Source organism: Faecalibacterium sp. Marseille-Q4164, from assembly GCF_017377545.1.
GTDB lineage: Bacteria > Bacillota > Clostridia > Oscillospirales > Ruminococcaceae > Faecalibacterium > Faecalibacterium duncaniae.
This window is the reverse complement of sequence record NZ_JAFREJ010000009.1, coordinates 1-56,357: the sequence shown is the minus strand read 5'-3', so window position 1 is coordinate 56,357 and position 56,357 is coordinate 1. Positions and strand designations below refer to the sequence as shown.

The window sequence follows — 56,357 nt, the reverse complement described above, 5'->3', positions numbered from 1 at the left end:
ATGATGCGGTTCTTCAGCTGCATTCCACCGTAATCAATGGGGCTCAGGATGGTGTCGTACATGTTACACACTCTCTTTCCTCGTCCGTGCTGCCTTTTGCAGCAGGCTCAGGAGCTGGTGCTGTTCCTCTTCGGTCAGCCCGCTCAAATTTTGTGCATCCCAATCGAAAAATACCTGGTGACAGGTCCGGAATGCTCTCTCACCCGCCGGGGTCAGCCCCAAATGATAACTGCGGCCCTGCTTTTCCCGGGTCATAAAGCCATCTTCCACCAGCTTGATCACGCTGCGCTGGCAGTGGCCCCAGTCCAGGTGCAGGTTTTTGGTCATCTCAGCCGGGGTGCAGCCGGGATGTTTGCCCACGTAGATCACAAAATACATCATGCCAAAGCTCAGGCCAAACTCCTGCAGCTGCTGGGTGGTGTAGGCTGCGAACTGCTTGTAAAACTCCATCACGTAGAAGGATATGGTCGATTGGATCACTCTTTGCATCTCCTTTACTTGACAAGGTCTAGTATAATCGCATTACTTGATAAAGTCAAGTACTTTTTTCAAAAAAATTCTCCCTGCTCCGTATTTCTGTTTCGGGAGCAGGGAGAAAACGATTTTTTGCCTCAGACCAGCGGCATGATATTTTCCGGGGCGGCAGCCAGGCAGGCGGGTGCTTTTGGCGGCGGGGCCGCCAATGTCTCCTTGGACACCTTCCACCACAGGCGGGCCTCACCGCCGGGCAGGGTGAAGATCATATTCCAGTCAAAGGGGTTCTCACTGGTGGAGACAGCCTGCACCGGCAGGCTGTTGGGGGTGCCGGGAGCGCAGGGCGCAAAATCATGGGCGCGGATGCCCACGGCGCGGCAGCCCTCGGGCACCGGCAGAGCCACGGTCAGCGGCTGTTCCCAGCCCGCCAGATGAACGGTATGCTCCCCCACCCGGGTGCAGGGCAGAATATTCTTGCAGCCGGTCAGGCGGGCGGCGGCACGGGTGCGGGGGTCAGCAAAGACCTCCTTGGTCGTACCTGCCCGGAGCACCTCGCCGCTGTCCATCACGATCATCTCCCTGCACAGGCGGTAGGCCTCGTCCCGGTTGTGGGTCACCAGCAGGGCCGTGCCCGCAAACCCGGCCAGCAGGCTGCCTACCTCCCCCTCTACCTCCTCGCGCAGGTAGCTGTCCAGCGCGCTGAACGGCTCGTCCAGCATCAGGATGCGGGGTTTAGCCGCCAGGATGCGGGCCAGGGCGGCACGCTGCTGCTGCCCGCCCGAAAGCGCACCGGGCAGGCGCTTGGCCAGTTCCTCCAGCCGCATGGCCCGCAATGCCTCGGCACAGGCGGCCCTGCGGGCGGCAGGATCCTTTTCCTTTTTCAGGGCACAGAGGATATTCTGCTCCACGGTCATGTTGGGGAACAGGGCGTAGTTCTGGAACAGCAGACCCACATTGCGCTGCTGGGGCGGCAGGTCGATGCCCTGAGCGCTGTCGAACAGCACCCGGCCATCCAGCACGATGCGCCCCTCGTCCGGCCGGACGATGCCTGCAATGCAGCGCAGGGTCATGCTTTTGCCGCAGCCGGACGCGCCCAGAAGGGCGGTGGCAGTGTCCCCTGCCGTGAACGCAGCGTGGAGGGTAAAGCCATCAAACCGCTTGGTCACATTTACTTCCAGGCTCATGTGCGCTTTCCTCCCTGCTTCTGCCTGCGTTCCAGCAGGTTCACTGCCAGCAGCACCACCGCCGAGATAACGATATCCACCAGCACCCACTGCATGGCCCCGGCTTCATCGTTGGTGCGCCAGAGCTGGTAGACCGTGGTTGCAATGGTGGCCGTCTTGCCCGGCGTGTAGCCTGCGATCATGCTGGTGGCACCATATTCGCCCAGCGCACGGGCAAAGGCCAGCACCGTACCGGCCAGAATGCCCTGACGGCAGCAGGGCATCCGCACCCGCCAGAAGATCCAGGTGTTGGAAAGTCCCAGCGTCTGTGCCGACCAGGCCAGCGTTTCGTCAAAACTCTCAAAGGCACCGCGGGCCGTGCGGTACATCAGCGGAAAGGCCACCACGATGGAAGCAAAAATGGCGCTGTACCAGTTCATCACCAGCTTCACGCCGAAATGTTCCATGAAAAAGATGCCCAGCGGCCTTTTTGCGCCGAACAGCAGCAGCAGGAAATATCCCACGACCGTGGGCGGCAGCACCATGGGCAGGGTGAGCACCACATCCAGCACGCCCTTGAGCACGCGCGGGAGCTTTGCAATATAGTAGGCCGCAAAGATGCCTAAAAAGAACACCACTGCGCAGCTGATCAGCGCAATGCGCAGGCTGTTCCATAAGGGATACCAGTCCATACCATCTCCCCAGCGGATGCTTACAGTGCGGTGAAGCCGACGCTCTCGAACACGGTCGCAGCCTTGTCGGTGCGCAGGTAAGCCAGGAACTCCTTGGCAGCCTCGGCATGGAGGGCGTTCTTCATCACAGCGGCGGGGTAGATGACCTGGCCGCACATTTCCTTGGTGGCCTCGTCCACGGGGGTCAGACCGGCGCTGTACGCATCGGTGCAGTAAACGACACCGGCATCCACGCTGGCCTCGCTGACCTGGGTGGTGACTTCCTTGACGTTGGAGCCGTAGGTGATGACACCGGCAGCAGCCAGAGCTGCCTCATCCAGATCATAGTAAGCCAGGATCTTCTGGGTGTACTGACCCACGGGCACATCGCTGTTGCCCATGCAGAACAGGATATTCTCTGCCTTCAGGTGCTCGGCCAGGCTGTCGAAGCTGTCAATCCCCTTGTCGCTGCCCTCAGGCACACAGAGCACGACCTTGTTCTCCAGCAGATCTACACGGCTTTCGGCATCCACAAAGTCCAGGCCCTCGGTGTTCACCTCAGCGGAAGCGGTGCTGTCCAGCTGGTTCATCTGCTTCTGACCGGCGGAGATGAACAGGTCGCAGTCCGCACCCTCCTGGATCTGGGTCTTGAGGGTTCCGGAGGAGTCAAAGTTGAAGCTGAAGGTCACGCCGGGGTTCTCTGCAGAGTAGGTCTCGGCAATGGCGTTCAGGGTCTCGGTCAAGGAGGCGGCAGCAAAAACGATCAGCTCCACGCTCTCGCCGGAGGCAGCCTCAGAGGAGGCGGCAGCGGAGGATGCGGTGGAAGATGCAGTGCTGCTGGAGGAGCCGCCGCAGGCGGTCAGAACAGCAGATGCGGATGCGATGCCGGCAGCGCACAGGAAGCCGCGGCGGGAGATCATAGTTTTCATAGTCTTGCTCCTTACAGTGGGTATGCTTTTGTTGTACTTTTATTTTCACGCCCGGCACCAAAAGCAACGCCGCGGCGGTGAAACAGGCTTATTTGCGGGCACACTCGCCGTCCAGCCCGGCGGCAATGCGTACCCCGTGCTCCAGGCTGGGCAGGATGTACTCCAGATTCTCTTTCACGGCCTTGGGGCTGCCGGGCAGGTTGACGATGAGGGTCTTGCCCCGCAGCACGCTGACAGCACGGCTGAGCATCCCGCGCGGGGTGATGCTCAGGCTGTGGTAACGCATAGCCTCAGCAATGCCGGGGGCGTTGCGGTCCGCTACGGCATAGGTGGCTTCCGGGGTGATATCCCGGGGAGCAAAGCCGGTGCCGCCGGTGGTCAGGATCAGGTTGACCTGACGGCCATCGGCCAGCCGGATGAGCTGTGCCTTCAGGGCCTTTGCCTCATCGGGCAGGATCATGGTCTCCTCCACCTGATAGCCTGCAGCGGTGAGCATCTCCACGATCAGGGGACCGCTCTTGTCCTCCCGCTCACCACGGCTGCCCTTGTCGGAAAGGGTGATGACGGCAGCGCGCAGGGGCGGGTTTTCCGGCGGGGGCAGCAGGGTCACCTCGTCCCCCACGTGGATCTCGCCGCCCTGCAGCACCCGGGCAAACACGCCCTCCCGGGGCATGATGCACTCGCCGGTCTTCTGCTTGATGACGCAGTCGTTGTGGCACTCTTTGCCGATCTGGGTCATTTCCAGCACCACGTCCCCGATGGCAAAGCGGCTGGTCACGGGCAGATTGCGGAAATCGTAGCCTTCCACCACCAGATTCTCACCAAAGGCACCGTAGTCCACCCAGATCTTCTTGCGGAAGTTCTCGATCTTTTCAGCACTCAGCAGGCTGACCTGACGGTGCCAGTTCCCGCCGTGGGCATCGGTCTCAACACCCCATTCCGGGGTCAGGCGTGCGCTTTCCACTTCGGTCTTGACCGTGCCCCGCTGGGGGCTGGTGCAGATCGCCAGAAGTTTTCCCATAGATTTATCCTCCAATTCGGTACATGCCCCGGGTCGCTGGGATGTCCTGTTTCAATTCAAAATGATGTTCCTGGGGCTTTTCCCAGATGGTGGTACGGATGGCAGTCAGCAGCTCTTCGTCAGACGCGCCACTGCGCAGCAGGGCTTTCAGGTCACATCCGGCCTCACTGGCAAGGCAGGGGCGCAGAAAGCCCTGGCTGGTCAGCCGCACCCGGTTGCAGGAGGCGCAGAACTTGCCGTGGACAGCGGCAATGAAGCCGATATCCCCTTTCCAGCCCGGCACGGTGTAATAGACCGCCGGGCCATCGCCCAGCGCGGCACATGCTGCCCCGGGCAGCGGGGCCAGCTCCGGCCAGCGCCTGCGAAAGCGGGCCAGCAGCTCCGGGCCGGAGATACAGGGCATGGCCGCCCCGTAGCCGATGGGCATCATCTCGATGAACCGCACCTGCAGGGGCTTGTCCTGTGCCAGAGCGGCCAGCGCTTCCAGCTCGCCCTCGTTCACGCCCACCTGGGGCACGCAGTTCAGCTTGACCGGAATGCCGCTTTCCAGCGCGGCATGGATGCCCGCCTGCACGGCGGCAAATTCATCCCGGGCCGTGATCTTTGCAAACAGGGCGGGGTCCAGCGTATCCAGACTGATGTTCACGCTGTCCAGTCCGGCCTCCAGCAGGGCGGGCAGCTGCTGTTCCAACAGGACGGCGTTGGTGGTCATGGTGACCTTCCGGATGCCGGGGATGGCTTTCAGCCCTTTGACCAACTGCTCCACGCCCTTGCGCACCAGCGGTTCGCCGCCGGTGACCCGCACGGTATCCACCCCGCACCGGGCAAACAGAGCGGCAAGGCGCAGGAATTCCTCGTAAGTCAGGATATCCTCCCGTTCCAGCTTGTCCACGCCGTCCGGCATACAGTAGCGGCAGCGCAGGTTGCACAGGTCGGTCACGGAAAGGCGGAGATAATGGATATTGCGGCCCTTGGAATCAAACATAGCCGCCCTCCGCCCGGATGTAATGTCCGCTCTTGCCGCCGGTCTTTTCCACCAGATGGATCTCGCCCAGCTCCATGCCCTTATCCACAGCCTTGCACATGTCATAGATGGTGAGCAGGGCGGTGGAAACGCCGGTCAGGGCCTCCATCTCCACGCCGGTCACGCCACTGGTCTTGACCGTGCAGCGTGCTTCCACAGCCCGGCGCTCGGGCAGCAGGTCAAACTCGATCTGCACCTTGGTCAGCGGCAGCGGGTGGCACAGGGGGATCAGCTCGCTGGTGCGCTTGGTGGCCATGATGCCGGCTACCCGGGCCACGCCCAGCACATCGCCTTTTTTCACGGTACCGCTTTCCACGGCGGCAAAGGCATCCGCATTCATGGTAATGATGCCGTGGGCCGTGGCCTCCCGGGCCGTGACGGGCTTTTCGCTCACATCCACCATCACAGCGTTTCCGGCGGCATCAAAATGTGTCAGATTATTTTCACTCATATTTTTTCACCTTAGTTAAGCTCCCTCTGCGGGGGAGCTGGCAAAGCCGAAAGGCTTTGACTGAGAGGGTTTCAGCAGTGTCCGAAGCCGCAGTTGGGCCAGTGGCACTCGGCGCAGCCCAGGCAGAGGCCGCCCTCGCCCAGACGGGCGATATCCTCGGCGGTGATGGGGTCATCGGCCAGCAGGCGGGGCAGCAGCAGGTCAAAAATGGTGCGCTTGGCGTACATCACACAGCCGGGCAGGCCGCAGACCGGCACACCGTCCAGATAGCTGACCAGGAACATGGCACCGGGCAGCACGGGCGCACCGTAGGTAATAATTTCAGCCCCGGTGTTCCTGATGGCCAGCGGGGTGCGGTCGTCCGGGTCCACGCTCATGCCGCCGGTGGTAAAGATCAGCTCACAGCCTGCGGCCTTTGCTTCCAGAATGGCAGCCGTGATGCCCGCCGGGTCATCATCACAGACCTTGTGGAAGGCCATCTCACAGCCATACACCGCCAGCTTTTGCTCGAGGATGGGAGTAAACTTGTCCTCAATGCGGCCCTTGAACACCTCGCTGCCGGTGGTGATAACGGCAAACTTCTTCTGGTGGAAGGGCAGCACGTTCAGGATGGGCTTCGGCCCGGCAGCAGCCTGCATGGCCTCCATCTTCTCCTGCTCAATGACCAGCGGGATGATGCGGGTACCAGCCAGCTTGGCTCCCTTTTTCACAGGCAGATCGCCGTGGATCGTGGCGATCATCATCTGGGGGGTGCTGTTCACTGCCAGCAGGGCCCTGCGGTCGATCTTGAGCAGACCGTCGCAGTCAGCGATCAGTTCGATCTTGCCCTCCCGGGGCTCGGTGCCGTGGATATTCTGACCGGCAGCGGCCTTGTAGAGCAGGGCGGCAGCTTCGTCCTCGTGGAGGATGCCGGGCTTTTTCTCCCAGACATAGAGGTTTTCCTTGCCGATGCTCAGCAGCACCGGAATATCCTCGGGCTGAATGATGTGGCCCTTTTTGAAGCGGGCCCCCTTGAACTCACCCGGGATGATCTGGGTGATATCGTGGCAGAGCACCTGCCCTGCCGCGTCTTCGGTACGGATCAGTTTCATGGTTTCTTCCTCCCCCTGTTACAATGCAGGCATCTGTGCAGCGATCCAGTCGGCCAGCACTGCGGGCTCGTCCAGTGCAAAATCCGCACCCGGAACATCCCCCACGATGGCCAGCGGCTCAAAGGAGACAGGCTCCTCCGAGACAGCCTTGCGCACCACCTCGATCTTGGGCCAGCCGCTCTCCTTGAAGCCCTCCATCAGCACCAGATCATAGCCGTGGCGCTCAAACAGGGCCAGCAGATCCTGCTCATTCAGGCGGAATTCCTCCGTCAGCAGGTAGCGGCTGCCCGAAAAGACCGCCACGCCCTCGGCCCCGGCCTCCCGCAGGCGGAAGCTGTCGGTGCCCGGCACGTCGGGGGTGAAATCGTGGCCGTCATGCTTGATGACACCCACCTTCAGGCCCCGTGCCCGCAGCAGGGGGATGAGTTTTTCCAACAAAGTCGTTTTGCCGCTGTTGTGCGCACCGCTCACGGCCAGCACAGCCGGGCGCTTCAGGCGCAGCTCGGCAGCAAGCGCCTGTTTCTTTTCACTGTACAAAGTTCAGTACCTCCACTTCTTCGCCCGGAGCCACCGGGCCGCTGCCCGCAGGCAGCTCCACCAGGCAGTTGCAGCCCATCATGGCCGACAGACTGCCCGAGGAATGCGCCTCCGCGTTGCCCTCGCCGGGGATCTCCACCAGGCCGCCCAGCGCTCTGGCCCGCAGAAAGCGGGTTCCCTTGCTGGGCTTGGAAAAGCCGGTGGTCAGCCTGCCCCGGGAGCGCACCGGGATGCAGTCCTCTTCCCGCCGCCCTGCGGCCCGCAGCAGGGCCGGAACGGCATACTGCTCCAGCGTGGCAGCAGCGGCAAAGGGATTGCCGGACAGACAGAACACCAGCTTTTCTCCCACCTGTGCAGCGATCATGGGGCTGCCGGGCTTCTGGGCCACCCCGGCAAAAACAGGCTCTGCGTGCAGCATTTCCAGCACTGTGGGCAGGTAATCCTTCTGCCCCACCGAAACACCGCCGCTGGTGATGACGGCATCACACCGGGTGAGCAGGTCCTGCATCCGGGCGGTGATCTCCTCCGGGTCATCCGAGCAGTGGGTGCGCTCCACGGCAAAGCCCAGCTGCCGCAGGCGGGCGGCATTCTGGATCCCGTTGGCATCGTAGATCTTGCCGGGAGCCCAGGCCTCACCCGCTTCCAGCAGCTCACTGCCGGTAGCAAGCACGCCCACGGTCAGGGGGCGGAAGACCTCGGCATCCGGGATGCCCTGGCCGGCCAGCACACCGATGTGCGCCGGGGTCAGCACAGTTCCGGCAGCGGCAATGGGGGCACCGGCGGCGATGTCCTCACCCCGGAACACCACATTGGCGTTGGGCTGAAGCCGGGCGTAAATGCGCACCTGCTCCTCCCCGCCGTCGGTCAGCTCCTGCATCAGAACGCAGTCCGCGCCCGGGGGCAGAGGTGCGCCGGTCATAATGCGGGCGGCACACCCGGCAGGCAGGACAGCGGCGGGGGCATCCCCGGCGTAGAGCTTCATCACCACCGGCAGGGTGACAGGGGTCTCCTCCCCCGCCCCGGCCGTGTCGGCACTGTGGAGGGCATAACCATCCAGAGGGCTCCGGTCAAAAGGGGGCTGATCCATCCGGGCGCACAGGTCCCGGGCTGCGATCCGCCCACAGGCATCATCCAGCGGCACCCGCTCCGTGGCAGGCACTGGAAGAGCCGCAGCAGCATCCAGCACCCGGCGCAGGGCCTGGGCTGGCGTGCAAAAAGGCTGTTTCATTGCAAAAATCCTCCATCGCTCCCCGGGGCACAGTTTGCCCTCTATGGCCCGGACAAACTCCCGGGGAGATCTCTTTTCGATCGGCAGGTGAAAAAAAGCGGAGACGTTCTGACCGAAAATCAAAACGCCCCCGCAAAAAACCGAACATGGCCCGGAGCGGCAGCTTGCAGGCCGCCACGCCGAGGGAGCCGCTTCCTTTTCCGCTGTTGCAGCAACGGGAAGGAGGCAACGCTCCGGAACGGTGGATGGGAGGAGTTCTTTTTTTCAAATTGCAGCGTTTCTTCTGCGGGAAGGCGGCCGGGTTTCCCCTGCCACCCTTGAATGCCGGCGTTGGCCCTTAGCATTGCGGCGCGGTGTCCTGCCCCCTGCGGGGTTTAGACAGCCTTGCTCAAAGAAGCTCTTGTACCCTATTCAATTGTGTATGATCTTTTAGTCGCAGAAATCATCCACGTCGCTGATGGCTTTTGCATAGCGGCGGGTGAGGTGCTGGGTGGAGAAGAGGAACCGCTCGTTCTGATTGTTGGTCAGCTCCTCGATGTCGGCAAACTCCGGCCTGCCCTGCATGGTCTTCCAGGTCTGCTCGATCTCCTCCGGCGCAAGGCCGTAGGGGGAGCGCTGGAAGTACTTCAGCGGGGTGGCACTGGGGTAGACCCGTGCATTGAAGCGCACCATCTCAGCAAACATGACACAGAGGTCTTTGTCCTCAATGAGCTGGGCGATCATGGCGTAGTTGTCGCTCATGTTGGCGTTGGAGTAATAGTAGGTATCCTTTGCGCCTGCACGGACAACGATATCCTCGCACTGGGGGTCCTGCGGCATCTGAGCCAACAGCTCATCGGCGTTCTCCACCTCACTGACCAGCAGTGCGTGGGGCGTGACAAGCGCGGCGGCGCTGCGGGAACGGATGTAACCGGCCAGCTCCTGCGCGGGGGTCAGCTCCGGCAGCTCCGGCGCGGTCTTGGTGGGCTGATCCGCAAAGGGATCGTTTTCAGCCTCCGGCTCACCGGCCAGAAAATCCAGCAGCTGAGGCTTTGCGGCCTCGTCCTGCACAGTTTCGGCGGCTTCGGGTGCGGCCCCGGCAGCCTGCATTGCTGCAAGCTCTGCGGTCTCCCGCTCCACGGCGGCGATCACATCCTCGCCGGTCTTGGCGGCGCTGCCGTCAAAGCTGCTGCCCGTTTCCTTCAGGCGGCGGGCCGTCTCGCTGGCGGCATCGATGTCGAACACCTCTGCCTTGGGCTTTTTCTTGGCGGCCAGCTCTGCCTTCTGCAGGTCCAGAACGGCCTGCTCCGGGTCCACGCTGCTGTCCACAGTGGTGGTGTAGCCGGGTTTACGTCTGCCAAACAACATGACGATCGTTCCTCTTTCTATGGGATTTATTCAGCTGCTGCGGTGTTCTGGGCGTAGATGCCGCGCTTTTCCAGATCATCGGCCATGTCAGCCAGATCATACTTCTCCAGCGTCTCGCGGGTGGGCACACCGGTGGTGCGGTCCCAGCCGAAGATGTCGTAGAACAGATCCTTTGCCTTTTCCATGTCGGCACGGTCCAGCTTGGTGGTGCCTTCCTCGAATGCCTTGAAGTCGGGGTCCTTATCGAACACCCAATCACAGATGGCATCGTGCTCCTGACGCAGGTTTGCGCTGCCGCAGTTCTGCTGGAAGCTGATGGCGGTCATCGCGCGCAGCATCTGGGTGATGCGGGCACCGTCCTCCTGCAGATCGGCCTGGGTATAGGTCTCGCCAGTAACAGCAGTCATAAAGTCTGCCTGCAGATCCAGGTCGCCGTGGTACTCGCGCTCCTTGGAGGGAGACTGGGTCATGGGCCACATCCAGTTGCACAGGGTGGCGGAGTCGTGGAAGTTCTTGTCGTTGACGCAGTATGCAGCCAGCTTTGCCTTGTTCTCGTTGATGGGAGTGTAGGCCTTGGCCTTATCGTAGCAGCCCTCGCCGAAGAAGTCCTCCATGACCTTCTTGGTCACATCATAGGGAGCACCGGAGCCGGTCTCGCAGACGATCTCGTGGATCATGCAGTCGCGGTTGTAGACGAGGTTGTACAGCATACCCACCTGCCATGCCTCAGCAGGGCCGTGGTGGTTGGGGAAGCCGTTGTAGATCAGGTTGGAGTTGGTGGCACCATCGTCGCGGTCCAGCCAGCTCTTGGGCAGGCCGAACTTCTCCATCATGGCCAGGGTGCCCTTGGCGATCACGGACAGGTCGCCCTCACCGTAAGCCATGCGGCGGATCAGCTCCACCTCCCAGCGGGGATCGCCAGCCTTCTCCCACTCCCAGGGCAGAGAGTCGTACTCAGCCTCGCTGATGTACTTGGTGGCCTCTTCGCGGGGCATCCGCAGGATCCACAGCAGGTCGCGGTTCAGGTTGCCGTAGTTGTCCCACAGGCCCATATCGTCCACAGCATGAGACCATGCCAGGTTGATGACCATGGTGCCGTCGCCTTCGTACTTGAAATCGTGCACGCCGTCCGGATAGACGCGGGTGCCGTACAGCACAGGCATACAGGTGTTGGAGTTGTGGGTGGGCAGGTCGTAATCGGCCAGCGGATCCACATCGTACTCAGTGTAGCAGCGGATGGGGCAGGAGGAGCAGCCGCCGTTCTTCACGGTGTACTCCGCAGCCGGAGCGCCGAAGTCGAAGTAGCCCTTGAAGCAGCGCAGAGCCACCTTGTTGATATCGTTGTAGGGCTGCTCGCCGGTATCCACGGGGCCGCCGGGAGCCTTCTTCCACATACGGCCGGGAGCGCCGGACCAGCGGTTCTTGCCGGAGGTGGCGCTGTACTCTGCCCAGCTCTGGGGCTGTGCGGGCACATTGTGGTTGTTGTTGCCGCCGATCAGGTTGCCCATCATGTAGTTGGAGAGCTCCAGCACCTTCTTGGGGTCAGCCACCTTGACGCTGCCGGTGCCGCGGATGGCCAGGCCCTTCAGCTTCTTGTTGCCCATGGCAGCGCCCAGACCGGCACCGCCGGAGTTGCCGAAGCTGGTGTTCAGGGTGGAGTAATCCACCAGGTTCTCACCGGCGGGGCCGATGGAAGCAGTCTCGAACTCACGGCCGTTCTGCTCCACCATCCACTTGTTGGCAGCAAAGGTACCCTTGCCCCAGATCTCGCTTGCGTCCTCCAGAGAGACCTCGCCGTCCTCGATGCGCAGGTAGACGGGCTTTTCGGAGATGCCGCTGACAACGATGCCGTCGTAACCGGCATACTTCAGCATGGAGCCGATGTGGCCGCCCATGTGTGCATCGATGATGGAGTGGCCCTTGGACCAGGTAGAACGGAAGGTCACGTTCATACGGCCGGAGCAGGGCACGCCGGCACCGGTCAGGGGGCCGACACCAAAGATGACCAGAGCCTTCTCGTCATAGGGGTCCAGCTCCATGGGAGCTTCCTCGTACATGATGCGGTAGGCCATGCCCATACCGCCGATATATTTATGGTATTTTGCGTCGTCCTGGGTGGTGATCTCACCGGTGGTCAGGTTGACGCGCAGGATCTTGCCTGCCCAGCCATAGGTTTCAGCCATTGTTGTTCCTCCTTACAGATCCTTGTAAGCAGCCTGTGCTGCGCTGGTAACGGCATCCCAGTCCACGATGGACAGAGCGCCGGACGGGCAGCCCGCCACGCAGGCACCGCAGGCGATGCACTTGGAGGACTTGCCGGTCTCGGGGTTGACGGTGGGCATGTGCCAGGGGCAGGCCTCCACGCAGGCACCGCAGCCGATGCACTTGTCGGTATCGACCACGCGGATGCCCTGCTCATTGGTGATAATGGCCTTCTGGGGGCATGCGTTGCCGCAGGCGGGATCCTCACACTGGCGGCAGGTATCCGGGAAGTAGACAAAGCAGTTGTCGGTGCCGGACAGCAGACCGTTGCCGTCGCCGTCCAGATTCAGGCGGCGCTGGATCTTGACGCGGCTGATGTAGGAAGAGCACACGCCGTCGTTGGTCAGGGTGCAGTTGATCTCGCACCGCTGGCAGCCTGTGCACAGATCAGCATTGACCACCAGCAGACCCTGGGGCAGTGCCCAGGTCGCCACAGCACCGGCGTCCACCTGCTTCTGAGAGCAGCCAAAGAGGGACAGCATAGATGCGGAAAGGGTGAGTCCTGCAAGGCTCTTGCCCGAGATCTTCATAAATTGACGGCGGGTCATGTCAGCCGTCAGAAAATCAGTTTTTGCCATAGGTTTCCATTCCTCCGTGAGGTCACTCTGCGCAGAGCACCTCGGTTACATAGAAATAAGAATTGTTGACGATGTCCGTGACCGCCGTGGACGTAATGGTTGCACCGGAAAGTGCATCCACCTGGGTCATGTCAGCGCTGACCGTGTCGGCCGCACTGCCCTGGGTGGTCAGATCAGCGGCCTGCAGCTTGTACTCGGCCTGCTTTTCAGCGGACCAGTCTGCATAAGGCACTGACTGTTTCTCGCCGTCCTGCGCGCTCTTGCTCAGACACGCCGCGTACAGCTTGCGCCGTGCCACAGCCTCAGCACTGTTGTCCATCGGGGGGATGAGCGCGTCGTCCATCGGCTGGCCGTTCAGGGCCGAGAGGGTCAGCCCGGCTTCATACATCTTCCGGGTAGCCTCGGCCTCCGGGGAGGTATCGCCCGCATGCCATGCGGCGGGGTCGAAAGCCTCAGCGGGGGCAGCGTCGGTCTCGGCGCTGCCTGCGGCAGCAAAAGCCGTGCCGGTGGCCGGGTCGGTCACAGTGTAGCGCTTGCCTGCCAGCGTGAAGGGAGCTGCGCCCTGGTACTGGGCCGTGAACTCCGGGTTCTCACACTGAGCACCCAGGCTGTCGGTCTCGGCCTGTGCCAGGATCTTCACATCCAGCACATTGCCGTCGCGGTCCAGCGTCACACCGGCCTGCACCTCGCTCTGGAAGCCCTGCTTGCTGCCCACCACATAATACGTGGTGTCATCCAGCTGGTACACCGCGCTCACACCATAGGTGGCAGCGTCGGCATCTGCCAGCGGCAGAGCCGTTCCGGCCACCGTGGTGCGGCTGTGCATCAGCCCGCCAAGGCCAAGCGCCATGGCAAGCGTTGCCGCACCCATGGCCGCATAGCCGGGCAGCCGCCTGCGCCACAAGGACTGCGGCGCATGATTTGCCTGCTTCAATTGTATCACCTGCCTGTTTGATTCAGCTGTGCCCGGAACTCCCGGGCACGAAAACAGCCGTTCCACCTGCTGCAACAGTGCGGAACGGTTTCTTCGTTATAAGAATAACATCTTTTCCACCGGTTAGTCAACGTATACGCACAAATAAAGCCCTACAATTTCTCTCAAAAGCTCTTGCCTCTTGGTGAAATCATTTCTTTTGCCGGATAAACAGTTTCAATCCATATTCCTCTGCCAGCTCCAGCGACTGTACCGTGGGCATACTCTTGCTCACCAGCGCGGGCACACCGGCCCGGATGGCCTTGCGCACCATATCCACCGGCACCCGGCCGCTGGTAAAGAGCACACACTCCGCCAGCGGCACACCCTCTGTCAGGGCGCAGCCCACGGCCTTGTCCAGCGCGTTGTGGCGGCCCAGATCCTCGCACCGGTACAAGATCCTGCCCGCACGCAGCAGCAGGCAGCTGTGCACGGCATGGGTGGCACGGTAGAGCGGCAGGCCCTGCCCCATGGCATCGGCCAGCGCATCCACCCATGCGGCGGGGATCTCCCGCTGGGGCACCGGAGCCAGCGGCGGCAGCCGCACCGGGCTGGCCAGCGTCAGGTTATCGGTGCAGCAGCTGGGCACCTCCTGCCCGGCCTGTTCCGCTGCCGCCAGCGGGTGGCGCAGCTGAACGCTTATCTTGAGGCCCTGTGCGCAGACGGCCACCCGCTCCACCTCGTCAGCGGCGGTGATCCAGCCCTCGGTCAGCAGGCGGCCCAGCGCCAGCTGCGGCAGCAGCTCCGGCGTGCAGACCACCCGGAAGGCTGGCTGTTCATTGACCAGAATGGCCGCGGCGTGCTCTGCCGCCAGTGTCCGCTCGGTGCCATCGGGCATCCGGACGCTCTCTGCCCCCGGTGCTGCACCGAATTGATCCATGATCTGCATTGGGTGTTCCTCCCCTGTCTGTTTTACTCTGCCCCTATTGTAACACGCTTTTGCTCCGCTGAAAAGCGCCTGTGCCCTCTGGAACAAACTGTCGATCCGTGTCGTTTCCATTTTTCCCGGCTTTGTGATATACTACTGTAAAATGACGGAACCATATCCCAGTACCGAGGTGGAATCCAAATTGAAGCATCTCTTCCGCTCCCTCACGCGGGCACACCGGGCCTACAAGGACACCCGGAACCATGCCCTGACCCTGCTGCACCGGGCCTCCGCTGCCGTTCTGACAGCCGTGCTGGTGTACAAAGTCCTGACCTATCTTTTGTTTCTGCCCGCCATGAATGGCATCTGGTCGCTGACACTGCACTGCTCACCGGTGAACTACCTGACCAACAACAATGCGCATCAGATCTTTACTTCACCGACCATTTTAGGCGGGATCGTGCTCATCGTCCTTCTGGCGGCGTGCTGGAACCTTTACGGCTTTTCCATCCTCCTGCACGGGTTTGCGCTGGCCCGCCGGGGTGAAACACTGCGTCCTGTTTCCCTGTTCGTCCGGTCGCTGGGGGATATCCGCCATGTCCTGCTCCCCAAAAACTGGCCCATCCTGCTTTACTGCGCCCTGCTCATCCCCTTTACAGATGTATTCGTGGCTTACAACTATATCTCTCAGCTGGCTGTGCCGGAGTACATCCTTGGGCTTGTCCGGGCAAAGCCGCTCTATCTGGTGCTTTTTCTTCTCATTCTGGGTGCGGCGTTCCTGTTCACCCTGTTCTGGGTCCTGGTGCTCCCCCTCTTTACGCTGGAACGCAAAAGCCTGTGGGAAGCCGTTCAGGAGAGCGCAGCCCATGTCAAAACACAGCTGCCCCGGCTGGCCGGTGTGCTGCTGCGGTGGAACCTCAGTGCGCTGGTCCGGTCTGTTCTGGTCTTTTTCGGAGCTTCCCTGCTGGTTTACAGCGTGGCGGCGCTGATCGGCCTGCGGAGCACCCGCGCCATGCTGCTGCTCGCCCGTGCGCTGTATCTGTTGGAGATTCCCTTCTTCGGCTTTTTGCTGGACTGCAAGGTCACCACGGCCCAGTGCACCATCATCGCATTCCTCTACGATTGCTGCCGTGACTGCCCGCCGGAAGAGCTGTCGGAGGGCAAACCGCACCGCTTTGGCGGCTGGCCCCTGCTCACCGCTGCGGTGGCCGGGGTCACGCTGGTCACCGGGCTGATGGCAGTCTACCTCTATGCCCTGCCCCAGGACGATGCCCTGCTCACCGCCGTAGGCGGCGTGACCCCGCTGGTCACCTTCCACCGGGGCGACTGCACCGTGGCTCCCGAAAACACCCTTCCCGCCTTCCGGTCGGCCATCCTCAAGGGCGGCGACCGCATCGAGCTGGATGTGCAGATGACCAGCGACGGCGTGGTCGTGGTGACCCACGATTCAAACCTGAAACGCTGCACCGGCAAAAACGCAAAAGTCTATGATCTGACCTACGCCGAAGTGGCACAGCTGGACGCAGGCCGCTGGTTCAGCAGCCGCTTTGCCGACACCCGGATTCCCACCCTGGAACAGGTGCTGCAGCTCTGCCGGGGCCGCATCGGCCTGAACGTGGAGATCAAGCCCAGCGCCGCCACCCCTGCTCTGGAGGCTGAGACCGTACGCCTGCTGCGGGAATACGGCTTCGACAGCTCCAACTGCGTCATCACCTCCCAGAGCTACGAGACCCTGCACAAGGTCAAAGCGCTGGCCCCTGAGTACCCCACCGGCTACATTCTGGCTCTGGGCGTAGGCAACTACTACGACCTGCCCGATGCCGACTTTTTCAGCGTGGAGACCACCTTTATCACCTCCGGCATGGTCAACGCCGTCCATCTGCGGGGCAAGACCGTCTCTGCCTGGACCATCGATCGCGAAAAGGTCGCCACCCACATGCTGGAGCTGGGCGTGGACGACCTCATCACCGACAAGCCCGACATGGTGCAGGATCTGCTGGCCCGGAATCAGCAGGTGGATGACAGCCTGATCGACTTCCGTGACCTGCTCAACGCCCTGCTCCACCCGGAGCAGCCTGCCGACTCCTCCGATGACGCGGAGGAGACCATCACCGATGCCGTGGAAGACCCGGAGAAGTTCGTGGACGCGGCGTAACACAGCCCCCTCTTTCTTGCGGCATCATTGAACCAACAGTCTGTAAAAACAAAACATCCCCGCACGGCCTGCCGAAACAGGAAGTGCGGGGATGCCTTTTTGTTCAGAGGAATGGGTTATAGAACCTTCCAAAGCGGATGGTCACGGTCAGGCTGATGAGCAGCAGAACCGCGCCCACGCCCAGGGCAATGAAGTCCCGCCGGGCAAAGGGGCGCTGGGTATACCAGGTGCGCTTGCTGTTCTTGCCGAAGCCGCGCAGCTCCATCGCGTTGGAAATGGTGTCGATTCGGTTCAGACTGGTCAGGATGAGCGGCAGCAGAATATTGACAGAGTTCTTCATCCGCTTGAAGAAAGGCTCCTTTTTGCCCAGCTCCACGCCGCGGGCCTGCTGGGCCTGGCTGATGCTGTGGTAGTCGCGCTGGATATCGGGGATGTAGCGCAGGGCAATGGCCACTGAATAGCCAACTTTATACGAGATGCCGATGCTGTTCAGGCTGGCAGCAAACTCGCTGGGGTCGGTGGCAGAGATAAAGAGGATGGCCACCGGCAGGGCCACAAAATATTTCAGGCTGATGTTGATCATGTAGAACAACTGTTCCGCTGTCAGGTCATACCGCCAGAACAGGTGGCAGAGCACCGTGCGGGTGCCGTACAGGGTGGTACCCTGATTGGGATCGAACAGGAAGATGAACAAGTTGTTCAGCAGCAGGAACACCAGCATGAAGGTCATCATAAACCGGACTTCCCGGAATTTGATCCGGCTCAGCCTGAAGGCCAGCAGGCTGACCACCAACAGGCCCAGCAGCACCCAGGTGTTGTAGGTGATCATGCTGGCAAAGGTGAACAGCAGGAAGAACGCCAGCTTGGTGGTTCCGGTCATCTTATGGATGACGCTCTCCCGGGGGAGATAATTCAAAACAGTCTTAGCGGCCACCCTCTCTCACCTCCCGGTCCTGCTCAATAAATCTCTCTACAAATTCCTGTGCTGGCGCAATGCCGCAGCGGTTGGCCAGCGTGTACAGGCTGGTCTCCTTCAGGGCAGCCTGCTCCACCAGCGCGGGGTCGCACAGAACGGCGGCCGCGGTTCGGTCGGCAATGAGCCGTCCGTCGCAGAACACCAGCGCGCGGCGGGTGTATTCCAGCATCAGGTGCATGTCATGGGTGATCATCACCACCGTCACACCCCGGGCATTCAGGCCCCGCAGGAACTCCATGATGTCGGTATAGTGCCGGAAATCCTGCCCGGCGGTGGGCTCATCCAGAAGGATGAGCTCCGGGTCGAGCACCAGCACGCTGGCAATGGTCACCCGCTTTTTCTGGCCGAAGCTCAGTGCCGAGATGGGCCAGTTCCGGAAGGGATACAGACCGCAGACCCTGAGGGTCGCCTCCACCTTTTCCCGGATCTGCTCCTCGGTCAGGCCGGAGCGCTGCAGGCCCAGAGCCACCTCATCGTAGATCATGGTCTTGGAGATCATCTGGTTGGGGTTCTGCATCACATAGCCAATGTGCTGGGCGCGGCGGCGGATGTTCTCCTCAGCCAGCGGCTTGCCGTTCAGGAAGATCTCGCCCGCATCCGGGGTCTCGAAGCCGCAGATGAGCTTGGAAAGGGTAGATTTGCCTGCGCCGTTCCGGCCCACGATGCTCACCATCTCCCCCTTGCCGATCGAGAAGCTGACATCCCGCAGGGTCTGCTGGCCTTTCTGGTAGCCAAAACACAGGCCCTTTACCTCCAGCAGCGTCTCCCGTTCCGGCTGCGCGGCGGGCCGGGGCCGGGCCGTGAACCAGTCCCGGAGCTTTTGGGTGTCGGTATCGTCCAGCACAAGACTGTCCACATGGGCAGGGTGCTTGTCCGGAGTGATATCCACCCCGGCATAGCGCAGAGCCGTGACATACAGCGGCTCCCGGATGCCGTTTTCCGCCAGCAGGCTGCCCGAGAGCAGCTCATCCGGGCGCAGGTCTGCCAGAATGGTGCCGCCGTTCACCAGCACGATGCGGTCCACGTTCCGCCAGAGCACATCCTCCAGCCGATGCTCGATGATGAGCACTGTGGTGTCCGTCTTTTTCTGGATCTCGTCGATCAGCTCAATGGCCTGCTTGCCGGTGGCGGGGTCGAGGTTGGCCAGCGGCTCATCGAAGAGCAGGATCTTGACCTGATCCACCATCACGCCCGCCAGGCTCACCCGCTGCTTCTGCCCGCCCGAAAGCTCGTGCGGTGCATAGCCGAGATGATTCTCGATGCCCACCAGCTCGGCGGCATGGCGGGTGATGGCGTGCATCTCATCCTGTGGGGTGCAGCTGTTTTCCAGTGCAAAGGCAATGTCCTCGCCCACGGTCAGCCCGATGAACTGGCCGTCCGGATCCTGCAGCACCGTGCCCACATGGGCCGAAAGCTCGAAGAGGCTGCTGTGGGGCGCATCCACACCGTCCACGGTCAGGGTGCCGGTGCACTCACCGGGGTTGGAAAACGGGTTCAGCCCGTTGATGCACCCCGCCAGCGTACTCTTGCCGCTGCCGGAGGGGCCCGCAATGAGCACCCGCTCCCCCGGGTAGATCTCCAGATTGATATCGGTCAGGGTGGGGCGCTTCTGGGCGCGGTACTGGAAGGAAAAGTTGCGGAATGAGATGATGGGTTTACGTTCTGCCATGGGTATGGTACCTCAGCTGTTCATCAAAAAAGCCTTTCCAACGGGCCGGACGGCGCAGATGGAAAGGCCGGGTTTCATGCGGGGATCACTCCTGATCCAGAGAGCCCTTCTTGGCAATGGTTCTGGTGTAAGCCAGCACCAGCAGGCCGCCCACCACCACAGCGGTGATACTGTTGGACACTGCGGCAAATGCACCCTGTGCAAACACCTTTTTGACGGGCTCGGCGTAGATGGCAATATCCAGCACGGGGGCCACCAGGATCCAGGCCAGCAGATGAGCCACGATATTGGCCAGCGCAAAGAAAGCCACCTGCTTCTTGCTGAACTCGCCTTCCTGCAGGTTCAGCTTCTTGGAGAACAGGCCCACCACAACGCCCACAAAGGCGGAGGCGATGACCCAGCTCCACCAGGGGCTGCCGCCCCAGGACAGGTCGATGAGGGTGTGGCCGATGAAGCCGATCAGGCCGCCGACCACGGGGCCGTACATGGCAGCCAGCAGGGCCAGAACGGCGTACTGCAGGCTGATGTTGGTGTTGGGTACCGGGCTGGGAATGGCCACAAAACGTCCCAGAACAAAGAACAATGCCGCGCCGATACCGACAGCGACAACGGGCTTGATGCTGCTGTTGTTATTTTTCATATTCTCTCTCCTCTTTTATTCCGCGGATGCGGGGTTTCTTGCAAGGCATCGTTAGTATACGACACCCTCTTGAGCCTTGTCAATGGACAATCCGCCCGCTTTGCAGAAAAAAGGCTGCTTTCCTGCATTTGGGGGCGAATGCCTTCCCGCCCTGTACAGCAAAAAAGAGCACCCGCGCCTGCCGGAGCGGATGCCCTGTAAATGCTGATTCGGTTTTGGCCCAAACCTTAGTTCTTAGCGGTCAGGCTGAAGGTGCTCAGGGTCTGGAAGGTGGTCACGATAACATTGATGTTGTTGACGATGGAGCTGCCTGCGGAGAACACGCGGGCGATGTAGTTGAACAGCTTGCCAACGTTCAGGAACACGTCCCAAGCGGTAGCCTCGGTGGTTGCGCCACCCTGCAGGTACACCATTTCGTTCTCATCGATCGCAGCAAAGTTAGCGGGCATTTTGATCTCATTGTTCATCATATCGGGGATTCCTCTCTTTCAAATCAATCTATACTTACCGTCTGCACCAAGCCAAGTGCACCGGCACCAGAACCAGACCGTGGTTCCTCCGACAGGAACGGGCAGGGGCACGAGTTCCGCATTCCCTCCGGAATTGTTCCCATATATAGGTTATACGATAAATATTCAGATTTGTCAATCGAATTTCCGGAATTTTTACCATTCTGAGCCAAAAGTGGATACCCACAACGCGGAACACCTGCCATTTCGATAGCTTTCCACAAAATATCCGCTGCCGCACGATCCCTGGGCACGAAAAACTCCTTCGTCTGCACGGCAGCACACAGATCCGTTCCACCCTGCGGCATTTCCCGGGCAAAAATCCGGCAAAAAATGCCCCCGCGCCCCCTACACAAACCGGAGCGGTTGTGCTATGATAAGGCTGAAAAATCGGTTTGGCAAAGCCAACCGCAAGGAGATGTCTTGGATGTCTGATCTGATGGAAACATTACGGCAGGAGGGCATCAGCCCCGACCTGCTGCGTGCTGTGGAAGAATACCGCGCCGCCCACGCTCTGCCCGAGGCCCTGCGCCCCCGCATCCCGGCTTCCGGCTTTACCTATTATGGCCGGGAGGTCTGGGAGCAGGCACTGGCGGCCCTGCTCTGCGGCGAGAACCTGCTGCTGGCCGGCGGCAAGGCCACCGGCAAAAATGTGCTGGCCGAGAATCTGGCCGCCGCTTTTGGCCGCCCCGCATGGGACATCTCGTTCCATGTGAACATGGATGCAGCCTCCCTCATCGGCATGGACACCTTTGTGGATGGGGCGGTCACCTTCCGGCCCGGGCCGGTCTACCGCTGTGCCCAGTGCGGCGGCTTCGGCGTGCTGGACGAGATCAACATGGCCAAAAACGAGGCCCTGGCCGTCCTCCACGCCGTGCTGGACTTCCGCCGCGCCATTGATGTGCCCGGCTACGAGCGCATCCCGCTGGCCGAAGAGACCCGCTTCATCGCCACCATGAACTATGGCTACGCGGGCACCCGGGAGCTGAACGAGGCCCTGACTTCCCGCTTTGCAGTCATCCAGATGCCCATCATCACGGAGGAAAACCTTGAAAAGCTGCTGCGGGCCCAGTTTGCCGATCTGACGGACAAATATGTGCACCAGTTTGCTCTGCTCTTCCTCGACCTGCAAAAGAAATGCGACAGCGCCGAAATTTCCACCAAAGCGCTGGATCTGCGCGGAATGCTGGACGCTCTGCGCCTGATGCGCCGGGGCGTGGCTGCGGGGCCTGCGCTGGACATGGGCATCACCAACAAGGCCTTTGATTCCTACGAGCAGGGGCTGATCCGGGACGTGATCGCCGCCCGCATCCCGGCCAGCCTGACGGCTGAAAAGCTGTTCCGCTGATGGATGCCCGGAGTTATACCGCCGAGGAGCGGCGGGCCGCCAATCAGGTGTGGGCGGCGGCGGGAGCCTACGGCTTTGAGCCGCTTTTCCTGGCCCGCAACACCGACGGCACGATCGATTTTTATATGAACTGTGTCGTGGGGCTGGTGCACAAATACTATGGCGACGACCTGCTCCGCGATCTTTTTGCCACATGGGACGGCGATCTCCGGGAGAGCCAGCTGGACGATCTGACATGGCTCTACCTCGAAAGCGCGGTCTATCTGCTGGAGCTGCCCCGCCGCCCGGTCCTTTCCGAGCTGCGCCGGGCCCACGCGGACTATTTCTTCGGCATCCAGTACAAGCTTTCGCGGCAGGAGTGGATGGCAAAAAATCAGCTGGTCTACACCATGCAGGCCGACCGCTGGCGCACCGTACAGGGCAGGCATCCGCCTGTGATGACCCCCTACGAGAGCCGGCTGGCAGAGGCACTTTCCCCAGCCCAACCGCCCCAGCCCGGCCAGCTCAAGGGTGAGCTGCTGGGCCTGTTTGCAAGGTTTGCCCTGTTTGACGGCAAGATCCGGCACAGAGCGGGGCTTCATCTGCATCTGGAGGGACTGCTGGCCTCTCTTGCCACCAAAACGCTGCCCACCCAGATGATCAAGACCGACCGTCTGACCGTGGAGCACTCCGGTTCTGTGGAGGCGGGCGGCTCCGGCCCCACGGCAGACAAGCGGCTGGCCCACATCACCCTGCGGCAGAATGCCGCCGAGGACCGCGCCTACATTGAAAGCTGCTTTGGCCGTTCCCTCTATCCGCCCGAGCGCCTGCGCAAGGCCGAGCAGGCGCTCTGCACCGGGGCGCACCTGGGGTGCCGCCTCTGGTTTGCCTCCGGCGTGCCCAGCCCGGAACAGGCCCCCACACCGGAGGCAAAGCACCTGGCCGAGCAGGCTCAGCTGCAGGCCGACCGCAACCGCGCCTACTACGCCAAAAACCGGGCGCTTCACCGCAGCGTGGTGCTCCGGCTCACCGAGCAGATCCGCAACTGCATTCTGGTCCACCAGCAGCCCAATGCCCGGATCGCCCGCAGCGGCAATCTGGACCCGGAGCGGGTCTGGCGCGCTCCCCTTCTGAACGACAGCCGGGTGTTCCGCTGTGCCGAGGAGGAGAATCAGCCCTCCTTCACCGTGGACCTGCTGCTGGACGCGTCGGCTTCCCGGCTCCACTGTCAGGAGGTCATTGCGGCGCAGGGCACGATCCTGGCCCAGAGCCTTACCGCCTGCGGCATCCCGGTGCGGGTCAGCAGCTTCTGCAGCCTGCGGGGCTATACGGTTCTGCGGGTGCTCAAGGGCTTTGCGGACAAAAGCCTGCAGGGGATCGACCAGTATTTTGCATCGGGCTGGAACCGCGACGGCCTTGCCCTGCGGGCGGCAGGCGATCTGGTCAGCTTTGACCCCGGCCCCGCACCCCGGCATCTGCTCATCCTGCTGACGGATGCTTCCCCCAACGACAGCCGCCGCGTACCGCCCAGCCCGGAGCAACCGCTGGGTTGTGATTACGGCGGCTCCTACGGTGTGGACGATGCCGCCGCCGAGGTGCGCACCCTGCGGCGCAATGGTCTGCGTGTCTCTGCCGTGTTCATGGGCGAGGACAGCTCCAGCCACGATGCAGAACGCATCTACGGCAAAAATCTCGCCCGCATCCGGGGCATGGATCAGCTGGCACGCGCCGCTGGGCGGCTCATCCAGAATGAGATCCGGGAGCTGGGCGATTGAATCCTGCCACCACAAAAGGCTTCTCCGACGGGAGAAGCCTTTTCCATTTACAACCAATCCGTTTGTCAGCATCCCCGAATTTCCAAAATATTTTGGTTTTTGTCAAACTTATAGTTGTATTTTGTTGTCGTCTATGCTATAATGCAGGCAGAGAACAACCGATGGATGGTTTCCGACACATCATCCAAAACCAGAGAGGAGACCCGCTATGGATGCCAGCCGCTATTTTGAAGAGATGCACCGTGCCATGTCCGCACAAAAAAACAATTCTTCCCTGCTCCTGACCGTCAAGGTACAGGACCTGGGCGGCGCTGATGCCTATCTGGAGCTGCGGCAGTCTCCCAATGGCCGCGCCCGGGTGTTTTACTCCACCATGGGCCGCCGCAACCTGAACTTCCAGCTGTTCCGCAAGGGCTGGCAGCTCTGCCACAACGCATCCGGCGAGATGACAGGGCAATTCCCCACCCGGGCCGAAAACCTGTTGGACAGTGCGGACTTTTCCGCCTGCATCCGGGACGATGCTCTGGACACGGCCCGTACTGAGATCATTCTGCGGGAGCTGCGCCGCGCGGCAGGCACCTCCCGCTCCTGCCTGCCTCAATCTGCCCGGGAAGGTGCCATGATCACCGTGGAGAGCTTTGTGGGCCGGGGCGGCGAGTGGAACTACTGGTCTACCCGTGCCGCCGACTGCCTGCCCATTGCGGCCATTCTCTGCTGGCTGGGCGATTTTCTGGCCGGAACAGAGCGCCGCACCCTGCAATCCAGCCCTGAGGCCATGGCACTGGCCGCCCGCTGGCAGGCCGAACTCGCCTCCCCCTTTGCGCAGCCGGCTGACTGCGTCCAGCGTCCTGCCCCCACGGTTTCACCTTCCGCGCCCCGCCGTGCCGCGCAGCAGGTGCAGAACCCCCGCTGGCAGAGCATCCTTGCCGTGCTTGCAACCGTATAAGAGCAACAGGCGGTGCCGAAAATTTCTGGCACCGCCTGTTGTTTTCTGTTTTACTGTGCGGATGCGGCATCCACCACATGGCCCACCAGCACAGAGGTGGTCACTGTGCCCACACCGCCGGGCACCGGGGTGACAGCCTCCACGATGGGTTCTGCCTCATCAAAGCGCACATCGCCGCAGAGCTTGCCCTCTTCATTGACGTGGATGCCCACATCCACCACGACCTGACCTTCCCGCAGGCAATCGGCCCCGATGGCTCCCCGCCTGCCCATGGCGACCACTAGCACATCGGCCTCCCGGCAGAGGGCGGGCAGGTCCCGGGTGCGGGAATTGCAGAGGGTCACGGTGGCGTTTTCCCGATCCAGCATCATGGCGGCGGGCTTGCCCACCACCAGGCTGCGGCCCACGACCACGGCCCGTTTGCCGGACAGCGGCACGTTGTAGTATTTCAGGATCTCAAGGCAGGCCTGCGCCGTGCAGGGCGGATAGCCGATGGGCATATTGGTGAACACACCGGCCATCGAGCCGTCCGTGATGCCGTCCACGTCCTTTTCCGGGGCAAGCGCCTCCTGGACCCTGCGGTCATCGAACCGCTTTGGCAGGGGCCGGAAGATCAGGCACCCGTGAACCGATGCATCCCCATTGATCTGCCGGATCACATCCAGCAGTTCCTCCTGCGTAACATCTTCCGCCAGATGGAACTGCCGCACCTCCACGCCAACCTTACCGCACCGGGTGACGATCCCCTTTTCATAAGAAATGTCATCCTCCCGCGCGCCGACCCGTACCACAGCCAGCGTGGGCACGATGCCCTTTTCCTTCAGCGCGGCACAGCGCGCGGCGTTTGCTTCGTTCATGGCAGCCACCACGGGCGCACCCTTCAAGATCTGAGCCATTTTCTTCTCCCCTCACTCATTTGATACAGTCTGATAGACCCTGTCAGCCCGCGGCACAAACTCGGCCAGCAGCTGTTCCGCTCTGGCCTCCAGCGCATCCGCATGGGCCTTGTCTGCCATCAGGCGGGTGTTGACCTTCACGTTCAGCCCCGCCGCCTGCATGGCTGCCTTGCAGAACAGCGCCGCGCATCCGGCATCGGAACGGGCCAGCACGCTGCCCTTTTCGGCGTACTCTGCGGCCAGTGCGATACCCTCACCGCAGGCAGTCATCACCTCCAGCGGCACGGCGCAGGCCCTGCCCAGTGCCTTTTCCAGCACCGCGGCCTTGTGGGCCTGCTGTTCCGGGGTCTCCTTCGGCAGCTTGTAGGCCGCCGCCACGGGCAAAAAGGCCTCCGCGTCGGCCTGTACCAGCGCTTTCAGCCGCTTGCGCAGGGCCTCGGCCCGGACATTCAGGGCAATGATGTCCGCTTCCACGGCAGCATATTTCTTTTTGCCCACGGTCAGGCTGCCCACCATGCTGCCCAGCGCCACACCGGCCGCGCCCACCAGCGCCGAAGCGCCGCCGCCGCCCGGAGCCGCCGCCTTGCTGGCCAGCTCCTCCAGAAAACCTTCACAGCTCAAATTCATCAGTTCCACGATATACTTTCCTCTCTGTTACAAATCCATCCAGCTGCCGGTCCCGCCCATCTGCAGCCGCTTCCGGCACCCGCTGGGCCTCAAAGGCCACGCCCAGCGCCACGGCGTTCCGGCACCTGGGCAGATAGCGGTCATAGTAGCCCTTGCCCATGCCCACCCGGCGGCAGGCCGCATCAAAGGCAGTGCAGGGCACCAGCACCAGATCAAGCGCCTCCGGCCGGATGAGCGCCGCCCGTTCCAGAACCGGTGTGCGGATGCCGTAAGCCCCCACCTCCCAGCCGTCCGACCCCGGTACGGCGGCGGTCAGGGTAAAGTTTTCCCCACAGACCGGATAGGCCACCGTTTTGCCCAGCCGGGCCGCCTGCTCTGCCAGCACAGCAAGATCCACCTCTCCGCCAAAAGCGGCGTAGAGCAGCAGATTCTCTGCCTTTTGGAAGCAGGGCATGGCCAGAAGGCGGGCACAGATGGCTGCATTGGCCGCCGCTCTCTCTGCCTGCGGCAGACCCCTGCGGGCCATGATGCCCGCCCGGCGCTGCGCTGCTTTCCGGTCCCGGATCTCCATTGACACTTCTCTCCCCTGAAATTTCATACCCACTCAATATATCTGAAATGCGGAAGAATTGCAAGAGCATGGCTGGAAAATAACCGCAAAATAGGCTATAATGGTGCAGAACAAACCAAAAAGGAGAACGATCATGCTCATTTATCTGCTGCGTCACGGCCAGACGGAGTACAACGCGCAAAAACGATATCAGGGCCAGCGGGACATCCCCCTTTCCGCCGCAGGCATCGCCCAGCTGCGGCAGGCAGATTTTGCACCAGAGGTGGTCTATGTCACCCCGCTGCAGCGCACCGCCCAGACGGCGCGGGTGTTCTTTCCCGGGGCAAAGCTCATTCCGGTGGACGGGCTGAAGGAGATGAACTTCGGCCGGTTCGAGGGCCAGACCTTCGTGCAAGTAGAGCAGGATCCGGAATATCTGGCATGGGTGCAGGAAAACGAGCACGCCGCCCACCCGGATGGGGAGCGCAGGAGCGATTTCTGCAACAGGGTGTGCAAAACGCTGGCTGACCTCATTGACAAGGCCCTTGCCGAAGGACAGGAGCGGCTGGTCATCGTGGCCCATGGCGGCACCCAGATGGCCGCACTGGAGCGGTTTGGCGTGCCCCGCCGCAGCTTTCACGACTGGTGCGGCCCCAACGCGGGCGGCTATGTGCTGGATGCCCGGGACTGGCCGGAGCAGCACATCCTGCACCTGGTGGAGACCGTGCAGTACACAAAGGAGAACGGATGATGGAACAAGGCCTGCTGCATCTCTACTGGGGCGACGGCAAGGGGAAGACCACCGCCGCCATGGGCCTTGCCCTCCGCGCACTGGGCAGCGGCAAACGGGTTGTCATCGTGCAGTTCCTCAAGGGCGGGCAGAGCGGCGAGATCCCTCTGCTGGCCCAGCTGGGGGCAAAAATTTTCCGGGGCAAGGGCGGGCAGAAGTTCGTGTTCCAGATGAACGAAGCGGAAAAGGCCGCTGCCCGGGCCGTGCAGAACGAAAACCTGACCGCCGCACTGGCCGAGCCTGCCGACCTGCTCATTTTAGATGAAGCCGGTTCGGCCTGGGAGCTGGACATGGTGGACAAAGACCTGCTCCGGCGGGCCGTTCTGGAGCGTCCCGCCGCACAGGAATGCGTGCTGACCGCCCACAAGGCCCCGCAGTGGATGCTGGATGCCGCCGACTACTCCACCGAAATGAAATGCCGCCGCCACCCCTACCAGAAGGGCATCAAGGCGCGCAAAGGCATCGAATACTAAAAATGCCCGGAGAACCGCAGCTTTCAGCGGACCTCCGGGTGTTTTTGTGTTTACTGTTTTGCGGTGATATCGCGGTTGGCCGCCAGCAGGCCAAGGGCCAGCGCAGCGCTCAGGATGTCGGCCACAGCCTGAGCCATCAGCACGCCCTGATACTGGAACAGATGTACGCAGACCACCAGTGCCAACAGAAACACCACGCCCTGACGGCTGATGGAGAGCAGGAAGGACGGTATGATTTTCCCAGTTGCCTGGAACAGCACCGTGAGCAGGAGCACCACGCCGCCAAAGGCTGCGGTGTAGACCTGCCAGCGGAGCATCTGCGCACCAGTGGCGATCATCCCGGCATCCTGCACGAAGAGCCGCATCAGCGCCCCGGAATTCAGGCAGAGGATGAGGGACAGCACCACGGCAATGGAGACGAGGAAGGTCAGACAGAAGCGGATGAGCTTGCGCATCACGTCCCGCTTTTTTGCGCCGTACAGGTAACCGAACAGTGGGATGCCGCCGAACGAGAAGCCCACCAGCACCAGCTGGGCGATCATGCTCACCTTGCTGGCAATGCCCATGGCGGCAATTTTATCGTTGCCATAGGGCAAGAGAAACTGGTTCATCACAATGACAGTCAGGCTCTGCATCAGGTTGCTCAGCGCGGCAGTAACACCCACGCCCAAAACCTGCTGCAGCTCCTTACCCGTGACGTGGCACTGGGACAGCTTGACAGACAGGCAGCGGCTCTTTTTGTGGAGCAGCCACAGGAAGTACAGGTCGCTGCACAGGTAGCCCACAATGGTGGCAATGGCCGCGCCCCCTGCGCCCCAGCCCACTGTGGTGATGAGGATGGGATCGAGGATGATATTGATGACCGTGCCGCCGATGCTGCCGATCATGGACTGGGTTGCCATGCCCTCACAGCGAATGAGGTTGGAATGGATAAAGTTCAGCACCGTGGCCGGGGCACCAATGGCCAGCACGGTGTAATAGGCCTGTGCGTGCGGCATCGTCTCAACAGTCGCACCCAGAATGCCCAGCAGCGGGACGCGGAACAGCATCATCAGGACTGCCAACACCACGCCCGTGATCAGGGCCACATAGAAGCAGAACGAGCTGACCCGGCCGGTGCCCTCACGGTCGTCCTGTCCCAGCAGGCGGGAAATGAGTGAGCTGCCGCCCTGGCCGTAGATGTTGCCGAAGGCCATGAGGGCCGTGAACACCGGCGCACAGAGCGAAACACCCGCAATCAGCGCCGTATCGTTGGACTGCGCAATGAAAAAGGTATCGGCAAGGTTATACACCACGCTCACCATCAGGCCGAACACCGAGGGCAGCGCCATCTTGAAATAGGTGCGGTACAGATGATCGAGATCAAAAATAGAATCCATTGGTTTTTCCTCCACTTTCGTCCCTATTATAAGGGTTTTGCTTGCATTTGTTTGTGACACATGGCACAATGAAACAAAAGAAATGAGGTGAACTCATGCAGGAAATTCGTGACCCAGCCTGTCTGGAAACGCTGTACCGGAAGCTGGAACTTTCCTCCCGGACCAGAACAGCAAAACGCCCGCGCAGGAGCTTTCCTGTGCGGGCGCTGCATCTCTTTTTGTGTTTTACCGCACCAACAGCAGCAGCCAGGCGGATGCCACAGCCTGCAGGATGAGCCAGCGGGCCACGACCTGCTCATCGCTCCAGCCCAGACGCTTGCGCACATGGTCGTGCAGCGGGGTCAGGGTGTTCTTGAGGATGGAGATGTGCAAAAACCGCTTGAAGCTGATCTTCAGGATGCCCAGGCTGCCGTCCACGATGAACACCAGCGCGGCCAGCAGGAAGGCGAAGGGGTGGCTGCTCTTGAGGGCCAGAACGGCCAGGAAGAAGCCCATGGCGCGGCTGCCCGCGTCACCCATCAGCAGGGTGGAAGGCTTGGCGTTCTGCCACAGGTAGGCCAGCAGGGCACCAATGAACACGATGCCTGCGGTGGCGTAATCCCCCAGTTCCTCCCAGTAGGCCAGCAGGAAGGTGCCGATGCTGACCACGGCAAGGCTGGCGGAAAGGCCGTCCACGCCATCGGTGCAGTTGACCACGTTGATGCTGGCCCAGATCAGGACGATGATGAGGATGAGGTAGACGGCATAGGGCAGGCTGAAGCTCCAGCTCAGGAAGTTGACCTCCGTGCCGTTGAAGTTCAGGTAGGTCACGCCCGCCACAACGGCGATGACCAGATCGATCAGGCCCTTTTTGTACTCGTTCCATGCAGTCTCGGCGGCATCGTCAAAATAGCCGGAGAGCATGGACGCAATGAGCAGGACGGTGTAGATGACATACTCTGCCTTAAAAGGCACCACGGCCAGCGTGACCAGTGCAATGCAGAGCACAAAGATGAGGCCGGAGCCCCGGGCCTTGCCCTTGGAGAGTTCGCCGTTCACGGCAAACGCGCGGCCATGGTCGTGGGGGAGCTTATCGTGGAACACCGAGTCCATCAGCGCGGTCAGCGCAAATGCAAGCAGAAAGCCCAGCGCATCCACGGTGCGCGGGTTGCCAGAAAGCAGTTGAAGCATAGTTTTTTTCCTCTTTCCCGGAGCGGCAGAGGCCGTTCCTGTTCTTTCACGGCTGGATACAAATGAAGTGTATCACGCCCGGGCCAAAAAATCAATCTCCGGGGCAATGGCTACCCCGGGGGTAGATGGGTTGACATTTTTCGCCCCCCTGTCTATAATGGGAAGACAAACGCCCTTTCGAGGGTATTTTTTTGTCTCACAGGAAAATCGGAGAAAAAGGAGAAGACATGAAACTTTCACTTGAACAGCTTTCGGCCCGGATGCGGCAGGGTGAGACCATCCCCTCCCGCCAGACGGCCCAGGTGGCTCTGGCGCTGAGCATCCCCTCCATTCTGGAGCAGCTGGTGGTCACTGCCATGGGATACATCGATGCTGCCATGGTGGGCCACATCGGTGCAGAAGCTACTGCTTCCATCGGCATCGTCAGCTCCAGCACCTGGCTGCTCCACGGTGTTCTGGTGGGCCTGTACACTGCCCTCTCCATCCAGATCGCCCAGTATCTGGGGGCCGACCGGCAGGATGATGCCCGCAGCGTGCTGCGGCAGGCCATGCTTTTCAATGTGATCCTGGGCGTGGGTGCTGCCCTCTTCGGCCTGGGCATCAGCCCCTTTCTGCCGGGGTGGCTGGGAGCTGACCCCTCCCTGCGGGCAAACGCCACAGCCTACTTTGCCATCTGGTCAACGGCGCTGCCCTTCACCATGGCCATGGGCATGTACACCTCCATCCTCCGGGCGGCAGGCTACGCCCTGACCGCCAGCCTCATCAGCGTGTTGGTCTGTGTGCTGGATGCCATCTTCAACTTCTTCCTCATCAACCCCACCCGGACGCTGCGGGGCATCACCGTCTGGGGTGCCGGGCTGGGTGTGCCCGGCGCAGCCCTGGGCACCGCCCTGGCCACCGTGGTGGGCGGCCTGTTGGCTTTGGCCATCCTGCTGCTGCGGGAAGGCCCCCTCTGCATCCGGAAGCCTGCCCCCTGGAAGATCACCCGCTCCTGCCTGCGGAACCTGCTGTGGGTCGGCGGTCCTCTGGCGGGAGAACGTGCCGCCATCTCTCTGGCGCAGGTGGTGGTGGTGCGCATCGTAGCCGGCCTGGGTACCGTGGCCATTGCCGCCAACAGCCTGGCTGTCAATGCCGAGGGCTTGTGCTACATGGCGGGCTACGGCATCCAGAGCGCAGCCGTCACCCTCATCGGCCAGGCCGTGGGTGCCAACCGGAAGGATATGGCCAAGCGTTTTGCCTGGCTGTGTACCGGCCTTGGCATGGGGGTCATGGCCCTTTCCGGCGTTGGCCTGTGGATCTTTGCCCCCACCCTGATGAGCCTTTTCACCACCGATGCGGCTGTCATCGCTCTGGGTGCTCAGGTTTTGCGCATCGAAGCCTGGGCCGAGCCCATGTTCGGTGCCTCCATCGTGGCCAGCGGTGCCATGCAGGGTGCGGGCGACAGCACCTCCTGTTTTGTGCTGAACATATTCAGCATGTGGTGCATCCGGCTGACGCTGGCGTTCCTGCTGGCTCCCCGGCTGGGCCTGATGGGCGTTTGGGGTGCCATGTGCTGCGAATTAAGCATCCGGGGCCTGCTGTTCCTCATCCGCCTTGCCCGGGGCAAGTGGCTGGAAAAGGGCGCGCTGTCTTAATACACAAAACAGGGAGATTACATTATGACAAATGCAGAAAAGCGTGAAGCGGCACGGCAATTGATTCAAAAGTGGCATAATAAAGGCAGAGAAGACGAGGACGACCGCTCCTATTGGCTGGATATCTTGCAGCGCTTACTGGGTTGTGCTGATGCAACCGACAGAATTGAGTTTCAGAAAAAAGTAATCGTTAACGGAAACACAAAAAGAATCGATGCCTATATCCCTGAAACAAAAATCATTATTGAACAGAAGTCAGAAGGCATTCCTCTGGACAAGAAGATCTCGCAGTCCGGTGGAACCGAACTCACTCCTTACGAACAGGCCAAACGCTACAATGATAATCTGCCAACTTCTGAGAAAGCAAAGTGGATCATCACTTCCAATTTTCAGGAACTGTGGATTTACGATATGGATACCCGCGTTCCTGAAAATAATGTTGTAAAAATACATATCGATGATCTTCACCACAATTCTTCGCTTCTGGACTTTCTGCTGGAGAAAAAGGTTATCCAAGTCTCTAAAGAAGTAGATTTGTCACAAGAAGCGGGCAAACTCGTTGGCAAAATCTATGATGCATTTTTGAAGCAGTACCATGACCCAGAAAGCAAAAAAGCCCTCGAAAGCCTGAATGTTCTTTGCGTCCGGCTGGTATTCTGCCTTTACTCTGAGGATGCCGGTCTGTTTGAGCAAAAAGATTCCTTTAGCGGATACATTGCTCAATACGAGCCAAAAGACCTGCGTCCGGCTCTGTTGTCACTGTTTAAGGTTTTGGATACTCCCTATCCTGACCGACCCGACCTATATCTTTCGGAAGAGCTGGAAGCATTCCCCTATGTCAACGGCGGCCTATTTGCCAACGAGGATATTATCATTCCAAAAATCACACAGGAAATCAAAGACGCTCTTGCGGAAGCCGGGCATTTTAATTGGCGGGATATTTCGCCTACCATTTTCGGCGCTGTTTTTGAAAGCACGTTGAATCCGGTTACCAGACGGAAAGGCGGGATGCACTACACCTCGATTGAGAATATCCACAAGGTAATCGACCCGCTGTTTTTGGATGATTTGAAAAACGAATTCGCAGAGATTCTGACAATTGGTGTACAGAAGCAAAAGAAAAAGAAGCTGGAAGAGTTTCAGAACAAATTAGCCGGACTGACCTTTTTAGACCCAGCCTGTGGCTCTGGCAACTTCTTGACAGAAACCTATATTTCGCTCCGCCGTCTGGAAAATGACATTTTAAGGGAACTGCAAAACGGACAGGTCATCTTTGGTGACACCAATTGGAATCCCATTAAAGTCTCCATCTCCCAGTTTTACGGCATCGAAATCAACGATTTTGCCGGTGATGTTGCAAAAACCGCTCTTTGGATTGCAGAAAGCCAGATGATGAAGGAAACTGAAGATGTTGTCTTAATGCATCTTGATTTCCTTCCATTAAAAAGCAATGTAAATATCCATATCGGGAATGCCTTGCAGATGGATTGGGCTTCCATCATCTCCCCCTCCAAATTATCGTATATCATGGGAAACCCACCGTTTGTTGGGCAATCTGTCCGAACAAAAGATCAAGCTCACGATATGAACGATATCTGGGGACAGGGTGAAATAGAAACCAAACTTGATTATGTGATCTGCTGGTACAAAAAAGCGCTAGATTATATCAATACATCCAGCACGAATATCGAAATTGCATTTGTCTCCACGAATTCTATTTGTCAGGGCGAATCCGTTCCAACATTTTGGAAGAAAATGATTGATTCTGGTGCTGAAATTCACTTCGCATATCGTTCTTTTGTATGGGACAGTGAGGCAAATGAAAAAGCGGCAGTTCATTGTGTCATCATCGGTTTCTCCAACTTTAGCCGCTCTCATACAAAATTCATTTACACTGAAGAAACAAAAACAAAGGCAGAACATATAAACCCCTATCTATTAGATGCTCCTGACATTTGGATTACAAACAGAATTAATAAACCTCAAAATGGTTTACCCAAAATGACCACCGGTAGTCCTCCGACAGATGATGGTGCTCTAACACTTAGCATAACAGAGAAAGAAGAACTTGAGAAACAATATCCCGTATTGGCAAAATACATCAAGCCTTTTATAGGTGCAAAAGAATTCTTACATGATAATGTAAATAGCTATTCCAGATATTGCTTATGGTTTAAGGATGGTAATGTCTCTGATTATGTAAATATAAAAGAAATCACAGAACGCCTTGAAAAAGTCCGTGCTTTGCGAAAAAGCAGTAATGCAGATCGGATACAGAAAATGGCCGATTATCCTTACCTTTTCTGCCAAATTCGGCAACCGTTATCAACCTATCTTGTGTTTCCGAGACATTCTTCACAGAATAGGCGGTATATCCCGATTGGTTTTATGCCTTCTAGTGTAATTGCCGGAGACGCTTGCAGTATTATTCCAAATGTCACAATCTATGAATTCGGAGTTCTGACATCTAATGTTCATAATGCGTGGATGCGTGTTACTTGTGGTAGGATAAAAAGCGATTTCAGGTATTCCCCCGCAGTTTATAATAATTTTCCTTGGCCTACTCCCACCTTAGAACAAAAAGCCAAAATAGAACAAACTGCACAGGCCATTCTTAACGCACGAGCAATGTATCCAAACAATTGTCTTGCAGATTTGTATAATCCTCTGGCCATGCCTGAACCGCTGTTAAAAGCCCATATCGCAAACGACAGAGCCGTCATGCAGGCCTATGGTTTATCAGTCAAGGACACCTCTGAAGCCGATTGTGTAGCGTTCCTGATGAAACGCTATCAGGAGTTGACACAAACGAAGTAATCTCTCAAATAGCAAAAAAGAAAGGACGCTCTCGCGTCCTTTCTTTTTTGTTCTGTCACTCACTTCCGGCCATGCAGGATAGGAGAGAGCGGCTTATAGATCAACATGCAGATCAGGGCATCCAGCAGGCCCTTGACCAGAGTGAAGGGCATATTGAAGATGATCAGGCACTTGATAAGGCTGTTTGCAGAGGGCAGGATCGCCTGATACATGCCCAGGATGGCTTCCAGCGGCATGTGGTAGAACTTGACGTAGGCCGGGTAGGTGATGAAGTAGTTGGACGGCACACTGAACAGGGCCATGGCCACGGCACCGGCCACGGCACCGATGATGGCGTTCTTGCGGCTCTTGTGGTGCTTGTAGAGGTAACCGGCCAGTGCGGAGAACACCGCACCCAGCATGAAGTTGCACAGCTCACCCACCAGTGCGGTAGAGGTGCCCTTGATGACCACATGGAGCAGGTTCTTCATAAAGCTGATGATCACACCGTACACCGGGCCAAGGGCAAAGGCACCCAGCAGAGCGGGCAGGTCGGAGAAGTCCATCTTGACGAAGGACGGGATGAGCATCGGGAGCGGGAACTCGATGAACATCAGGATAAAGGCCACCGCACTGAGCATGGCGGCAACGGTCAGGTTGCGGGTCGTGTTTTTCTTCATGGTAATATCCTCCCGGGGCGTTCTGGCCCCAAATCAAAGATTGGAAAGCCCCTTTCGCGTGGTTCGGAACCGGGAAGACAATCAAAAACGCGCCCTGCCGCAGCAAACACTGCAACAGGGCGCGTAGACAAATCGTATTGCCTGCCGTTTCTTGCATCCGGACTATACCGTTGGCCCCGGAGTCTCACCGGGTCAACACCCTTGCGGGTGGTCGCGGGCTGTACCGCCAGTGGGGAATCTCACCCCGCCCTGAAACGAACTTTCTGGCCAAAAGTATAACGCGGCTGCTCCGCCTTGTCAACCCCTTTTTTATTTGCCCTGCACGGGCCGGATATGGTATACTGTGGGACAGGATGTTACAATTTCTGATACAAGGAGCTTTTTGCCATGATTTTTACCGTTCGTGACCTCGGGTTCGAGATCGGGCCTTTTTTGCTGGAGGGCTGGTGGGCGCTGGCTGCCCGGGCTGTCTGCGCCGCTGTCATCGTTTTTGCGGGGCTTCTGGTCGGCTGGCTGCTGCGCCGGAAGATCTTTCCCGCTCTGCAGGCCCGCAGCTGGCACTTTGCCGCCACGCCCATCCTCCTGCGCAGCTTACAGAGCCCTTTGGCGCGGATGGCCTTTTACAGCGGCCTGTACCTGGCCTTGACCAGCCTGCCGTGGGCCATTCCGGGCCTGACAAAGTTTCTGTTCACGGCCTATAAGATCGCAACGACCCTCCTGTTCTGCCAGGGCCTGTACAACGCTTCTGAGGTAGCCGACCTGCTGCTGGCTTCCTGCAGCCCGGAGATCCGGAGCAACAAGACCCTGCGCTCCCTGCTGGACACCACCTACAAGGTGCTGGTCATCATTCTGGGTGTTGCCACCTGCGCGCAGATCGTCGGCTTCCCCATCGGCAGCATCGTAGCCGGTGCCGGTCTTGTAGGCCTGACCATCTCGCTGGCCGCGCAGGAAAGCGCCAGCAACCTGTTCAGCGGCATCGTCATCCTGCTGGACAAACCCTTTTCCATCGGTGACTGGATCACCGTGGGCAATGTGGAGGGCGAGGTCATCGACATCAATTTCCGCTCCACCCGCATCCGCTCCATGGACCACAGCGTGGTCATTATCACCAACAGCCAGATCTGCGCCTCCACTGTCCAGAACACAGCCCTGCGCACCATGCGGCCCTATAAGTTCACGCTGGGTGTCACCTACGGCACCACCCGTGCCCAGCTGGAGAAGCTGATGGCTGACCTGCAAGCCATGCTGGACAACAGCCCTTACACCAACAAGGGCACCAACATCGTCCGGCTGACCAGCTTTGGCGATTCCAGCATCAACATCCTCATCTCGGCCTACCTGACCACCAACGTCTATGCCACCTTCCTGCAGCAGCAGAATGATCTGAACCTGAACATCATGGACGTGATGCAGGCAGACGGCGTGGACTTCGCCTTCCCCTCCACCAGTGTCTACATCGAAAAGAATTGAGCATACCACAACGCCCCCTGTGTGCCTGCTGCGGCGCACAGGGGGCGTTTTTTCATATGTTATTCCCGGCTCCTGATCTCGATCGTTCTGCTGCCAAGATCCTCATAGACGCGATGGGAGACAGAGAGCACCGTGCGGCCCGTGGAGGCACGGCGCAGAGCCGCCAGCACGCGGGCCTCCGTTTCGGCATCCAGATTAGCGGTGATCTCATCCAGCAGCAGCACGGCGGGATCTGCAGCGGCGGCACGGGCAATGGACAGCAGCTGCCACTCGCCCTGTGAGAAGATGCCCTCGGTGCAGACTGTGTCATAGCCCTCCGGCAGAGCCCGGATGGCAGCATCGATCCCGGCCAGTGCGGCGGCATCCTTTGCCATTTCCCCGGTGATCTGCGGGTCTCCCAGCGTGATCTGTTCCAGCACGGTGCCCGGCACGCGGGAGAAATGCTGTTCCACACAGCCGATGCAGGTGCGGCGCTCCCGGTCGGTGATGTCCCCCACCTTCACGCCGCCGATGGTCACCGTACCGGCCTCCGGCTGATACAGGCCCAGCAGGAGCTTGAACACGGTGCTCTTGCCCGCACCGGTGCGGCCCACCAGCGTGACCTGCTCCCCCTGTTTCACGGTCATGGAAAAATCCTTCAGAACGTACCGTTCCCCATAGCCGAAGGTGACGTGTGCAAATTCCACATCGCCCCGGGCAGCCTCCCTGCGCGCGGGCGGGATCGTGCGCTCCGGCTGGCCGAGAAAGGCATCGATGCGCCTGACACCCGCCATGGCCGACTGGATGGTCTGGATCTCCATGCCCAGGCTCTCAATGGGGGCGAAGATGCGGGAGATGTAGTTGACGACGGCCACCGAGGTGCCCACCGACATGCCGAACAGGGTCAGAAGCTGTGCGTTCCCCGAAGCGGAGAGCAGCATCACGATGCCGACCACAGCGGCATTCAACAGCAGCACCACCGGCGAATAGACGGCATCATAAAAATTGGTGCGCTCCATGGCGGCATAGCTGTCACCGATGCACCGGTCATACCGGCGCTCCATGTAATCCTCCAGACCCAGCGCCCGGATGGTGCGGATGTTGTGCAGGGTCTCGGGCACCTGCCCGGAGACAGCGGCGACCGCGCGGCGGTTGTCCAGCTGCGCGGCCAGCATCCGCTTCTGGACGTAACGGGTAAACACGGCAAACAGCGGCAGCACCAGCAGCAGGATCAGCGCAAGGCCGGTGTTTTTCACCGCAATGACCCCCATGATGGAGACGATGCGGCAGGCATCTGCCGCCATGCTGATGATGCCGGAAGTGAACAGGGCTTCCACCGTGTCCACATCGCCCGAAAAGCGGGCGGCCACCTCGCCGGGATTCTGTTCTGCCAGTGTACCGGCGGGCAGGCGGCTCAGCTTCCGGGACATCTCCGAGCGCAGGGCATGGGTCATCCTCTGGCCAAAGAGCACCAGCAGGCTTTCCTGCGCCGAGGTGAGCACACCTTCCAGTGCAAGACTGCCGAAGTAGAGCAGCACGGCCAGAAAGGACAGCGGGAGGCCCGCGGTCAGACAGTCGATGACCCGAGCCAGCAGCAGGGGCGGCAGCAGGGATGCCGCCACCGAAGCTGCCACACACAGCACCGTGCCCACCGTGAGAAGGCGGTGCGAAGCCGCTGCCATCCGGACGGCAGCAAACACGCCGTGATCATTTTTCTTTTTCATGCGCCCTCTCCCCCTTTCAGGCCGGTCTGGCTTTCATACAGCTGGCGGTAGACCGGAACCGCTGCCATCAGCTCCTCGTGGGTGCCAACGGTGGTTCTGCCGCCCTCCATAAAAATGATCTGCTGCATCTGCGGAAAATGGTACAGCCGGTGGGAGATCAGGAACACCACCTTATCCCTGGCATACGCCTGCAGCTCGGCAAAGATCGCATCCTCAGTGCTGCGATCCAGAGCCGAGAAGGGGTCATCCAGCACCAGCACTGGGCGGGGATGGGCCAGCGTCCGGGCCAATGCCAGACGCTGTGCCTGCCCGCCGGAAAGGCGGGTGCCGCCGCTGCCGATGACCGTCTCCGTACCCTTTTCCATGGCCAGCACTTCCTCCTTCAGGGCAGCAGCTGCAAGCCACGGCATGGTATCCTGCTCGCTGCCGCAGAGGACATTATTCTGCACGGTGTCGGCACTCAGTTCCGGGTCATGGCCCAGATACCCGACCGTGGCGGCGATCTGGCGCGGGGTCAGGGTGGAAAGCTCTCTGCCGCCAAAGCAGACCGAGCCTTGATAGGGCGCTTCGCAGAGGAATACGCGGCCAAGGGTGGATTTTCCGCAGGCGACCGGGCCGGTGATGCCGATGATATCGCCGGGGTGGGCCGTCAGGCTCAGGCCGGAGAAGACAGGCTCTTCGCCATAGGAGAAGGCGAGTTCTTTCAGCGTCACATCCTGTGCCGCCGGGATCTGCAGGGCATCCAGCTGCTCGGGCGTTTTCATCAGGGGTCTGATGCGCTTCCAGGAGACCTCTGCCTTTTGCACTGCGTTGAAGAGCTTGGCCACCTTGGAGGATTTGACCACCAGCTTGGTGAAACAGGAGAGGAAGGTGGTGAAGGCGGCGATATCCCAGCTGCTCCAGCCAGTACCCAGCACATTCTTTGCGCCGAACCACAGGATGAAGAGGGTTCCTGCCTCGGATGCCGCCAGATAAAGCGGCGGCAGAGCGGACTGCCACACGTTGTTCCGCACGGCAGTCTTTTCGGAAAGGCTCAGGGCCTCCTCGTATTTTTCCATCCGGGCCTCCTCGCAGCCGTAGATGCGGTAGGTCACGGCATTCCGGGCACGGTCCAGCGTGGCACTGCTCAGGGCACCGGCGGCCTTTTTATAGGCCGCACCGGCGCGCTGCACCGGCTTTTTCATCCCTGCCGCGCAGACATAGGACACCGGAGTAAAAAGCAGGCCCAGGATCGCCAGCCGCCAGTCGTACACCAGCAGCATAACCGCATAGCCCGCCAGCGCCACACCGGTGTCGAACACCTCCGTGGTGAACTTGCGCATTCCCTCCACGCAGTCGTCCACATCGGCGATGGCCTTGGTCATCAGCTCACCGGCCCCCTCTTTTTCCAGCGTTGCCCGGCTCTGCCGCACCAGATTGGCGTACAGGATGCCCTTCATCCGGCGGTTGATGTTGTTGGCGAAGCGGCGCACATAAAAGCGTTTGATGAAGCGCGCCGCCTGCACCAGCAGTGTGACTGCAATGTAGGCCAGCACCAGCAGCGCCATTTGGGCAGCAGTCTCATTGCCGCCCAGGATATCCGCCAGGCACTGGGCCAACCGGCCCTCGAACCACGGCGCGGCCAGCAGACCGATGTTATAGACAAGGCCCGAAAGGGTCACAAGGAGCAGCGGGAACCACTCCACCCTGAAATAGGAGAGAACCCGGTCCGGGCGGAACGATTTATCTTTTTTCATGGGGCATTTTACCTCCTGCGGGTGTTCCATTCAGTATACCACGCTTTCGTTCCGCAGAAAAGCGCACACAAAATGCATCTTGACAGCTTTGTTCAGAAAAAAGCCATGACAGCAGGAACAAAATGCAAGATCATTGCAATGGTCACCGCTGTCATGGCGATCGGTTTTCTTTGTATGAAAAATGCTCCCATCGGCAGGATCTGCATTGCAGTGGTGTGGGTCTGCCATCTTCTGTATTTCACCTTGCGGGTCAAGACCATCAAGCCCACAGAGCAGACTCAGGAAAGTGCAGAATAGATTCCACCCGGGATACCATCAGATTGCAGGCACCCATAGCCCGCAGGGATAACAGTTACGTTCTTATCGGTTCACGAAATTCAGCGCCAGCACAAGCAGCAGCATGTGTACCGGGTAAAAGGCGTAGCAGGCATACTGGAACGGTTTGCTGTGGCAGCCCTGCCGCCCGCGATACAGCCAGATGGGCACCAGCGCCAGCAGCGCAAGCCCCTGCTGACACAGCTCAAACTCCATGCCGAACAGCCGGATGGGGTACATCAGCCCGCCCAGAAGCACCACGTTGATCCAGTACAGGGTCAGCACCTGTCCCAGCAGGCACCACCATTTCCGGCCCCGGAAAATGTAAAAAGCGAACACAGTCAGCACACCGGCACCGTAGTAATCTGTCATGCCCAGCGTTCCCAGCAGCGCCCCTGCTGCTGCCACTGCGGCGCACACCGGCAGCGAGACCCAGAGCTTTTGCTTTTTGCGCACCGTTTCCATCAGATGCACCCCCAGAAGCCCCAGCAGCAGCGTCCAGATCACGTTCTGGTGCACCGGGTAGAACCATGTCCCGCCATACATCAGATCAAAGGGCACTTCTGAAAGCAGCGCAAACAACAGCAGCCGCAGGGCATAACGCTTCAGATTCCGGGTATGAAAGTAGCCTTCCACTGTCATAAATGCAAAGATAGGGAACGCCAGCCGTCCGGCACAGGTCAGCCAGTCCTGCGCCGGCAGAAGGGTCGCCCACAGGTGATCCATCAGCATCAGCGCCATGGCAATGATATGAAGCGCTGCTGCACTCAGGTCAATGCAATTTGCGGCAGTGGAACGAATCGGTTTGGTTGACATGATCATACCTCGTCTTTGTCTGAATTCAGTTGCTTTGCCTGGAATACGAACGACTCCCTCCAAGAATTGCAGCCCCGGCAGTTTTTTACCGCCGGGGCTGCGGCACTTCATCGCTTATCCCTCCGGTTTTGCACCGGCCATTTTGGATACGGCAAGCATCCAGGGCAGCTTCTGCCATTTGCTCTGCCTGCAAAATGGGGGATGCAGTGCACCCGCCCCGCAGGCGGAAAAATGCTCCCGCAGCAGTCTGCGGGACAAATTCAGAAAGGGTGGCTTGCCTGCCTGCCCATGGAGACGTCAGCACGGTGGCAGGAATGTGAGGAATGGCAAAGGACGGTTTCGGCGAAGAAACGTCTGGCGGTGGCGGAAAAGCCGAACGCAAGATTTTTTCAATTATGCTGGCTCGTAAGGTGAACCGGACCGAAACTTCCTTGCGGAACTGTGCAGCGTTATCGTTCATCTGCACCTGAACCGGCAGCCGCGTCCCCGGCGCTTGCCGCACCCAAAATAGCCGGTGGAGCGTTTATTCAGGCATTGGTGCTTTCCAGATAGGTCTCAAATGCTTCGGCAAAGCTGGCGTTCACATCAAAGGGGACTGCATAGTCCACCCGGGAGGTCACAAGGCACAGGTCGATCCGGTTGGAGGTCTCGTCCGCCTGCCGGTTCAGCTTGCCCAGAGCAGCATGGATGACCTTGCGGTCATAGTTGATGGTGGTCACCCGCTTCACATCACAGCGGTAGGCGATCTGGTTGCCCTCTGCATTGAAACGGTAGCCGGTACCGCCGCCGGAAAGCAGCTGCTCGGAGCTGCGCAGGTCGTTCATTCGCTTGAAGGTGCGCGCCACGCTCTGCCGCGCAGCGTTCAGGCCGACCTCGCTGTCCATATCCATGTCCAGCGCATCCTTTGCCTTGCGGATGGCAGCGAACAGGCGGCCCTTCTCCTCCAGCAGATAGAGCATGAACCGGGCAATATCGGTGATCTGCTGGGCATATTCGGTCTGGGGCAGGTCCAGGATCGTCTCGTCCTCAGCCTCTGCCATGACCTTGTGGCGCAGATAGGTGTTGGCCACCTTGGTAACATTGGAATCGCAGTCCAGAATACCCTGGGCCTCATCCAAAAGGGCCTGCAGCTTGTTCTGATAGCGGAATGCTTCTTTCAGATTCATTGTATCCACCTCGTTTTTTCTTGGTCGCTGTGCGTTCCCGTCTGTTTTCCTCTATTGAACCATATTTTCCGGCAAAGCACAAGCCGCCCGCCCAAAAGTGCATCAAAATGCAAAGCGCCCCAACATGTTCTTTACCACACGTTGGAGCGCTATTTTCTGGAGCAGGATACGGGACTCGAACCCGCCGCCTACTGCTTGGGAAGCAGTCGCTCTACCGGATGAGCTAACCCTGCAGGACTGCTCCATTAGTGTAGCAAAGTGCGGCGGTTTTGTCAACAGTTTTTTCTGTCGGAACGCGGCAGGCGGAAAAAACTTGCTTTTTGCGCCAGTTGCTTTATAATGAAAGATAGATTATCACAATGGGAGGAATTCTACATGATCTTTGTGCCCATGCTGCACTATCTGCAGAACAAAAACTCATTCAGCGGCAACGAGGACGGGATGCGCTACCTCATCACCCCGGGCAAGCGCTCCGTCCCCGACCCGGACGGTGGCGAGGAGGCCAAAAAAGAAGAGGCCATCCTCACGGTGGATCTCTGGCCCGAGCCGTGGACGCTGGATAAAACCGATCCGGCCCTGCGGCGGCGGGAGATCTTCCCGATGACCGAGGAGGGCCGCACCGCAGTCGCCCAATATCTGAACGATGCCTACAACGCCGAACCGGAACGCTGGAGCGCCCACCCGTCCATCCTGGACTGTGAGCCCTGGACACCGCCCGCACCGGAACCGGATGCCGAAACACAACACTGAGGTGCACCATGATCTACCGACTGAAAGAATTCAAGGGTGACACCATCCCGGTGCCGCAGCTGGTCTTTTCCAAGCTGGGCATTGCGGAGGAATATAACGTCCGGGTGGCTCTGTATGTGCTGGCCACCGGCATCACTGACCCGGAGAAGCTCTGCGCCGACTTAAAGCTTCGCAGTAAGATGACCGCCGAGAGTGCCCTGTCCTTCTGGGCCGGTGCAGGTCTGCTGGAACGGTACGAGGAGAACGCCGCCCCGGGCGAGGAGCCCACAGCCCCTGCCCCCATGACCTGGAGCGAGATCGCAGCGGCCAGCCGCACCGATCCCATGATCTCCTCCCTCATCGACTGCGCCCAGACCAGCTTTGCCCGCCCGCTGACCCACCCCGAAATGGAAAAGCTGGTAAACTTCTATGTGCAGGAAGCCTTTGCACCCGAGACCGTCATGCTCTGCGTGGCCTATGTGGCCAGCCGAGGCAAGCGGACGATGGGTGCCGTCAGCCACGAATTGAAGGTCTGGCGGGCCGAGGGTGTGGAGACCGGCGAACAGGCCGACGCACACCTCCAGCTGCTGGCCCTGCGTGCCCAGCGGGAGCAGTACGTCAGCGGCCTGCTGGGCATTGCCGACACCGAGCTGACCCTTGGCGGGCGCAAGGCCATTGCCCGCTGGTACGAGGTCTACGGCTACGATGATGCCATGGTGCAGGAGGCCGCCGTACAGGCCGGCCCCAAGCGGGATCTCTGGTACTGGAACAGCATCCTCAAGGCCTGGAACGCCAAGGGCCTGCGCACCGTCCACGATGTGCGGGGCCCGGTGGCCGGGATGGGTGCCAGCCGGAACATCCGGGTGGACCGCGCCGAACCCAGCGGAAACGATTTTCTCAAGAACGCTGCCCGCCGCCGTCCGCTCCGCAAAAAAACGGACACGCCTGCAGAATAAGGAGCTTTTATGCGTACCAAACAGGAACTTTATCAAGCCGCCCTGCGCACGGTGGCTCTGCGGCGGCAGACTGCCCGCGCCAATGCCGAGGATGCCCGGCTGGAGGCGGAGGCCGCCATCCCGGCCCTGCGCCACGCTGAGGACGAGGTGCGGGTGCGGGGCATCCGCTGCGCGCTGGCAGGCGCGGCCGGAAAAGACCGCACCGAAGCCGCCGCCGCACTGAGCACAGCCCGGCAGGAGCTCACCGCCCTGCTGGCCGCCAGCGGCCGCCCTGCGGATGCGCTGGAGCCCAAATTCACCTGCAAGCTGTGCCAGGATACTGGCAGCGTGCAGGGCCGCACCTGCACCTGCGTTCATAAGCTGATGCAGGGTCTGCGACGGGAGGAGATCGAGGCGCTGTCCAGCCTGTCCATTTCCAGTTTTGACACCATGGAGCTGCGGTACTACCCCAACACCATGGACGAGAAGCTGGGCGAGCCTGTCCGCACCTACATGGGCGGCCTGCTGGAGGATCTGCGCAGCTACGCTGAGGAATTCGACCACAACAGCGAGAGCCTGATGCTTTTTGGCAATGCGGGGCTGGGCAAGACCCACGCCGCCCTTGCCATTGCGGGCATCGTACTGCAAAAGGATTTTGACGTGATCTACGTTTCCAGCCCAGACTTCTTCGGCAAGCTGGAAAACGCCCGCTTCGACTCCTCCGAGGATGCCGAGACCCTGCTGCGCACCGCCTCTGCTGCCGACCTGCTGATCCTGGATGATCTGGGCACCGAGTTCGTCACCCCCTACTTCATCACCACTTTTTACAGCCTGCTGAACAACCGCCTGGGAGCCGGTCTGCCCACCATCGTCACCACCAACATTGCGGATGGCTCCCTGCTGGAAAAGCGATACACCGAAAAGATCTCCAGCCGCCTTTCCTCCTTTGTCCCCTGCCTGTTTGCGGGCGAGGACATCCGGGGCCTGAAAGCGGCGGAGTAAGACAAGGAGGTTTCCCCCATGAGCTTTGAGCGCACCACGCCCTGCGGCGTGATCTCCGGCACGGCTTGCCAGTGGCCGGGCATTGCCGCTTACAAGGGCATTCGCTACGCCACCGCCGGGCGGTGGGAGTTCCCCATCCCCGTCACCCACTGGGACGGTGTCTACGATGCCACCCAATACGGTGCCTGCTGTTACCAGCCCCGCGCCTTCTATGACGAAGCCGCCGCACCCGGAAAAGCCTTCTACTACAACGAGTTCCGCAAGGGCGAAACGTATACTTACAGCGAGGACTGCCTGTTCCTGAACATCTGGGCCCCTGCTGGCGCAGCCCCCGAGGACAAGCTGCCGGTCATCTTCTACATTCACGGCGGCGGCTTTACCGGCGGCTGCGGCCACGAGAAACACTTCGACGGCCCTGTCTGGCCCACCAAAGGCTGCGTGGCTGTGACCATCAACTACCGGCTCGGCCCCATGGGCTTTGTCTGCCTGCCCGAGCTGGCTGATGAGGCCGGATCCACCGGCAACTATGCCTTTCTGGATCAGCTGGCGGCTCTGCAGTGGGTGCGTGCCAATATCGCTGCCTTTGGCGGCGATCCCAACAACATCACTATCATGGGCCAGAGCGCCGGTGCCATGAGCGTCCAGCAGCTCGTCCTCTCCCCCATCACCAGGGGGCTGTTCTCCAAGGCCGTGATGAGCAGCGGCGGCGGCGTAAGCCAGATGCTGACGGCCAAGCCCGCTGAGGCCCACTACCCGTTCTGGAAGCAGGTCATGGAGACCGCCGGGTGCAGCACCCTGGCCGAGTTCCGTGCCCTCGCCCCCGCCAGACTGTTTGCAGCCTGGGATGCCGTCCGCACCCAGCCCCAGTTCAAGGGTATGGGCTGTGAGCCCGTGGTGGATGGCCGTTTCCAGGTCAAGACCGGCCCTGAGACGCTGGTTGCCGACGAACAGCACCATATCCCTTACCTCATCGGCTTCACCAGCGAGGATATCGTTCCGCCCTACCTCTACCAGATGGCTCAGGACTGGTGCGCCCGGAACGCCGACAGCTATGGCTGGTTCTTCGACCGCCAGCTCCCCGGTGATGACCGTGGTGCCTGGCATTCCAGCGACCTGTGGTACTGGTTCGGCACGCTGGCTCACTGCTGGCGGCCCTTCACTGAGAAGGACACCGCCCTCAGCGCTCAGATGGTGGATTACCTGACCAACTTTGCCAAGACAGGTAACCCCAACGGCGCAGACCTGCCCCAGTGGCAGACTGTTACCGCCCAGCAGACCGATTTTCTCCGTTTGGGTGAGGAGCCCACCCACATGGGCAGCGTGGATGTCCAGAAGCTCCTCTTGACAATGCAGAATGTCCCCGCCGTGGGGGAATAAGCCCCCGCCCGAATCACCTCAAACCCCAGAAAAAACAATATCCCCCGCTGCTGACGTGCCATAACACGCTTTGCAGCGGGGGATATTTTATGCTCTCTTCTTCAAATAATACCCAATGCCGATGGCATCTGCCAGTGCCCAGCCGATGGGCACACTGAGCCAGATGCCGGTAACACCCAGCGGCGTGGCAGAAAGCAGATAGGCCAGCGCCACACGGGTGCCAAGGGAAGCAATGGTCAGGATGACCGACATCCCCGGCTGATTGACCGCCCGGTAGTAGCCGTAGAGCAGGAAGAGCACGCCAATGCCGATGTAGCATGCACCCTCGATGCGGAGGTATTGTACGCCCGCCGCGATGATCTCGGTCTGAGCCGGGTCGATGAAAATCCCCATGAGCGGGGCGGCAAAGGCGCAGACCAGCACGCTGATGACGATGCAGAACACCGCGCTTGTCAGCCCGGCACTGCGGATCCCTTTTTTGATGCGGTCCGGCTGGTTGGCTCCGTAGTTCTGGGCCACATAGGTCGAGAAGGCGTTGCCAAAATCCTGCACCGGCATATAGGCAAAGGAATCGATCTTCACCGCCGCCGCAAAAGCCGCCATGATGACCGTGCCGAAGCTGTTGACCAGACCCTGCACCATCAGGATGCCAAAATTCATAATGGACTGCTGAACGCTGGTCATCACCGAAAGATTCAGGATATTGGCAAGGTTCTTCCGGTCCCACCTGCAGTCTGTCCGTTTCGGGCAGAGCTGCGGGAACTTTTTCAGGGTGTACAAGCCGATGCCCACCCCGGACACATACTGGGAAAAGACAGTTGCCACGGCGGCCCCCTTCACGCCCCAGTCAAGCACAAGGACACAGACCAGATCCAGGATCACGTTCAGGATGGCTGATACGGCCAGGAATGCCAGCGGCACCACGGAATTGCCGATGGCCCGCAGAAGGTTTGCGAAATAGTTATACAAAAAGGTGGCCGCAATGCCCAGAAAAACGATGAACAGGTAGTCCTTCATCAGCGGGCAAAGCTCTGCGGGCACCCGCAGCACCCACAGAATGCCGTTCAGCCCCAGATAGACCAGCAGGTTGAGCATCAGGGCGATGCCCGCAATGAGCAGGAAGGACTGGAACACGCTCTGCCGCATCTTCTCGGTCTCGCCGCTGCCGTACTGCATGGACACAGCCGCACCGCTGCCCATGCACAGGCCCAGCAGGATCGAGGTGAGGAAGGTCATCAGGGTATAGGATGACCCCACCGCCGCCAGCGCATCCGCGCCGAGGAAGCGGCCCACCACCCAGGTATCGGCAATGTTGTACATCTGCTGCAGCAGGTTGCCGAACATCAGCGGCAGGGCAAACAGCAGGATATTCTTTGTAATGGGTCCTTGGGTCAGACTGTGCTGCATGGGGATCATTTTCTCCTATTCCTATCTCAGACATTTCAGCAGAATTTTGCGCGGTATTCCTTGGGTGTGCAGTGCTTGATCTCCCGGAAGGTCTTAATGAAGTAGCTGCCATCTGCAAAGCCGCACTCCATCCCGATCTCGCCCGTCTTGAGCCGGGTGGAGCGGAGCAGCTCGGCGGCCTTTTCCACCCGGAACTGCTTGACATACTGGATGGGCGTGATGCCCAGCATCTGCCGGAAGCTGCGCAGGCAGGCGCTCTCGCTCAGGGCCACGCTGGCCGCGATGCGTTCCACGGTCAGCTCCTCGGCATAGTGCTCCTCCACAAAGCGGAGCATCTGCTTCATCCGCTCGGCGGCGATCTGCTCCTGCTGGGAGACCTTGGTCTTGCCGCCCACGCACTGGGTGCTCAGCAGCCGCAGCGCCGCAGAGAGATAGTAACGCACCCGGTTCTCGTAATCAAAGGGCTCCACGGCAACCGCCTGCCAGGCTTCCCGCAGGCAGGCAAGCACCTGCGCCTGCCAGGGCACAGCCTCATCCAGCAGAAAAAACGCCGGGGCATCCGGCTGGAGCATGGGTCGGATGAGCTTCTGCCAGAAGATGGTGTCCATTCCACCCACCAGCCGGGGATGGAACACACCCGAGTGAAGCAGGGCCTCCCCTTTTTCCGCCTGCTCCACCGCGTGGAGGATGCCGGAGTTCAGGAACACGCCCTGATTCGTCTGCAGGGTCACCCGGGTCTTGTTCACGTCCACCGTCAGGGGGCCTTTCATGGCCAGAATGTACTCAAACTCCTCGTGCCAGTGCCAGGCCACCGAATAGCTTTTCAGGTTCTCCGCGTAGCAGGCAATGGGGAACAGGGCGCTGCCATGCTGGACCATTTCCCGCCCCTCGGCATCGGCCACAACATCCTGCTGGAAGGTCAGCCCGGTAACGATATTGGCAGCAGAGACACAGCTTGTCTGAAACGCCATATTGAACAATTCCTTTCCGCAATACTTTGAATATTTTTTGTCAATGCCGATTTTGTTGTACAAATCGGGTGTTTTTGTTCTATCTATCGTGCCGGTTTCGTGGTATTATTTCATCAGAACCAGCAAGCACAGTATAACACCGCAGGGGGCGGAAAACAACCCCCGGCGCGGCTTGATCCGGTTCCCGAGAAGCGTTCCCCACGGGCAGCCTGGCCCGGGAGACTCTTCCAGAATAAAACATTTCTTTGTGGGAGGTATTTTTATGCTTCGCATCCAGTATCTTGATAAAGACCGTTTCATGCAGCAGGTAGCCGCCAGCCGCGGCAGTGTGCTCCTGCACCTGGCCAATGGCGAGACCTGTGACCTGAAAAAGGACAGCGCCGCCACCGAGCTGTTCCAGATGATGGACGCTCCCTCCAAGGGCTTTGACATCTCTGTCACCGACCCTGCTGATGTCACCGGCTTTCTGCACTACATGCTTGAGGCCGGCCGCAGAGAGCGCGCCGCCTGCTGACCCTTCGACATTCTCCTTTTTTCGCATATTACAGCAATGTAAAACGCCCGCTCCGGGGTCAGAAGCCGGAGCGGGCGTTTTACGTTTGTTCTGTTACAGGATGCACCGGCTGATGGCCCGTGCCACCGCCAGCAGCTCATCCTGCCCGATGAAGCCGAACTTTGCCTCGTGCTCATCCGCAAAGCAGACCGTCAGCTCCGAGGTCTGCAGCGGGTCACCGAAGCCTGCCGTCTTGATGCCGTAATGCAGGATCTTGCGGTAGGGCAGCACAAAGATCTCCTGCCGGGTACCGGTCATCCCCTGCATATCCACCATAAAAATGCGGTGGGTGGTGAACACAGCCTGATCGCGCACGGTCTTGTAAGCGCCCACGATCTGCTCACCGTCCAGCAGCAGCTCCTGCACATTTTTGCAGATCTCCTTTTCCTTGATGCGGATGAGGTTCTGCATCGGTTTGTCCCGAAATTCCATAACACACTCCCCTTTCGGCTTGTCCGGATGTTTGGTCAGCCCCATTGTAGCATCTCAGGCGGCAGTTGACAAGCCTTTGCGCTCCCTCTCGCCTTTTTGTTCCGGATGTGCTATACTGGGCAGGAACATCACAATCACCCGGGAAATGAGGTTTTGACCCATGGAGATCATCATCCATCAGGCAATTTTGCATGTGCTGGACACCACGCTGGACGCGCCGGTGCTCAGCGGCGGCGGCATGGAGCTGACTGCCGAAAAGACCGCCTACTTACAGAATCATATCGAAAAGCTGCTGGCCAGCGATGAGATCCGCCAGTGCCGCCCCCTGCCGGATTCGGCTTTCCGGAACGAGCTGGAACACAATCAGGATTTCATTGATCTGTCCTGCCGCATTGCGGGGGTGCTGTTCGATTACATGCACGCCCACACCACCATCCCCGGGGCGGACCTGGCCGTGGTGGATTTCACCCGGGACGGCGCGCCCTGGCTGGGCATCCTCAAGCTGAACTATAAAAACGGCTACACCCACTACACCGAGACCGTGGAAGGTGCCCCGGTCAACTCCATCATCCAGCAGCGGGCCTGCCTGCCCACCCAGAGCGGCAAGGTGGAGGAGGGTGCGCTTGTCAACCTGACGGACTACTCCATGCGCCTGCTGGAAAAGAAATACGACATCGACGGCCATAAGGAGTTCTACCTCTCCTCTGTTGTGTTCCAGTATACCCAGGCCGAGCCCGAGAAAAAGAAGCTGCAGGCCATTCAGGAGGCCGCCGCACAGGCTGTGAAGGATGCCTATGAGGACGAGCCTCATGCCGACGCGCAGGTAGCCATGCTCATTGCCAACCAGGCTGCCGACAACGACAATCAGGTATCGGTGGAACAGGTGCGCCAGCAGCTGGCCGAGGAATACCCGCTGGCCGCGGTGCCCTTTGATGACTATGTGGAGAAGAGCGAGGTGCTGGAAGAGGCAGCCGCCCCTGTCACCGTGACCCCTGCCCGCATCCGCCGGATGGAGAGCCGGAGCATCCGCACCGCCAACGGCATCGAGGTCAAGATCCCCACCGAGCTGCTGAACTCCGATTCCGAGCTGGAGTTCCTCCACGATCCGGACGGCAGCGTTTCCCTGCTCATCAAAAATGTGATCCTGTAAGCCGCCGCAGATGGCGTTTTCCCTCTCTGCGCGCTGGTACTCACCGCCCTGATGTAACAGATCACCAAAACAGCCTCAGCCCTTGGGAGATCGGGCTGAGGCTGTTTTTTCGTCCGTATGATCAGCGGTTTTTGCGCTTGTTCCGGTACATATCCCGGTCGGCAGCATGGTAGACTGCGGTATAATCAAAAGGGCCTTCTGTCACAGTGTGGTATCCAAAGGCAACATCCAGCTTGAGGCGGTCGTCGCTCTGGCGGGCCAGCTCCCCGTGCAGCCTCTCGATCAGCTGTTCGGCCTCTTCTGCAGAGAAGTGGCTGCAGGCAATGAGGAATTCATCGCCGCCCATCCGCAGGGCCACGCTCTCAGGCGGCAGGTTTTCCCGGATCACCCGGCCCACCCGCTTGAGCAGCAGGTCGCCGTACTCGTGGCCGTAGGCATCATTCACACGCTTCAGGTAATTGCAGTCGCCCATAATGATCGTGATGGGCATGATGGCTCCCTTCAGCTGCTCGGCACCCTTTACCTTCAGGTAGTTGCGGTTATACAGACCGGTCAGTTCATCGTGGATGGCCCAGTTCTCGGCCTGTTTTTCCAGCCGCACCCGCTCCGTGATATCACCAATAAGCCCCACGATGCCGATGATCTTTCCCTCCAGCACAACGGGGTTCTTTTTGATCTGATAGTATGCCGTCCCATCCTCCCGGGGCACCTCGGTGATAAAGCTGGTTCCCTTGCCGGTGGCAAGCACCTTCTGGTCCTGCTCATAATAAAAGCGGGCCTGTTCCTCGCTGCTCCAGATCTCCAGATCTGTCTTGCCCAGCACATCCTCTTCCTGCCCTTCTCCGTAGGGGAAGAAAGTCCTAACGTCCGAAATAAAAAGATAACGGCATTCCGTATCCTTGAAAAAGAGGTTCGCCGGTGTACTGCGCAGAAAGGTCATCACCTCTTCGTAGCCGAGCGCATCGCTCCACTGCATCCTGTGGCCCCTCCTTTCCATTTCTCTTTTTTATTATTTTACCATATTCTATTATACGAGCGATGCACCTGTTTTGCAAGTGTTAATTGTGCTCCCTCGACGATCCGGAAGCGGACAACTCCACCCCCGGTGCAGACAGAAAAGGCCGCTGACCCATCTCAGGTCAGCGGCCTTTCTGTCTGCGTTTATTCGGCTGCGTTCAGCTGCGCCTTGTGGTATTGCAGGGTGTACAGCTGGTAGTAGCGGCCATGCCGGGCCAGCAGCTGCTGGTGGGTGCCCTGCTCCAGAATTTTACCGTGGGACAGCACGATGATGTTGTCCGCATGCTGGATGGTGGACAGCCGGTGGGCCACAATGAGCATGGTGCCCACGGTGCGCATCTTTTCCAGCGAATCCTGAATGAGCAGCTCCGTCTCGGTGTCGATGTTGGCGGTAGCCTCGTCCAGGATCATCACGCTGGGCTTATGGATGATGGTGCGGGCAAAGCTGAGCAGCTGCCGCTGCCCAGCGGAGAAGTTGTTGCCGCGCTCACGCACCTCTTCGTCCAGCCCGTGGTCCAGCTTGTTGATGAACTTGTCGGCATTGACGTAGCGGCAGACCTCCATGATCTCGCTGTCGGGGATACCCTCTTCCCGCAGGACGATGTTGGAGCGGATGGTGCCCGAGAACAGGAACACGTCCTGCAGCATCTGGCCGAAGTGCCTGCGCAGGGAGGAGATCTTGATCTTGCGGATGTCGATGCCGTCGATCAGGATCTGGCCCTTCTGGAACTCGTAGTTCCGGCAGATCAGGGAGAGGATGGTGCTCTTGCCGGAGCCGGTGGAACCCACAAAGGCCACGGTCTGGCGGGCATCCACATGGAAGGAAACGCCCTGCAGCACCCACTCGCCGGGAACGTAGCTGAACCACACGTCCCGGAACTCGATCTCGCCCTTCACCTCGTTCAGCTCAATGGCATCGGGGGCATCCTGCATCCTGGGCTGGATGTCCATGATGGAGAACACCTTTTCTGCCGATGCCAGCGCCGACTGCAGCCAGTTGAACTGCTCGGCCAGGTTCTGGATGGGGGTGAAGAACTTGGAGATGTACATATAAAAGGTGACGATGGTGCCGCTGGAAATGGTCTGACCCAGAAAGCTGACGTTGTTCAGGTGACCCATGCCGCCCAGATAGAACAGGCACAGGATCGAGCTGACATAGAGCATATACACCAGCGGACGGAACACGCTGAACACGAAGATCTGCTCCTGATTGGCCCGGGCCAGCTTCTGGCTTTTTTGGCGGAAGTCCTCCATCTTCTCGTCCTCCCGGCCAAAGATCTGGGTGACCTTGATGCCGGACAGGTTTTCGGACAGATAGGTATTGATATCGGTGGTCGCGTTCTTGAGCTTGCGGTTGGCGCGGCGGGAGAACTTGCGGAAGATGACCGTGAAGATCGCGATGAAGGGCACAAAGCAGAGCACCATCAACGTCAGCTCGTAGTTCAGGCAGAGCATGGCCACCAGAATGCCCAGAATGACAAAGCTGTTCTTGGTCAGCTGGACCAAGAGGTTGGTGAACATCATGGAGATGGCGTTGGTATCGTTGGTCACGCGGGTGACCAGCTTGCCCACGGGGATCTCGTTGAGCTGCTCGTGTGCCAAAGATTCAATGTGGCTGAACAGATCCTCGCGCAGATCGGAGATGATGCGCTGGCCCACCCGCTGCAGGATCACGGCCTGCAGGTAGGTGCTGCCCATAGAGAACACCAGCACGCCTGCATACACTGACACGCCCAGGAAGAGGGCGCGGAGTTCAAACTCCCCGGCCACCAGCTCCTCGATGCGGCCCACGATGAGGGGCGAAATGATATCGTAGGCAATGGAGAAGAGCATCAGCACGCCCACAATGAGGAATTTGCTCAGGTAGGGCCGGGCATAGCGGGCAAGGCGGCGCATAATCTCGCCGTCCTCCATGTTGCGCTCAAAGCCCATGGCGGTCTTTTTGTCCTTGACGGCGGCATAAGCTGCCACCAGCAGGGCGGTGATCACGCCGATGACAGCGCCCACCAGAACCAACGGATTCAGATGCATCATGCGTTTTCGCCTCCCTTCGTCTCATCCTCCAGCCGCTGCAGATCGACCATCCGGCGGTACTCCGGGCAGGAAGCATACAGCTGATCGTGGGGGCCGACGGCTTCCACCCGGCCCTCGTTGAGGAATACGATCTTATCCAGCCGCTCCACCGTGGAAATGCGGTGGGCAATGAGCAGGGTGGTCTTGCCTGCCCGGCTGTTCTTGAGGTTGTCCAGAATGATCTTCTCGGTGCTGGTATCCACCGCCGAGACGGAGTCGTCCAGGATCAGGATGGGTGCGTCCTTGAGCAGGGCGCGGGCGATGGAGATGCGCTGCTTCTGGCCGCCGGACACCGTCACACCGCGCTCGCCCAGAACGGTCTCGTAGCCGTCCTTGAAGTCCACGATATTATCCCGCACATCGGCCATGCTTGCCGCCCGCTCGATGTCCTCGGGGGTGGCATCGTCCACACCAAAGGCAATGTTGTGGGCGATGGTGTCCGAGAACAGGAAATTATCCTGCGGAACGTAGGCACAGGCATTGCGCACCGAGTGGATGGAAAGGCTGTTCACATCCCTGCCGTCCACGAACAGTGTTCCGTCCGGCACATTATAGGTGCGCAGCAGCAGGTCCACCAGCGCGGTCTTGCCCGCACCGGTCTTGCCCACGATGCCCACGCTCTCGCCGGGCGCAATGGTAAAGGAGATATCCCGCAGCACATCGTACTCGCCGTCCGGGTAGCGGAAGTTCAGGTGGCGGAACTCGATGCCGCCTTTGGGGTCGGTCAGGTCAGCCACGCCGGGGCGGTCGGCCACATCGATGGGGGCATCCAGCAGCTCGGTGATACGGTTCAGGGAGGCCTTGCCGCGGCTGGTCTTTTCGATCAGCATGGACACAGCCATGATGGGCCAGACGATGGCCTCAAAGTAGCCGATGTACTCCACCAGCTGGCCGGCGTTGAATCGGCCCTGATAGACCAGATAACCGCCGTAACCCAGAATGATGCAGACCACGGACTCCACGAACAGGGTCACCAGCACCTCCAGCAGGGTGGCGATCTTCGTGTAGGTCACGTTGATCTCCTCGTTTTCCTTGTTCAGCTTCCGGAAAGCCTGCAGTTCCTTGTACTCCTTGACAAAGGCCTTGATGACCGCAATGCCGGAAAAGTTCTCCTGCGCGAAATCGGAAAGGCCGGAGAAGGCCTCCTGCCGCTCCTCCCAGCGCCGGGTCATCACCTTGCTCATCTGGGTGCCGATGGCAAACATGATCAGGGCCGGGATCAGGGCCAGCAGGGTCAGCCGCACGTCCATGGTCCACATCTTATAAAGAGCCAGCAGACCCAAGGTCAGCGCGTCGAAGAACATCAGCACGCCGTCACCAAAGCACTCCTGAATGGTGTCCAGGTCGTTGGTGTACAGGCTCATCAGGTTGCCGACCTTGTTCACCTGATAGTACTGCTGGGACAGCCTGCGGCTGTGGTCGAACATCCGCTCCCGCAGGTCTGCCGCGACCCGCACCGCCGAGCCGAAGAAACAGATGCGCCACAAAAAGCGCCCGATGACCATCAGCACCACGATCCAGATCATGGGCAGGCAGATGTGCTGCAGCAGCACCTCTTTGGTAAAGAGCAGCGTCTCACCGTTCACCACCACCTGGCCAAGGTTCACACCGTTGATGACCAGCCGGTAGAGCTGCGGGATCAAAAGCTGGATGTAATCCACCGTCAGCAGGGCGGCAAGGCCCAGCAGCAGTACGGGAGCATGCTTGAGGTAATACCGGTTGATGTACTTTCCGAATATCACTGCGTTTTTCCCTCCTTTTCCAATTCCAAAAAAGCTTTCAATGTACAAAAAAGCCGCTGCATCACACGACGAATCATGTTTTGCAGTGGCTTGTTTGTCTGGAGCGGCCGACGAGGCTCGAACTCGCTACCTCCACCTTGGCAAGGTGGCGCTC

At 59.9% G+C, this 56,357-nt stretch carries 53 protein-coding genes, 1 tRNA gene and 1 riboswitch (1 of these 55 running past the window's edge); of the genes, 17 read left to right on the top strand and 37 right to left on the bottom strand.

Features of this window, described 5'->3' with window-relative positions:
* The 16 genes from bilR to J3352_RS09280 all read right to left on the bottom strand — a co-directional run.
* A protein-coding gene (gene bilR, locus J3352_RS09355; protein WP_156065217.1) for a bilirubin reductase crosses the window boundary here: on the bottom strand, positions 1–62 show its beginning. The gene continues 1,066 nt to the left of window position 1, outside the view; the window shows 62 of its 1,128 coding nt (coding positions 1–62); its start codon is at positions 60–62; the stop codon falls past the left edge of the window.
* A gap of 1 nt (position 63) precedes the next feature.
* A complete protein-coding gene (gene bilQ / locus J3352_RS09350) occupies positions 64–489 on the bottom strand; it encodes a bilirubin utilization transcriptional regulator BilQ (protein WP_097770531.1) in 426 nt (141 codons plus the stop codon).
* A 122-nt stretch (positions 490–611) separates the two neighbouring features.
* The gene (locus tag J3352_RS09345; RefSeq protein WP_156065220.1) at positions 612–1,658 is read right to left on the bottom strand and encodes a sulfate/molybdate ABC transporter ATP-binding protein; all 1,047 of its coding nucleotides are present in this window, start codon (positions 1,656–1,658) and stop codon (positions 612–614) included.
* Positions 1,655–2,329: a molybdate ABC transporter permease subunit gene (gene modB, locus J3352_RS09340; protein WP_156065223.1), complete on the bottom strand. Its 675-nt coding sequence runs from the start codon at positions 2,327–2,329 to the stop codon at positions 1,655–1,657. Before modB ends, J3352_RS09345 begins: the two co-directional genes overlap by 4 nt.
* A 20-nt stretch (positions 2,330–2,349) precedes the next feature.
* Positions 2,350–3,237: a molybdate ABC transporter substrate-binding protein gene (modA, locus tag J3352_RS09335; RefSeq protein ID WP_156068744.1), complete on the bottom strand. Its 888-nt coding sequence runs from the start codon at positions 3,235–3,237 to the stop codon at positions 2,350–2,352.
* An 88-nt stretch (positions 3,238–3,325) separates the two neighbouring features.
* Positions 3,326–4,258 carry an MOSC domain-containing protein gene (locus tag J3352_RS09330; RefSeq protein ID WP_156065229.1) on the bottom strand — a complete coding sequence of 311 codons (933 nt, stop codon included), beginning with the start codon at positions 4,256–4,258 and terminating at the stop codon, positions 3,326–3,328.
* Between the two features lie 4 nt (positions 4,259–4,262).
* Positions 4,263–5,243 (bottom strand): GTP 3',8-cyclase MoaA, encoded by a 981-nt coding sequence (gene moaA, locus J3352_RS09325; RefSeq protein WP_098925117.1) that lies wholly within the window; start codon positions 5,241–5,243, stop codon positions 4,263–4,265.
* The gene (gene moaC, locus J3352_RS09320) at positions 5,236–5,733 is read right to left on the bottom strand and encodes a cyclic pyranopterin monophosphate synthase MoaC (protein WP_005931901.1); all 498 of its coding nucleotides are present in this window, start codon (positions 5,731–5,733) and stop codon (positions 5,236–5,238) included. Before moaC ends, moaA begins: the two co-directional genes overlap by 8 nt.
* A gap of 71 nt (positions 5,734–5,804) precedes the next feature.
* Positions 5,805–6,824, bottom strand: coding sequence for a molybdopterin-binding protein (locus tag J3352_RS09315; RefSeq protein WP_005931904.1), 1,020 nt, complete (start codon positions 6,822–6,824; stop codon positions 5,805–5,807).
* 18 nt (positions 6,825–6,842) lie between these two features.
* Positions 6,843–7,361, bottom strand: a complete 519-nt coding sequence (mobB, locus tag J3352_RS09310; RefSeq protein ID WP_156065232.1) for a molybdopterin-guanine dinucleotide biosynthesis protein B — start codon at positions 7,359–7,361, stop codon at positions 6,843–6,845.
* Entirely contained in the window at positions 7,351–8,589 is a 1,239-nt protein-coding gene (glp, locus tag J3352_RS09305; RefSeq protein WP_156065235.1) for a gephyrin-like molybdotransferase Glp, read from the bottom strand. The genes mobB and glp overlap by 11 nt, the downstream gene beginning before the upstream one ends.
* A 429-nt stretch (positions 8,590–9,018) precedes the next feature.
* The gene (locus J3352_RS09300; protein WP_156065238.1) at positions 9,019–9,936 is read right to left on the bottom strand and encodes a hypothetical protein; all 918 of its coding nucleotides are present in this window, start codon (positions 9,934–9,936) and stop codon (positions 9,019–9,021) included.
* 26 nt (positions 9,937–9,962) lie between these two features.
* On the bottom strand, positions 9,963–12,119 hold the full coding sequence (locus J3352_RS09295; RefSeq protein ID WP_005931922.1) for an aldehyde ferredoxin oxidoreductase N-terminal domain-containing protein: 2,157 nt from the start codon (positions 12,117–12,119) through the stop codon (positions 9,963–9,965).
* 12 nt (positions 12,120–12,131) lie between these two features.
* A complete protein-coding gene (locus J3352_RS09290; protein ID WP_097770542.1) occupies positions 12,132–12,776 on the bottom strand; it encodes a ferredoxin-like protein in 645 nt (214 codons plus the stop codon).
* 22 nt (positions 12,777–12,798) lie between these two features.
* Positions 12,799–13,719: an FMN-binding protein gene (locus J3352_RS09285; RefSeq protein ID WP_370569100.1), complete on the bottom strand. Its 921-nt coding sequence runs from the start codon at positions 13,717–13,719 to the stop codon at positions 12,799–12,801.
* A gap of 181 nt (positions 13,720–13,900) precedes the next feature.
* Complete coding sequence (locus J3352_RS09280) at positions 13,901–14,638, bottom strand: formate dehydrogenase accessory sulfurtransferase FdhD (protein WP_156065244.1); 738 nt, start codon at positions 14,636–14,638, stop codon at positions 13,901–13,903.
* Between the two features lie 181 nt (positions 14,639–14,819).
* On the opposite strand from J3352_RS09280, the gene J3352_RS09275 reads away from it, so the two are divergent.
* Positions 14,820–16,772, top strand: a complete 1,953-nt coding sequence (locus tag J3352_RS09275; protein ID WP_242699925.1) for a glycerophosphodiester phosphodiesterase family protein — start codon at positions 14,820–14,822, stop codon at positions 16,770–16,772.
* Between the two features lie 103 nt (positions 16,773–16,875).
* Here the strand turns inward: J3352_RS09275 and J3352_RS09270 are convergent, their stop codons facing one another.
* The 4 genes from J3352_RS09270 to J3352_RS09255 form a co-directional block, all read right to left on the bottom strand.
* Complete coding sequence (locus J3352_RS09270; RefSeq protein ID WP_156065250.1) at positions 16,876–17,706, bottom strand: energy-coupling factor transporter transmembrane protein EcfT; 831 nt, start codon at positions 17,704–17,706, stop codon at positions 16,876–16,878.
* Positions 17,696–19,417, bottom strand: coding sequence for an ABC transporter ATP-binding protein (locus J3352_RS09265; protein ID WP_156065253.1), 1,722 nt, complete (start codon positions 19,415–19,417; stop codon positions 17,696–17,698). The genes J3352_RS09270 and J3352_RS09265 overlap by 11 nt, the downstream gene beginning before the upstream one ends.
* An 85-nt stretch (positions 19,418–19,502) precedes the next feature.
* Positions 19,503–20,057: an ECF-type riboflavin transporter substrate-binding protein gene (locus tag J3352_RS09260; protein WP_097773722.1), complete on the bottom strand. Its 555-nt coding sequence runs from the start codon at positions 20,055–20,057 to the stop codon at positions 19,503–19,505.
* Positions 20,058–20,284: 227 nt separating this feature from the next.
* Positions 20,285–20,527: a hypothetical protein gene (locus J3352_RS09255; RefSeq protein ID WP_005931949.1), complete on the bottom strand. Its 243-nt coding sequence runs from the start codon at positions 20,525–20,527 to the stop codon at positions 20,285–20,287.
* A 466-nt stretch (positions 20,528–20,993) separates the two neighbouring features.
* Between J3352_RS09255 and J3352_RS09250 the strand changes: the two genes are divergently transcribed.
* The 3 genes from J3352_RS09250 (at position 20,994) to J3352_RS09240 (ending at position 24,614) form a co-directional block, all read left to right on the top strand.
* Positions 20,994–21,914: an AAA family ATPase gene (locus J3352_RS09250; RefSeq protein ID WP_097773721.1), complete on the top strand. Its 921-nt coding sequence runs from the start codon at positions 20,994–20,996 to the stop codon at positions 21,912–21,914.
* Entirely contained in the window at positions 21,914–23,668 is a 1,755-nt protein-coding gene (locus J3352_RS09245) for a hypothetical protein (RefSeq protein ID WP_156065257.1), read from the top strand. Before J3352_RS09250 ends, J3352_RS09245 begins: the two co-directional genes overlap by 1 nt.
* Before the next feature lie 208 nt (positions 23,669–23,876).
* Entirely contained in the window at positions 23,877–24,614 is a 738-nt protein-coding gene (locus tag J3352_RS09240; RefSeq protein WP_156065260.1) for a hypothetical protein, read from the top strand.
* Between the two features lie 50 nt (positions 24,615–24,664).
* On the opposite strand, the gene J3352_RS09235 is transcribed toward J3352_RS09240, so the two are convergent.
* The 3 genes from J3352_RS09235 to J3352_RS09225 are packed head-to-tail and all read right to left on the bottom strand — an operon-like array spanning position 24,665 to position 26,708.
* On the bottom strand, positions 24,665–25,510 hold the full coding sequence (locus tag J3352_RS09235; RefSeq protein WP_117504874.1) for a bifunctional 5,10-methylenetetrahydrofolate dehydrogenase/5,10-methenyltetrahydrofolate cyclohydrolase: 846 nt from the start codon (positions 25,508–25,510) through the stop codon (positions 24,665–24,667).
* Positions 25,511–25,522: 12 nt separating this feature from the next.
* Positions 25,523–26,137 (bottom strand): cyclodeaminase/cyclohydrolase family protein, encoded by a 615-nt coding sequence (locus J3352_RS09230; protein ID WP_156065661.1) that lies wholly within the window; start codon positions 26,135–26,137, stop codon positions 25,523–25,525.
* Positions 26,121–26,708, bottom strand: a complete 588-nt coding sequence (locus tag J3352_RS09225) for a 5-formyltetrahydrofolate cyclo-ligase (RefSeq protein WP_156065263.1) — start codon at positions 26,706–26,708, stop codon at positions 26,121–26,123. The genes J3352_RS09230 and J3352_RS09225 overlap by 17 nt, the downstream gene beginning before the upstream one ends.
* A 133-nt stretch (positions 26,709–26,841) precedes the next feature.
* Between J3352_RS09225 and J3352_RS09220 the strand changes: the two genes are divergently transcribed.
* Both J3352_RS09220 and J3352_RS09215 read left to right on the top strand, forming a co-directional pair.
* Positions 26,842–27,438 carry a histidine phosphatase family protein gene (locus J3352_RS09220; RefSeq protein WP_035393775.1) on the top strand — a complete coding sequence of 199 codons (597 nt, stop codon included), beginning with the start codon at positions 26,842–26,844 and terminating at the stop codon, positions 27,436–27,438.
* Positions 27,435–27,950, top strand: a complete 516-nt coding sequence (locus tag J3352_RS09215; protein ID WP_097773716.1) for a cob(I)yrinic acid a,c-diamide adenosyltransferase — start codon at positions 27,435–27,437, stop codon at positions 27,948–27,950. The genes J3352_RS09220 and J3352_RS09215 overlap by 4 nt, the downstream gene beginning before the upstream one ends.
* Before the next feature lie 50 nt (positions 27,951–28,000).
* On the opposite strand, the gene J3352_RS09210 is transcribed toward J3352_RS09215, so the two are convergent.
* Positions 28,001–29,329: an MATE family efflux transporter gene (locus tag J3352_RS09210; RefSeq protein WP_097773715.1), complete on the bottom strand. Its 1,329-nt coding sequence runs from the start codon at positions 29,327–29,329 to the stop codon at positions 28,001–28,003.
* Positions 29,330–29,554: 225 nt separating this feature from the next.
* Positions 29,555–30,499: a phospho-N-acetylmuramoyl-pentapeptide-transferase gene (locus J3352_RS09205; RefSeq protein ID WP_005931988.1), complete on the bottom strand. Its 945-nt coding sequence runs from the start codon at positions 30,497–30,499 to the stop codon at positions 29,555–29,557.
* 227 nt (positions 30,500–30,726) lie between these two features.
* Between J3352_RS09205 and J3352_RS09200 the strand changes: the two genes are divergently transcribed.
* Positions 30,727–32,133, top strand: coding sequence for an MATE family efflux transporter (locus J3352_RS09200; RefSeq protein ID WP_097773714.1), 1,407 nt, complete (start codon positions 30,727–30,729; stop codon positions 32,131–32,133).
* Positions 32,134–32,157: 24 nt separating this feature from the next.
* Positions 32,158–34,950, top strand: a complete 2,793-nt coding sequence (locus tag J3352_RS09195; RefSeq protein WP_097773713.1) for a DNA methyltransferase — start codon at positions 32,158–32,160, stop codon at positions 34,948–34,950.
* Between the two features lie 59 nt (positions 34,951–35,009).
* Here J3352_RS09195 and J3352_RS09190 read toward each other — a convergent pair whose 3' ends face one another.
* Positions 35,010–35,609: an ECF transporter S component gene (locus J3352_RS09190; protein ID WP_005932003.1), complete on the bottom strand. Its 600-nt coding sequence runs from the start codon at positions 35,607–35,609 to the stop codon at positions 35,010–35,012.
* A gap of 141 nt (positions 35,610–35,750) precedes the next feature.
* Positions 35,751–35,870, bottom strand: a riboswitch (FMN riboswitch).
* A gap of 126 nt (positions 35,871–35,996) precedes the next feature.
* Here J3352_RS09190 and J3352_RS09185 point away from each other — a divergent pair.
* Positions 35,997–37,079 (top strand): mechanosensitive ion channel family protein, encoded by a 1,083-nt coding sequence (locus tag J3352_RS09185; protein WP_005932005.1) that lies wholly within the window; start codon positions 35,997–35,999, stop codon positions 37,077–37,079.
* Between the two features lie 59 nt (positions 37,080–37,138).
* Here J3352_RS09185 and J3352_RS09180 read toward each other — a convergent pair whose 3' ends face one another.
* Positions 37,139–38,782, bottom strand: a complete 1,644-nt coding sequence (locus J3352_RS09180; RefSeq protein WP_156065266.1) for an ABC transporter ATP-binding protein — start codon at positions 38,780–38,782, stop codon at positions 37,139–37,141.
* Entirely contained in the window at positions 38,779–40,518 is a 1,740-nt protein-coding gene (locus J3352_RS09175; RefSeq protein WP_156065269.1) for an ABC transporter ATP-binding protein, read from the bottom strand. The genes J3352_RS09180 and J3352_RS09175 overlap by 4 nt, the downstream gene beginning before the upstream one ends.
* A gap of 105 nt (positions 40,519–40,623) precedes the next feature.
* On the opposite strand from J3352_RS09175, the gene J3352_RS09170 reads away from it, so the two are divergent.
* Positions 40,624–40,815, top strand: coding sequence for a hypothetical protein (locus J3352_RS09170; RefSeq protein ID WP_227622094.1), 192 nt, complete (start codon positions 40,624–40,626; stop codon positions 40,813–40,815).
* A gap of 63 nt (positions 40,816–40,878) precedes the next feature.
* Here J3352_RS09170 and J3352_RS09165 read toward each other — a convergent pair whose 3' ends face one another.
* Positions 40,879–41,649 (bottom strand): TraX family protein, encoded by a 771-nt coding sequence (locus J3352_RS09165; protein ID WP_197036505.1) that lies wholly within the window; start codon positions 41,647–41,649, stop codon positions 40,879–40,881.
* A 323-nt stretch (positions 41,650–41,972) separates the two neighbouring features.
* On the opposite strand from J3352_RS09165, the gene J3352_RS09160 reads away from it, so the two are divergent.
* Entirely contained in the window at positions 41,973–42,119 is a 147-nt protein-coding gene (locus J3352_RS09160; protein WP_005932015.1) for a hypothetical protein, read from the top strand.
* 57 nt (positions 42,120–42,176) lie between these two features.
* On the opposite strand, the gene J3352_RS09155 is transcribed toward J3352_RS09160, so the two are convergent.
* Together J3352_RS09155 and J3352_RS09150 are read right to left on the bottom strand one after the other, a co-directional pair.
* Positions 42,177–42,815: a hypothetical protein gene (locus J3352_RS09155; RefSeq protein ID WP_097773707.1), complete on the bottom strand. Its 639-nt coding sequence runs from the start codon at positions 42,813–42,815 to the stop codon at positions 42,177–42,179.
* A 157-nt stretch (positions 42,816–42,972) separates the two neighbouring features.
* Positions 42,973–43,048: transfer RNA gene (locus J3352_RS09150), tRNA-Gly, on the bottom strand.
* Positions 43,049–43,190: 142 nt separating this feature from the next.
* Between J3352_RS09150 and J3352_RS09145 the strand changes: the two genes are divergently transcribed.
* From J3352_RS09145 to J3352_RS09130, 4 genes are read left to right on the top strand one after another with little or no spacing between them, the layout of a single operon-like run.
* Positions 43,191–43,565: a hypothetical protein gene (locus J3352_RS09145; RefSeq protein WP_097770564.1), complete on the top strand. Its 375-nt coding sequence runs from the start codon at positions 43,191–43,193 to the stop codon at positions 43,563–43,565.
* Positions 43,566–43,573: 8 nt separating this feature from the next.
* Positions 43,574–44,500 carry a DnaD domain-containing protein gene (locus J3352_RS09140; protein WP_156065275.1) on the top strand — a complete coding sequence of 309 codons (927 nt, stop codon included), beginning with the start codon at positions 43,574–43,576 and terminating at the stop codon, positions 44,498–44,500.
* 9 nt (positions 44,501–44,509) lie between these two features.
* Entirely contained in the window at positions 44,510–45,481 is a 972-nt protein-coding gene (locus J3352_RS09135; protein ID WP_097786535.1) for an ATP-binding protein, read from the top strand.
* An 18-nt stretch (positions 45,482–45,499) separates the two neighbouring features.
* Entirely contained in the window at positions 45,500–46,858 is a 1,359-nt protein-coding gene (locus J3352_RS09130) for a carboxylesterase/lipase family protein (protein WP_097786534.1), read from the top strand.
* A gap of 87 nt (positions 46,859–46,945) precedes the next feature.
* Here the strand turns inward: J3352_RS09130 and J3352_RS09125 are convergent, their stop codons facing one another.
* A complete protein-coding gene (locus tag J3352_RS09125; RefSeq protein ID WP_035393930.1) occupies positions 46,946–48,265 on the bottom strand; it encodes an MATE family efflux transporter in 1,320 nt (439 codons plus the stop codon).
* 35 nt (positions 48,266–48,300) lie between these two features.
* Entirely contained in the window at positions 48,301–49,236 is a 936-nt protein-coding gene (locus J3352_RS09120) for a helix-turn-helix domain-containing protein (protein ID WP_035393784.1), read from the bottom strand.
* Between the two features lie 262 nt (positions 49,237–49,498).
* On the opposite strand from J3352_RS09120, the gene J3352_RS09115 reads away from it, so the two are divergent.
* Entirely contained in the window at positions 49,499–49,750 is a 252-nt protein-coding gene (locus tag J3352_RS09115) for a hypothetical protein (protein ID WP_097786533.1), read from the top strand.
* A 93-nt stretch (positions 49,751–49,843) separates the two neighbouring features.
* On the opposite strand, the gene J3352_RS09110 is transcribed toward J3352_RS09115, so the two are convergent.
* Complete coding sequence (locus J3352_RS09110) at positions 49,844–50,221, bottom strand: PH domain-containing protein (RefSeq protein ID WP_035393789.1); 378 nt, start codon at positions 50,219–50,221, stop codon at positions 49,844–49,846.
* A gap of 160 nt (positions 50,222–50,381) precedes the next feature.
* Here J3352_RS09110 and J3352_RS09105 point away from each other — a divergent pair, with 160 nt between their 5' ends.
* Positions 50,382–51,371: a nucleoid-associated protein gene (locus J3352_RS09105; RefSeq protein ID WP_005932044.1), complete on the top strand. Its 990-nt coding sequence runs from the start codon at positions 50,382–50,384 to the stop codon at positions 51,369–51,371.
* A 121-nt stretch (positions 51,372–51,492) separates the two neighbouring features.
* Here the strand turns inward: J3352_RS09105 and J3352_RS09100 are convergent, their stop codons facing one another.
* The 3 genes from J3352_RS09100 to J3352_RS09090 all read right to left on the bottom strand — a co-directional run bounded on the left by J3352_RS09100 (position 51,493) and on the right by J3352_RS09090 (position 56,203).
* Complete coding sequence (locus tag J3352_RS09100; RefSeq protein WP_242651562.1) at positions 51,493–52,347, bottom strand: GGDEF domain-containing protein; 855 nt, start codon at positions 52,345–52,347, stop codon at positions 51,493–51,495.
* A 185-nt stretch (positions 52,348–52,532) separates the two neighbouring features.
* Positions 52,533–54,422, bottom strand: coding sequence for an ABC transporter ATP-binding protein (locus J3352_RS09095; protein ID WP_097773701.1), 1,890 nt, complete (start codon positions 54,420–54,422; stop codon positions 52,533–52,535).
* Positions 54,419–56,203: an ABC transporter ATP-binding protein gene (locus J3352_RS09090; protein WP_098925048.1), complete on the bottom strand. Its 1,785-nt coding sequence runs from the start codon at positions 56,201–56,203 to the stop codon at positions 54,419–54,421. The genes J3352_RS09095 and J3352_RS09090 overlap by 4 nt, the downstream gene beginning before the upstream one ends.
* Positions 56,204–56,357: the final 154 nt, after the last annotated feature.

Excerpts from the sequence above, each read along its gene's own strand:
- J3352_RS09190 (WP_005932003.1), bottom strand. The coding sequence starts at position 35,609 with ATGAAGAAAAACACGACCCGCAACCTGACCGTTGCCGCCATGCTCAGT.
- J3352_RS09240 (WP_156065260.1), top strand. The coding sequence starts at position 23,877 with ATGGATGCCAGCCGCTATTTTGAAGAGATGCACCGTGCCATGTCCGCA.
- J3352_RS09265 (WP_156065253.1), bottom strand. The coding sequence starts at position 19,417 with ATGGCAGAACGTAAACCCATCATCTCATTCCGCAACTTTTCCTTCCAG.
- J3352_RS09130 (WP_097786534.1), top strand. The coding sequence starts at position 45,500 with ATGAGCTTTGAGCGCACCACGCCCTGCGGCGTGATCTCCGGCACGGCT.
- modA (WP_156068744.1), bottom strand. The coding sequence starts at position 3,237 with ATGAAAACTATGATCTCCCGCCGCGGCTTCCTGTGCGCTGCCGGCATC.
- J3352_RS09175 (WP_156065269.1), bottom strand. The coding sequence starts at position 40,518 with ATGAAAAAAGATAAATCGTTCCGCCCGGACCGGGTTCTCTCCTATTTC.
- glp (WP_156065235.1), bottom strand. The coding sequence starts at position 8,589 with ATGAAACAGCCTTTTTGCACGCCAGCCCAGGCCCTGCGCCGGGTGCTG.
- J3352_RS09300 (WP_156065238.1), bottom strand. The coding sequence starts at position 9,936 with ATGTTGTTTGGCAGACGTAAACCCGGCTACACCACCACTGTGGACAGC.
- J3352_RS09095 (WP_097773701.1), bottom strand. The coding sequence starts at position 54,422 with ATGATGCATCTGAATCCGTTGGTTCTGGTGGGCGCTGTCATCGGCGTG.
- J3352_RS09230 (WP_156065661.1), bottom strand. The coding sequence starts at position 26,137 with ATGAATTTGAGCTGTGAAGGTTTTCTGGAGGAGCTGGCCAGCAAGGCG.
- J3352_RS09125 (WP_035393930.1), bottom strand. The coding sequence starts at position 48,265 with ATGCAGCACAGTCTGACCCAAGGACCCATTACAAAGAATATCCTGCTG.
- modB (WP_156065223.1), bottom strand. The coding sequence starts at position 2,329 with ATGGACTGGTATCCCTTATGGAACAGCCTGCGCATTGCGCTGATCAGC.
- J3352_RS09115 (WP_097786533.1), top strand. The coding sequence starts at position 49,499 with ATGCTTCGCATCCAGTATCTTGATAAAGACCGTTTCATGCAGCAGGTA.
- J3352_RS09155 (WP_097773707.1), bottom strand. The coding sequence starts at position 42,815 with ATGAATCTGAAAGAAGCATTCCGCTATCAGAACAAGCTGCAGGCCCTT.
- J3352_RS09200 (WP_097773714.1), top strand. The coding sequence starts at position 30,727 with ATGAAACTTTCACTTGAACAGCTTTCGGCCCGGATGCGGCAGGGTGAG.
- J3352_RS09205 (WP_005931988.1), bottom strand. The coding sequence starts at position 30,499 with ATGCTTCAACTGCTTTCTGGCAACCCGCGCACCGTGGATGCGCTGGGC.
- J3352_RS09235 (WP_117504874.1), bottom strand. The coding sequence starts at position 25,510 with ATGGCTCAGATCTTGAAGGGTGCGCCCGTGGTGGCTGCCATGAACGAA.
- J3352_RS09345 (WP_156065220.1), bottom strand. The coding sequence starts at position 1,658 with ATGAGCCTGGAAGTAAATGTGACCAAGCGGTTTGATGGCTTTACCCTC.
- J3352_RS09330 (WP_156065229.1), bottom strand. The coding sequence starts at position 4,258 with ATGGGAAAACTTCTGGCGATCTGCACCAGCCCCCAGCGGGGCACGGTC.
- J3352_RS09210 (WP_097773715.1), bottom strand. The coding sequence starts at position 29,329 with ATGGATTCTATTTTTGATCTCGATCATCTGTACCGCACCTATTTCAAG.
- J3352_RS09160 (WP_005932015.1), top strand. The coding sequence starts at position 41,973 with ATGGCAAAGGACGGTTTCGGCGAAGAAACGTCTGGCGGTGGCGGAAAA.
- J3352_RS09245 (WP_156065257.1), top strand. The coding sequence starts at position 21,914 with ATGGATGCCCGGAGTTATACCGCCGAGGAGCGGCGGGCCGCCAATCAG.
- J3352_RS09100 (WP_242651562.1), bottom strand. The coding sequence starts at position 52,347 with ATGCAGTGGAGCGATGCGCTCGGCTACGAAGAGGTGATGACCTTTCTG.
- J3352_RS09280 (WP_156065244.1), bottom strand. The coding sequence starts at position 14,638 with ATGCAGATCATGGATCAATTCGGTGCAGCACCGGGGGCAGAGAGCGTC.
- J3352_RS09255 (WP_005931949.1), bottom strand. The coding sequence starts at position 20,527 with ATGATGAACAATGAGATCAAAATGCCCGCTAACTTTGCTGCGATCGAT.
- J3352_RS09220 (WP_035393775.1), top strand. The coding sequence starts at position 26,842 with ATGCTCATTTATCTGCTGCGTCACGGCCAGACGGAGTACAACGCGCAA.
- J3352_RS09135 (WP_097786535.1), top strand. The coding sequence starts at position 44,510 with ATGCGTACCAAACAGGAACTTTATCAAGCCGCCCTGCGCACGGTGGCT.
- J3352_RS09225 (WP_156065263.1), bottom strand. The coding sequence starts at position 26,708 with ATGGAGATCCGGGACCGGAAAGCAGCGCAGCGCCGGGCGGGCATCATG.
- J3352_RS09215 (WP_097773716.1), top strand. The coding sequence starts at position 27,435 with ATGATGGAACAAGGCCTGCTGCATCTCTACTGGGGCGACGGCAAGGGG.
- J3352_RS09250 (WP_097773721.1), top strand. The coding sequence starts at position 20,994 with ATGTCTGATCTGATGGAAACATTACGGCAGGAGGGCATCAGCCCCGAC.
- J3352_RS09315 (WP_005931904.1), bottom strand. The coding sequence starts at position 6,824 with ATGAAACTGATCCGTACCGAAGACGCGGCAGGGCAGGTGCTCTGCCAC.
- J3352_RS09185 (WP_005932005.1), top strand. The coding sequence starts at position 35,997 with ATGATTTTTACCGTTCGTGACCTCGGGTTCGAGATCGGGCCTTTTTTG.
- J3352_RS09170 (WP_227622094.1), top strand. The coding sequence starts at position 40,624 with ATGACAGCAGGAACAAAATGCAAGATCATTGCAATGGTCACCGCTGTC.
- J3352_RS09105 (WP_005932044.1), top strand. The coding sequence starts at position 50,382 with ATGGAGATCATCATCCATCAGGCAATTTTGCATGTGCTGGACACCACG.
- J3352_RS09195 (WP_097773713.1), top strand. The coding sequence starts at position 32,158 with ATGACAAATGCAGAAAAGCGTGAAGCGGCACGGCAATTGATTCAAAAG.
- J3352_RS09290 (WP_097770542.1), bottom strand. The coding sequence starts at position 12,776 with ATGGCAAAAACTGATTTTCTGACGGCTGACATGACCCGCCGTCAATTT.
- J3352_RS09260 (WP_097773722.1), bottom strand. The coding sequence starts at position 20,057 with ATGAAAAATAACAACAGCAGCATCAAGCCCGTTGTCGCTGTCGGTATC.
- J3352_RS09145 (WP_097770564.1), top strand. The coding sequence starts at position 43,191 with ATGATCTTTGTGCCCATGCTGCACTATCTGCAGAACAAAAACTCATTC.
- J3352_RS09140 (WP_156065275.1), top strand. The coding sequence starts at position 43,574 with ATGATCTACCGACTGAAAGAATTCAAGGGTGACACCATCCCGGTGCCG.
- moaC (WP_005931901.1), bottom strand. The coding sequence starts at position 5,733 with ATGAGTGAAAATAATCTGACACATTTTGATGCCGCCGGAAACGCTGTG.
- J3352_RS09180 (WP_156065266.1), bottom strand. The coding sequence starts at position 38,782 with ATGAAAAAGAAAAATGATCACGGCGTGTTTGCTGCCGTCCGGATGGCA.
- J3352_RS09295 (WP_005931922.1), bottom strand. The coding sequence starts at position 12,119 with ATGGCTGAAACCTATGGCTGGGCAGGCAAGATCCTGCGCGTCAACCTG.
- moaA (WP_098925117.1), bottom strand. The coding sequence starts at position 5,243 with ATGTTTGATTCCAAGGGCCGCAATATCCATTATCTCCGCCTTTCCGTG.
- J3352_RS09110 (WP_035393789.1), bottom strand. The coding sequence starts at position 50,221 with ATGGAATTTCGGGACAAACCGATGCAGAACCTCATCCGCATCAAGGAA.
- bilQ (WP_097770531.1), bottom strand. The coding sequence starts at position 489 with ATGCAAAGAGTGATCCAATCGACCATATCCTTCTACGTGATGGAGTTT.
- J3352_RS09165 (WP_197036505.1), bottom strand. The coding sequence starts at position 41,649 with ATGTCAACCAAACCGATTCGTTCCACTGCCGCAAATTGCATTGACCTG.
- J3352_RS09120 (WP_035393784.1), bottom strand. The coding sequence starts at position 49,236 with ATGGCGTTTCAGACAAGCTGTGTCTCTGCTGCCAATATCGTTACCGGG.